This is a genomic window from Streptomyces sp. NPDC033136, from assembly GCF_055578235.1.
Genome location: NZ_JBVIPD010000007.1, coordinates 1 through 55,741, shown reverse-complemented (window position 1 = coordinate 55,741; position 55,741 = coordinate 1). Strand labels below are relative to the sequence as shown.

Annotated in this window: 47 protein-coding genes and 10 pseudogenes (1 of these 57 cut by a window edge); 32 read left to right on the top strand and 25 right to left on the bottom strand. The window is 71.4% G+C overall.

Annotated features, from left to right (window positions below; all coding sequences use genetic code 11):
- Positions 1–915: the 3' portion of a LacI family DNA-binding transcriptional regulator gene (locus tag ACZ5TL_RS15220; protein WP_468590106.1), read on the top strand. It extends 72 nt beyond the left edge of the window; 915 of the gene's 987 nt are visible here — the last part of the coding sequence; the start codon falls outside the window, past its left edge; the stop codon is at positions 913–915.
- Positions 916–922: 7 nt separating this feature from the next.
- A pseudogene (locus ACZ5TL_RS15215) lies at positions 923–1,737 on the top strand (hypothetical protein).
- On the opposite strand, the gene ACZ5TL_RS15210 reads toward ACZ5TL_RS15215, so the two are convergent.
- On the bottom strand, positions 1,683–3,518 hold the full coding sequence (locus ACZ5TL_RS15210; RefSeq protein WP_468590104.1) for a serine/threonine-protein kinase: 1,836 nt from the start codon (positions 3,516–3,518) through the stop codon (positions 1,683–1,685). The pseudogene ACZ5TL_RS15215 and the gene ACZ5TL_RS15210 sit on opposite strands and share 55 nt — an antisense overlap.
- A gap of 132 nt (positions 3,519–3,650) precedes the next feature.
- Positions 3,651–4,952, bottom strand: coding sequence for a DUF6986 family protein (locus ACZ5TL_RS15205; RefSeq protein WP_468590102.1), 1,302 nt, complete (start codon positions 4,950–4,952; stop codon positions 3,651–3,653).
- 192 nt (positions 4,953–5,144) lie between these two features.
- Here ACZ5TL_RS15205 and ACZ5TL_RS15200 point away from each other — a divergent pair, with 192 nt between their 5' ends.
- Entirely contained in the window at positions 5,145–6,050 is a 906-nt protein-coding gene (locus ACZ5TL_RS15200; protein WP_468590101.1) for an endonuclease/exonuclease/phosphatase family protein, read from the top strand.
- A gap of 57 nt (positions 6,051–6,107) precedes the next feature.
- Here the strand turns inward: ACZ5TL_RS15200 and ACZ5TL_RS15195 are convergent, their stop codons facing one another.
- From ACZ5TL_RS15195 to ACZ5TL_RS15180, 4 genes are all read right to left on the bottom strand, one after another.
- On the bottom strand, positions 6,108–7,070 hold the full coding sequence (locus tag ACZ5TL_RS15195) for an electron transfer flavoprotein subunit alpha/FixB family protein (protein WP_468590100.1): 963 nt from the start codon (positions 7,068–7,070) through the stop codon (positions 6,108–6,110).
- A 56-nt stretch (positions 7,071–7,126) separates the two neighbouring features.
- Positions 7,127–7,915 (bottom strand): electron transfer flavoprotein subunit beta/FixA family protein, encoded by a 789-nt coding sequence (locus ACZ5TL_RS15190; protein WP_468590098.1) that lies wholly within the window; start codon positions 7,913–7,915, stop codon positions 7,127–7,129.
- Positions 7,916–8,133: 218 nt separating this feature from the next.
- Positions 8,134–8,625: a flavin reductase family protein gene (locus tag ACZ5TL_RS15185; RefSeq protein ID WP_468590097.1), complete on the bottom strand. Its 492-nt coding sequence runs from the start codon at positions 8,623–8,625 to the stop codon at positions 8,134–8,136.
- 83 nt (positions 8,626–8,708) lie between these two features.
- Positions 8,709–9,119 carry a thioredoxin family protein gene (locus ACZ5TL_RS15180; RefSeq protein WP_468590518.1) on the bottom strand — a complete coding sequence of 137 codons (411 nt, stop codon included), beginning with the start codon at positions 9,117–9,119 and terminating at the stop codon, positions 8,709–8,711.
- A gap of 155 nt (positions 9,120–9,274) precedes the next feature.
- On the opposite strand from ACZ5TL_RS15180, the pseudogene ACZ5TL_RS15175 reads away from it, so the two are divergent.
- Positions 9,275–9,388 (top strand): annotated as a pseudogene (locus ACZ5TL_RS15175) (DUF4395 family protein); the annotation flags it as partial.
- Between the two features lie 188 nt (positions 9,389–9,576).
- The gene (locus tag ACZ5TL_RS15170; RefSeq protein WP_468590095.1) at positions 9,577–10,305 is read left to right on the top strand and encodes a lysophospholipid acyltransferase family protein; all 729 of its coding nucleotides are present in this window, start codon (positions 9,577–9,579) and stop codon (positions 10,303–10,305) included.
- Between the two features lie 55 nt (positions 10,306–10,360).
- On the opposite strand, the gene ACZ5TL_RS15165 is transcribed toward ACZ5TL_RS15170, so the two are convergent.
- From ACZ5TL_RS15165 to ACZ5TL_RS15150, 4 genes are all read right to left on the bottom strand, one after another.
- Positions 10,361–10,933 (bottom strand): transglutaminase domain-containing protein, encoded by a 573-nt coding sequence (locus tag ACZ5TL_RS15165; protein WP_468590093.1) that lies wholly within the window; start codon positions 10,931–10,933, stop codon positions 10,361–10,363.
- Positions 10,934–11,152: 219 nt separating this feature from the next.
- Positions 11,153–12,223: a threonine aldolase family protein gene (locus ACZ5TL_RS15160; protein ID WP_468590092.1), complete on the bottom strand. Its 1,071-nt coding sequence runs from the start codon at positions 12,221–12,223 to the stop codon at positions 11,153–11,155.
- The gene (locus ACZ5TL_RS15155; RefSeq protein ID WP_468590517.1) at positions 12,220–12,969 is read right to left on the bottom strand and encodes an SDR family NAD(P)-dependent oxidoreductase; all 750 of its coding nucleotides are present in this window, start codon (positions 12,967–12,969) and stop codon (positions 12,220–12,222) included. The genes ACZ5TL_RS15160 and ACZ5TL_RS15155 overlap by 4 nt, the downstream gene beginning before the upstream one ends.
- Positions 12,970–13,013: 44 nt before the next feature.
- A complete protein-coding gene (locus ACZ5TL_RS15150; protein WP_468590090.1) occupies positions 13,014–14,411 on the bottom strand; it encodes a DUF6421 family protein in 1,398 nt (465 codons plus the stop codon).
- Between the two features lie 254 nt (positions 14,412–14,665).
- Between ACZ5TL_RS15150 and ACZ5TL_RS15145 the strand changes: the two genes are divergently transcribed.
- The gene (locus tag ACZ5TL_RS15145; protein WP_468590089.1) at positions 14,666–15,349 is read left to right on the top strand and encodes a glycerophosphodiester phosphodiesterase; all 684 of its coding nucleotides are present in this window, start codon (positions 14,666–14,668) and stop codon (positions 15,347–15,349) included.
- 26 nt (positions 15,350–15,375) lie between these two features.
- Here ACZ5TL_RS15145 and ACZ5TL_RS15140 read toward each other — a convergent pair whose 3' ends face one another.
- Positions 15,376–15,915, bottom strand: coding sequence for a GNAT family N-acetyltransferase (locus tag ACZ5TL_RS15140; protein ID WP_468590087.1), 540 nt, complete (start codon positions 15,913–15,915; stop codon positions 15,376–15,378).
- 182 nt (positions 15,916–16,097) lie between these two features.
- On the opposite strand from ACZ5TL_RS15140, the gene ACZ5TL_RS15135 reads away from it, so the two are divergent.
- Entirely contained in the window at positions 16,098–16,490 is a 393-nt protein-coding gene (locus tag ACZ5TL_RS15135) for a VOC family protein (protein ID WP_468590085.1), read from the top strand.
- A gap of 1 nt (position 16,491) precedes the next feature.
- On the opposite strand, the gene ACZ5TL_RS15130 is transcribed toward ACZ5TL_RS15135, so the two are convergent.
- Complete coding sequence (locus tag ACZ5TL_RS15130) at positions 16,492–16,902, bottom strand: hypothetical protein (protein ID WP_468590084.1); 411 nt, start codon at positions 16,900–16,902, stop codon at positions 16,492–16,494.
- Positions 16,903–17,065: 163 nt separating this feature from the next.
- On the opposite strand from ACZ5TL_RS15130, the gene ACZ5TL_RS15125 reads away from it, so the two are divergent.
- Positions 17,066–17,827, top strand: a complete 762-nt coding sequence (locus ACZ5TL_RS15125) for a VOC family protein (protein ID WP_468590083.1) — start codon at positions 17,066–17,068, stop codon at positions 17,825–17,827.
- Between the two features lie 72 nt (positions 17,828–17,899).
- Here the strand turns inward: ACZ5TL_RS15125 and ACZ5TL_RS15120 are convergent, their stop codons facing one another.
- Positions 17,900–18,361: a MarR family winged helix-turn-helix transcriptional regulator gene (locus tag ACZ5TL_RS15120; RefSeq protein WP_468590515.1), complete on the bottom strand. Its 462-nt coding sequence runs from the start codon at positions 18,359–18,361 to the stop codon at positions 17,900–17,902.
- A gap of 443 nt (positions 18,362–18,804) precedes the next feature.
- Positions 18,805–19,592 (bottom strand): annotated as a pseudogene (locus ACZ5TL_RS15115) (FUSC family protein); the annotation flags it as partial.
- A 139-nt stretch (positions 19,593–19,731) separates the two neighbouring features.
- Here ACZ5TL_RS15115 and ACZ5TL_RS15110 point away from each other — a divergent pair.
- The 5 genes from ACZ5TL_RS15110 (at position 19,732) to ACZ5TL_RS15090 (ending at position 23,769) form a co-directional block, all read left to right on the top strand.
- Positions 19,732–20,280, top strand: a complete 549-nt coding sequence (locus tag ACZ5TL_RS15110; RefSeq protein ID WP_468590082.1) for a DUF5134 domain-containing protein — start codon at positions 19,732–19,734, stop codon at positions 20,278–20,280.
- A gap of 119 nt (positions 20,281–20,399) precedes the next feature.
- On the top strand, positions 20,400–21,335 hold the full coding sequence (locus ACZ5TL_RS15105; RefSeq protein ID WP_468590081.1) for a M56 family metallopeptidase: 936 nt from the start codon (positions 20,400–20,402) through the stop codon (positions 21,333–21,335).
- A 148-nt stretch (positions 21,336–21,483) separates the two neighbouring features.
- A complete protein-coding gene (locus ACZ5TL_RS15100) occupies positions 21,484–22,152 on the top strand; it encodes a phosphatase PAP2 family protein (protein WP_468590080.1) in 669 nt (222 codons plus the stop codon).
- A 66-nt stretch (positions 22,153–22,218) separates the two neighbouring features.
- Entirely contained in the window at positions 22,219–22,908 is a 690-nt protein-coding gene (locus tag ACZ5TL_RS15095; protein WP_468590079.1) for an HAD family hydrolase, read from the top strand.
- 174 nt (positions 22,909–23,082) lie between these two features.
- On the top strand, positions 23,083–23,769 hold the full coding sequence (locus ACZ5TL_RS15090) for a TetR/AcrR family transcriptional regulator (RefSeq protein ID WP_468590078.1): 687 nt from the start codon (positions 23,083–23,085) through the stop codon (positions 23,767–23,769).
- Here ACZ5TL_RS15090 and ACZ5TL_RS15085 read toward each other — a convergent pair.
- Positions 23,757–25,259, bottom strand: coding sequence for an LVIVD repeat-containing protein (locus ACZ5TL_RS15085; RefSeq protein WP_468590077.1), 1,503 nt, complete (start codon positions 25,257–25,259; stop codon positions 23,757–23,759). The two genes, ACZ5TL_RS15090 and ACZ5TL_RS15085, sit on opposite strands and share 13 nt — an antisense overlap.
- Before the next feature lie 190 nt (positions 25,260–25,449).
- Between ACZ5TL_RS15085 and ACZ5TL_RS15080 the strand changes: the two genes are divergently transcribed.
- Positions 25,450–26,103: a DUF305 domain-containing protein gene (locus ACZ5TL_RS15080; RefSeq protein ID WP_468590076.1), complete on the top strand. Its 654-nt coding sequence runs from the start codon at positions 25,450–25,452 to the stop codon at positions 26,101–26,103.
- A 31-nt stretch (positions 26,104–26,134) separates the two neighbouring features.
- Here the strand turns inward: ACZ5TL_RS15080 and ACZ5TL_RS15075 are convergent.
- Positions 26,135–26,666: pseudogene (locus ACZ5TL_RS15075) on the bottom strand (DUF6214 family protein).
- 155 nt (positions 26,667–26,821) lie between these two features.
- On the opposite strand from ACZ5TL_RS15075, the gene ACZ5TL_RS15070 reads away from it, so the two are divergent.
- Positions 26,822–28,156, top strand: coding sequence for an FAD-dependent oxidoreductase (locus tag ACZ5TL_RS15070; RefSeq protein ID WP_468590075.1), 1,335 nt, complete (start codon positions 26,822–26,824; stop codon positions 28,154–28,156).
- Positions 28,157–28,326: 170 nt separating this feature from the next.
- On the opposite strand, the gene ACZ5TL_RS15065 is transcribed toward ACZ5TL_RS15070, so the two are convergent.
- Positions 28,327–29,598 carry an extracellular catalytic domain type 1 short-chain-length polyhydroxyalkanoate depolymerase gene (locus tag ACZ5TL_RS15065; RefSeq protein WP_468590514.1) on the bottom strand — a complete coding sequence of 424 codons (1,272 nt, stop codon included), beginning with the start codon at positions 29,596–29,598 and terminating at the stop codon, positions 28,327–28,329.
- A gap of 160 nt (positions 29,599–29,758) precedes the next feature.
- On the bottom strand, positions 29,759–29,908 hold the full coding sequence (locus tag ACZ5TL_RS15060) for a hypothetical protein (RefSeq protein WP_468590073.1): 150 nt from the start codon (positions 29,906–29,908) through the stop codon (positions 29,759–29,761).
- A gap of 477 nt (positions 29,909–30,385) precedes the next feature.
- Here ACZ5TL_RS15060 and ACZ5TL_RS15055 point away from each other — a divergent pair, with 477 nt between their 5' ends.
- On the top strand, positions 30,386–31,174 hold the full coding sequence (locus tag ACZ5TL_RS15055) for a pectate lyase (protein WP_468590072.1): 789 nt from the start codon (positions 30,386–30,388) through the stop codon (positions 31,172–31,174).
- A 473-nt stretch (positions 31,175–31,647) separates the two neighbouring features.
- Positions 31,648–33,651, top strand: coding sequence for a HEAT repeat domain-containing protein (locus ACZ5TL_RS15050; protein WP_468590070.1), 2,004 nt, complete (start codon positions 31,648–31,650; stop codon positions 33,649–33,651).
- Positions 33,652–33,655: 4 nt separating this feature from the next.
- Here ACZ5TL_RS15050 and ACZ5TL_RS15045 read toward each other — a convergent pair whose 3' ends face one another.
- The gene (locus ACZ5TL_RS15045; protein ID WP_468590069.1) at positions 33,656–34,240 is read right to left on the bottom strand and encodes an Rv1733c family protein; all 585 of its coding nucleotides are present in this window, start codon (positions 34,238–34,240) and stop codon (positions 33,656–33,658) included.
- A 273-nt stretch (positions 34,241–34,513) separates the two neighbouring features.
- Between ACZ5TL_RS15045 and ACZ5TL_RS15040 the strand changes: the two genes are divergently transcribed.
- Entirely contained in the window at positions 34,514–35,611 is a 1,098-nt protein-coding gene (locus tag ACZ5TL_RS15040) for a WD40/YVTN/BNR-like repeat-containing protein (protein ID WP_468590067.1), read from the top strand.
- Between the two features lie 346 nt (positions 35,612–35,957).
- Here ACZ5TL_RS15040 and ACZ5TL_RS15035 read toward each other — a convergent pair whose 3' ends face one another.
- On the bottom strand, positions 35,958–36,635 hold the full coding sequence (locus tag ACZ5TL_RS15035) for a uracil-DNA glycosylase (RefSeq protein WP_468590065.1): 678 nt from the start codon (positions 36,633–36,635) through the stop codon (positions 35,958–35,960).
- A gap of 153 nt (positions 36,636–36,788) precedes the next feature.
- On the opposite strand from ACZ5TL_RS15035, the gene ACZ5TL_RS15030 reads away from it, so the two are divergent.
- The 3 genes and pseudogenes from ACZ5TL_RS15030 to ACZ5TL_RS15020 form a co-directional block, all read left to right on the top strand.
- A complete protein-coding gene (locus ACZ5TL_RS15030; RefSeq protein ID WP_468590064.1) occupies positions 36,789–37,772 on the top strand; it encodes an N-acetylglucosamine kinase in 984 nt (327 codons plus the stop codon).
- A gap of 110 nt (positions 37,773–37,882) precedes the next feature.
- On the top strand, positions 37,883–38,806 hold the full coding sequence (locus ACZ5TL_RS15025; RefSeq protein ID WP_468590063.1) for a sirohydrochlorin chelatase: 924 nt from the start codon (positions 37,883–37,885) through the stop codon (positions 38,804–38,806).
- A gap of 174 nt (positions 38,807–38,980) precedes the next feature.
- A pseudogene (locus tag ACZ5TL_RS15020) lies at positions 38,981–39,154 on the top strand (tyrosine-type recombinase/integrase); the annotation flags it as partial.
- Positions 39,155–39,205: 51 nt separating this feature from the next.
- Here ACZ5TL_RS15020 and ACZ5TL_RS15015 read toward each other — a convergent pair.
- Positions 39,206–40,705, bottom strand: a complete 1,500-nt coding sequence (locus ACZ5TL_RS15015; protein WP_468590513.1) for an FUSC family protein — start codon at positions 40,703–40,705, stop codon at positions 39,206–39,208.
- Between the two features lie 836 nt (positions 40,706–41,541).
- On the opposite strand from ACZ5TL_RS15015, the pseudogene ACZ5TL_RS15010 reads away from it, so the two are divergent.
- The 3 genes and pseudogenes from ACZ5TL_RS15010 to ACZ5TL_RS15000 form a co-directional block, all read left to right on the top strand.
- Positions 41,542–41,801 (top strand): annotated as a pseudogene (locus ACZ5TL_RS15010) (ANTAR domain-containing protein); the annotation flags it as partial.
- A gap of 1,427 nt (positions 41,802–43,228) precedes the next feature.
- On the top strand, positions 43,229–43,525 hold the full coding sequence (locus tag ACZ5TL_RS15005) for an alpha/beta hydrolase family protein (RefSeq protein ID WP_468590061.1): 297 nt from the start codon (positions 43,229–43,231) through the stop codon (positions 43,523–43,525).
- 227 nt (positions 43,526–43,752) lie between these two features.
- Positions 43,753–44,991 (top strand): glycoside hydrolase family 5 protein, encoded by a 1,239-nt coding sequence (locus tag ACZ5TL_RS15000; protein WP_468590059.1) that lies wholly within the window; start codon positions 43,753–43,755, stop codon positions 44,989–44,991.
- A gap of 134 nt (positions 44,992–45,125) precedes the next feature.
- Here ACZ5TL_RS15000 and ACZ5TL_RS14995 read toward each other — a convergent pair.
- A pseudogene (locus tag ACZ5TL_RS14995) lies at positions 45,126–45,303 on the bottom strand (FAD binding domain-containing protein); the annotation flags it as partial.
- 115 nt (positions 45,304–45,418) lie between these two features.
- On the opposite strand from ACZ5TL_RS14995, the gene ACZ5TL_RS14990 reads away from it, so the two are divergent.
- The 4 genes and pseudogenes from ACZ5TL_RS14990 (at position 45,419) to ACZ5TL_RS14975 (ending at position 50,131) form a co-directional block, all read left to right on the top strand.
- Positions 45,419–45,895 (top strand): Lrp/AsnC family transcriptional regulator, encoded by a 477-nt coding sequence (locus ACZ5TL_RS14990; RefSeq protein ID WP_468590058.1) that lies wholly within the window; start codon positions 45,419–45,421, stop codon positions 45,893–45,895.
- 115 nt (positions 45,896–46,010) lie between these two features.
- Positions 46,011–46,235, top strand: a pseudogene (locus ACZ5TL_RS14985) (HAD family phosphatase); the annotation flags it as partial.
- A gap of 174 nt (positions 46,236–46,409) precedes the next feature.
- The gene (locus tag ACZ5TL_RS14980; protein WP_468590056.1) at positions 46,410–49,226 is read left to right on the top strand and encodes a beta-L-arabinofuranosidase domain-containing protein; all 2,817 of its coding nucleotides are present in this window, start codon (positions 46,410–46,412) and stop codon (positions 49,224–49,226) included.
- Between the two features lie 152 nt (positions 49,227–49,378).
- Positions 49,379–50,131 (top strand): DUF4142 domain-containing protein, encoded by a 753-nt coding sequence (locus ACZ5TL_RS14975; RefSeq protein WP_468590054.1) that lies wholly within the window; start codon positions 49,379–49,381, stop codon positions 50,129–50,131.
- A gap of 17 nt (positions 50,132–50,148) precedes the next feature.
- On the opposite strand, the gene ACZ5TL_RS14970 is transcribed toward ACZ5TL_RS14975, so the two are convergent.
- The gene (locus tag ACZ5TL_RS14970; RefSeq protein ID WP_468590053.1) at positions 50,149–50,901 is read right to left on the bottom strand and encodes a LysR family substrate-binding domain-containing protein; all 753 of its coding nucleotides are present in this window, start codon (positions 50,899–50,901) and stop codon (positions 50,149–50,151) included.
- Between the two features lie 58 nt (positions 50,902–50,959).
- Here ACZ5TL_RS14970 and ACZ5TL_RS14965 point away from each other — a divergent pair, with 58 nt between their 5' ends.
- Positions 50,960–51,343, top strand: a complete 384-nt coding sequence (locus ACZ5TL_RS14965; RefSeq protein ID WP_468590051.1) for a DUF5997 family protein — start codon at positions 50,960–50,962, stop codon at positions 51,341–51,343.
- 97 nt (positions 51,344–51,440) lie between these two features.
- Here ACZ5TL_RS14965 and ACZ5TL_RS14960 read toward each other — a convergent pair.
- Positions 51,441–51,629 (bottom strand): annotated as a pseudogene (locus ACZ5TL_RS14960) (phage tail protein); the annotation flags it as partial.
- 249 nt (positions 51,630–51,878) lie between these two features.
- On the opposite strand from ACZ5TL_RS14960, the gene ACZ5TL_RS14955 reads away from it, so the two are divergent.
- A complete protein-coding gene (locus ACZ5TL_RS14955) occupies positions 51,879–52,367 on the top strand; it encodes a hypothetical protein (protein ID WP_468590512.1) in 489 nt (162 codons plus the stop codon).
- Here the strand turns inward: ACZ5TL_RS14955 and ACZ5TL_RS14950 are convergent.
- Positions 52,333–52,635 (bottom strand): hypothetical protein, encoded by a 303-nt coding sequence (locus ACZ5TL_RS14950; RefSeq protein ID WP_468590049.1) that lies wholly within the window; start codon positions 52,633–52,635, stop codon positions 52,333–52,335. The genes ACZ5TL_RS14955 and ACZ5TL_RS14950 overlap by 35 nt on opposite strands.
- 370 nt (positions 52,636–53,005) lie before the next feature.
- On the opposite strand from ACZ5TL_RS14950, the gene ACZ5TL_RS14945 reads away from it, so the two are divergent.
- Both ACZ5TL_RS14945 and ACZ5TL_RS14940 read left to right on the top strand, forming a co-directional pair.
- On the top strand, positions 53,006–54,178 hold the full coding sequence (locus tag ACZ5TL_RS14945; RefSeq protein WP_468590048.1) for a GAF domain-containing protein: 1,173 nt from the start codon (positions 53,006–53,008) through the stop codon (positions 54,176–54,178).
- Between the two features lie 101 nt (positions 54,179–54,279).
- Positions 54,280–55,674 (top strand): annotated as a pseudogene (locus ACZ5TL_RS14940) (aldehyde dehydrogenase family protein); the annotation flags it as partial.
- Positions 55,675–55,741: the final 67 nt, after the last annotated feature.

The following is a 55,741-nucleotide window of genomic DNA, read 5'->3' as shown; positions in this document are numbered from 1 at the left end:
GTCACGCCGGAGACGGAGCGGCGGGTCCAGGAGGCGATCGACGCGCTCGGTTTCCGGCGCAACGACAGCGCCCGGGTGCTGCGCAAGGGACGTACGGCGAGCATCGGCCTGGTCCTGGAGGACCTCGCGGACCCGTTCTACGGGCCGCTGAGCCGGTCGGTCGAGGAGGTGGCCCGGGCCCACGGCGCACTGCTGATCAACGGCTCCAGCGCGGAGGACCCTGAGCGCGAGCAGGAACTGGTGCTGGCCCTGTGCGCGCGGCGGGTGGACGGGCTGGTGGTGATCCCGGCCGGTGACGACCACCGGTATCTGGAGCCGGAGCTCAAGGCCGGGGTCGCCACGGTGTTCGTGGACCGGCCGGCCGGACGCATCGACGCCGACGTGGTGCTGTCGGACAACTTCGGCGGCGCCCGCGACGGCGTCGCCCACCTCATCGCGCACGGGCACCGCCGGATCGGCTTCATCGGCGACATGCCCCGCATCCACACCGCCGCCGAGCGGCTGCGCGGCTACCGGGCCGCCATGGAGGACGCGGGCATACCGGTGGCGGACTCCTGGATGTCCCTCGGCGTCACCGATCCCGAGCGGGTGCGCGGGGCCGCCGAGGAGATGCTGTCCGGCCCGGACCCGGTCACCGCGGTCTTCGCGGGCAACAACCGGGTGACGGTCACCGTGATCCGCGTGCTCGCCGAGCAGACCCGCCGCGTCGCCCTGGTCGGCTTCGACGACATCGAGCTGGCCGACCTGCTCCAGCCGGGTGTCACGGTCGTCGCCCAGGACGCGGCGGACATCGGCCGCACCGCCGCGGAGCTCCTCTTCCGGCAACTGGACGGCACCCTGGTCACCCCCCAACGCATCGAGCTGCCGACCCGGCTGATCACCCGCGGCTCGGGCGAGATCCCCCCGGCGGACTGAGCGGCCCATGAACCACCCTGCGGATCGCACACTGCGCGCCCTCGGCCTCGCCGAGGCTCCGCGCGAGCGTCCTCTGCTGTACCCCGGGGCGTGGCCCACCGGTTCCGGGCTGCTCGACGGCGACCGCTTCCTGCCGCTGGAGCGGCTGGTGCACGACGACCGCACTCCGGTCCTCGCCATCGGCTCCAACGGCTGCCCGGGCCAGTTGCGGCACAAGATGCGGGAGTTCGGGATCATGTCGCCGCTCCCGATGGCGAAGGCCCGGGTGACCGGTGTCGACGCCGGGGTCTCGGCGCACGTGAGCCGCATGGGGTACGTCTCGGCCTCGCCGGTCAGCGCCCCGGACACGGTGCGCGACCTGTTCGTGCTCTGGCTGGACGCCCAGCAGCTGACGGTGATCGACGCGAGCGAGGGCGTGCCGGTGCCCGGCGGCAACTTCGACCGGGCCTGGCTGCCCGCGCCTGAGGTGCGCATCGACCTCGCGGACGGCCCCCGGCTGCCCGGTGTGTACGCGTACGTCAACCGGCACGGCGTGCTCCACGACGGCACGGGGACGCCACGTACCCACCCGGGCCAGCGCGAGCTGCTCACCGAACTGCTCCTCGGCCTGCCGCGCCTGCGGGAGCTGTTCGGCGTCGTGCCCGAGGAGTTCTGCGCACGGGCACGGGCCGACCGACGGTTGTGCGAGCGGGGCACGCGGCTGTTCGTCGAGGAGAAGCTGGTGACTGCCTCGGGGCTGGAGCGGTACGCGGCGGTGTCGGCGGGGCTCAGCAGACGGGGAGCCCCGGGACGGGCCCGTCGTTGTCGCCGCCCTTGATGTAGACGTCGCTGACCCAGACGTTCGTGTTGCCGCTGTCGTCGTCGGTCTTCGCCCACCAGACGTTGGTCCACTGGCCGTACGTCTCGCGGCGGCCCAGGTTCTGCTGGCAGTAGAAGTAGTTGGTGCCTGCGTTGAGGATGCCGGCCTTGGTGCCGGAGGCGGTGCGGGAAGCGGCGGTCTTCCAGACCTGGCAGTTGTACTTGCCGCCGCCGATGGCGTGGCAGACCGGGGCCGGGGCGGTCGAACCACCGCCCGCCGTGACGCCGGTGCCGGAACTGTCGGTGGTGCCACCGCCCGACGTCCCACCGGTCGTGTCGCCGGTGGTGCCGCCGGAGGACTTGGCGGGGGCCGAGGTGGCGGGCCGGCCGGAGGACTCGGGCTCCTTTGTGCCAGGCTCCCCGGAAGGGGCCTTGCCCTTCTCGTCGCCCTGCTGCGTGGGCCTGAGCGCGTTCGAACCGGCATCTGCGGGACCGGGTTCGGAGGCGGCGGCGTCGGCTCGGGTGCCCTGTTCCGTGCCGCCCGAGTCCCGGAGCAGGGCGACCGTGGCGCCGGCCACCGCGAGGACGATGGTGACGGCCGCGGCGACGAGGAGGACGCGGGTCTTCTTGCGCCCGGGGGCGGGGCGGGGGTTCATCGGGCCGGTGGGGTCGGAGGGCCCGGCGGCGTTGCCACCCGGGCCGGCCGGGCCGAAGCCCTGGGTGCCCGTCCCGCCCTGGCCCGCCGCTCCTGGCGCACCGGCAGCCCCGGGAACCGCCGCCGAGGCGAACCCGGGCGTGCCCTGGCCCTCATGGGGCCCGGCGGCACCCGGCTGCGACTGCTGCGGTGGTCCGAACCCCGGCGGTACCGAGGGAACGCTGCGCTCGGTCTCGGGGCGCGGAGGCGATGCCGCGGGACGCCGTAGTGCTGACGTCGGCGTGTCCCTTCCGCCCGAGTCCGCGACCGACTGCAGGAGTTCACGGGCCCGGTCGGCCTCCGGGCGGGACTCGGGGCGCTTGTCCAGCAGTTGATGGAGGACGGGGCCGAGCGGACCGGCGCGGTGGGTCTCCGGGAGCGGCTCGGTGACGATCGCGGTGAGTGTGGAGAACGTGGAGGTCCGGCGGAAGGGCGAGGCACCCTCGACGGCCGCGTACAGGGTGGCGCCCAGGGCCCAGATGTCGGAGGCCGGTCCCGGGTGGGCGCCTTGGGCGCGCTCGGGGGCCAAGTAGTCGAGGGAGCCGACGAGTTCGCCGCTGCGGGTGAGGCGCGTGGCCGAACCGTCGCCCGGGTCGTCCATGGTGGCGATGCCGAAGTCGGTGAGGACGACCCGGCCCGAGCGGTCGAGCAGGATGTTGCCGGGCTTCACGTCGCGGTGCAGCACGCCCACCCGGTGGGCGGCGGCCAGCGCGTCCATGACCTTGGCGCCGATCCCGGCGGCCTCGCGCGGCTCCAGCGGGCCGCGGTCGCGCAGGACGTCGTCCAGGGACGGTCCGTCGACCAGTTCCATGACGATGAGCGGGCGGTCGTCGACCTGGGCGATGTCGTGCACGGCGATGACGCCGGGGTGGCGGACCCGGGCCGCCGCACGCGCCTCGCGCCGCATGCGCACGTGCAGGTCCGCCAGTTCGGGACCGGCCGCGTCGGTGTAGGTGCGCAGTTCCTTGACGGCGACCTCGCGGCCGAGGACCTCGTCGACGGCCTTCCAGACGACTCCCATGCCGCCCCGGCCCAGCTGGGCCGCGACACGGTAACGCCCCGCCAGCAGCCGGCCGGCCCCGTCCGCCTGCCCGTACTCCCCCGTTGACACCGCTGCCCCGTTCCTGTGACCCACCGGATGCGCTGACACGCCTGTACGTGGCGTACAGACTACGGGGCGGCGGTGCCGGCGACAGCCGGTGAGGACGGCTGTGACACTGACGGTACGTGCCCACCGGGACCGTCAGGCGGATGCCGTCAGGTCTCCCCGCCGGGGCACCGCGAAGCTCTCCAGATCGGCGCGGGTCAGTCCGGTCAGCCGGGCGACCTCCCCGATGTCCAGGGCGCCGCAGTCCAGGCCGCGCAGCAGATAACCGCTGAGGGCCTTGGCGGTGGCGGGTTCGTCCATGACGTCGCCGCCGGTGCGGTTGGCATAGCGGGCGAGCCGTGCGGCGGCCTGCTCGAAGCCCTCGCGGTAGAAAGCGAAGACGGCCGCGTAGCGGGTGGGGATGTGGCCCGGGTGCATGTCCCAGCCCTGGTAGTAGGCACGGGCCAGGGCGCGGCGGGTGAGGCCGTAGTGCAGCCGCCAGGCGGCGTGCACCTTCTCGGTGGTGCCGATGGGCAGGACGTTGGTGGAGCCGTCCGAGACGCGGACGCCCGTACCGGCCGCGGCGACCTGCATGACGGCCTTGGCGTGGTCGGCGGCGGGGTGGTCACTGGCCTGGTGGGCGGCGGAGACGCCGAGGCAGGCGCTGTAGTCGAAGGTGCCGTAGTGCAGTCCGGTGGCGCGGCCCTCGGCGGCCTGGATCATGCGGGCGACGGTGGCGGTGCCGTCGGCGGCGAGGATGGACTGGCTGGTCTCGATCTGGATCTCGAAGCCGATCCGGCCGGGTTCGAGGCCGTGTGTCTTCTCGAAGGCGTCCAGCAGCCGTGCCATGGCGGTGACCTGCTCGGCGTACGTCACCTTCGGCAGGGTGAGCACCAGCCCGGCGGGCAGGCCGCCGGCCTCCAGCAGGCCGGTGAGGAAGATGTCGAGGGTTCGGATGCCCCGGGCGCGTACGGGCGCTTCCATGCATTTCATCCGGATGCCCATGTACGGGGCTGCGGTGCCGTCCTCGTACGCCTCGGCGATGATCCGGGCGGCGCGGGCGGCGGCCTGGTCCTCCTCGTCGTCGGGGCGGTTGCCGTAGCCGTCCTCGAAGTCGACGCGCAGGTCCTCGACGGGCTCGCGCTCCAGCTTGGCGCGCACGCGCGCGTGGACGGGCCCGGCGAGCTCCTCGGAGAGTCCGAGGACGGCAGCGAGGGACGCGGCGTCGGGAGCGTGCTCGTCGAGGGCGGCGAGGGCCCGGTCGCCCCAGGTGCGGATGGTGTCGGCGGCGAAGACGTCGCCGGGGACGTAGACGGTGTGCACGGGCTGCCGGGTGGCGGCGTCTCCCGGGTAGCGGCGCTCCAGTTCCGCGTCGACGGGGGCGAGGGAGGCGCCGATCTCCTCGCTGATGGCACCCGCGAGACTCGTCGCCACGTTCTCCTGCCGGCCCTGCCCCATTCCACACCCTCCATCTTCCGTAAAGCGGAATCAGTAATCCGCAGAGCGAAGCTAACTGCCGATCTTCACCCTGGTCAACACCGTCTTGAGGTGGGATTCCCCATGCTCGACCTTTGATCACTGCCGACCGGCCCTCTTCTTCCGTATACAGAAGGCAAGCTTCATCCTGACGTGCAAGGGGAGGGAGACCACGTGCCGAACGAGGTCGGAGTGACGCGCCGCCACGGGCTCAAGGCAGTGGCGGCCGCCGCCGTCGCAGGACCGCTGCTCACCACCGCGGGCCCCCCACAGCTCGCTTCCGCCCGCGAGCACGCGGGCGCCCTGAACGTCATGACGTTCAACGTGCGCTTCGCGACCGTCGTCGACTCGACACCGCGCTGGGCCGTGCGCCGACCGGTGATGCGAGAGCTGCTGCGCCGCGAGCGACCGCACGTCATCGGCACCCAGGAAGGGCTGTACCAGCAACTGCGCATGATCGAGACGGATCTCGGCGAGCACTACGACTGGATCGGCACCGGACGCGGGGGCGGCAGCAAGGACGAGTTCATGGCGATCTTCTACGACACGCGCAGACTCGACCCGATCGAGTTCGACCACTTCTGGCTGTCCGACACCCCGTACGCGATCGCCTCGAACACCTGGGACGCGGACTGGCTGCGCATGGTGACCTGGGTGCGTTTCGCCGATCGCGCCGACGGGGGACGGGAGTTCTACGTCCTCAACACCCATCTGGACAGCGTCAGCCAGTACGCCCGGGAACGCTCGGCGGGGCTCATCGGCGAGACGATCGCCGGGTGGGACCGGTCGTCACCGGTCATCGTCACCGGCGACTTCAACGCGGCCGCCCACGACAACCGGGTGTACGACCTCATGCTGGACATCGGGCTGGTGGACGCCTGGGACGCGGCGGCGTCGCGGGGCCCGGAGTACGGGACGTACCACGGCTACCGGAGGCCCAGGCCCGGCGGGCGGCGGATCGACTGGATCCTCACCACGCCCGGGGTGACCACACACTGGGCCGGGATGAACACCTTCAGCGCGGACGGGACGTATCCGAGCGACCATCTGCCGGTGCAGGCCTCGATGACCCTGGGATGAGAAGAGGCCCCCGTGACCGTTCGTGCGGTCACGGGGGCCTTCTGCAGCCCGGGTCGATCAGCCCTTGCGGGTCTTGATCTCCTCGGTCAGGGCCGGGACCACGTCGAACAGGTCGCCGACGACGCCGTAGTCGACGAGGTCGAAGATCGGGGCCTCGGCGTCCTTATTGACCGCCACGATCGTCTTCGAGGTCTGCATACCGGCGCGGTGCTGGATCGCGCCGGAGATGCCGTTGGCGATGTACAGCTGCGGCGAGACGGACTTGCCGGTCTGGCCGACCTGGTTGGTGTGCGGGTACCAGCCGGCGTCCACCGCGGCACGCGAGGCACCGACGGCCGCGCCGAGGGAGTCGGCGAGCGCCTCGATGATCGCGAAGTTCTCCGCGCCGTTGACGCCACGGCCACCGGATACCACGATCGCGGCCTCGGTCAGCTCCGGGCGGCCCGTCGACTCACGCGGCGTACGGCCGGTGACCTTGGTGCCGGTGGCCTGTGCGGAGAAGGACACGGACAGGGCCTCGACCGCACCGGCGGCCGGAGCCGGCTCGACGGCCGCGCTGTTGGGCTTGACCGTGATGACCGGGGTGCCCTTGGAGATGCGGGACTTGGTGGTGAAGGACGCGGCGAACACCGACTGCGTGGCCACCGGGCCGGCCTCGCCGGCCTCCAGGTCGACGGCGTCGGTGATGATGCCCGAACCGATGCGCAGCGCCAGACGGGCGGCGATCTCCTTGCCCTCGGCGGAGGACGGGACCAGCACGGCGGCCGGGGACACGGCCTCGACCGCGGCCTGCAGGGCGTCCACCTTCGGTACGACCAGGTAGTCGGCGTACTCGGAGGCCTCGTGCGTGAGGACCTTGACCGCGCCGTGCTCGGCGAGCGTGGCGGCGGTGTCACCGGCGCCGCCTCCCAGCGCGACGGCGACCGGCTCGCCGACGCGGCGGGCCAGGGTCAGCAGCTCCAGGGTGGGCTTGCGGACGGCGCCGTCCACGTGGTCGACGTAGACGAGAACTTCAGCCATGGGACTTCTTCTCTCCTGCTTGCGAAAGATGAGGGGCGGTCAGCGAAATGCCGGGCTCAGATGAACTTCTGGCCCGCGAGGAACTCAGCGAGCTGCTTGCCGCCCTCGCCCTCGTCCTTGACGATCGTGCCCGCGGTACGGGCCGGACGCTCGTTGGCGCCGTCGACCGTGGTGTAGGAGCCCTCCAGGCCGACCTCCTCGGCCTCGATGTCGAGGTCGGACAGGTCCCAGGACTGAACCGGCTTCTTCTTGGCCGCCATGATGCCCTTGAAGGACGGGTAGCGCGCCTCGCCCGACTGGTCGGTCACCGACACGACCGCCGGCAGGGAGGCCTCGAGGTTCTCGGAGGCGGCGTCGCCGTCGCGGCGGCCCTTGACCGTGCCGTCCTCGACCGAGACCTCGGACAGCAGGGTCACCTGCGGGACACCCAGGCGCTCGGCGAGCAGCGCGGGGACGACGCCCATGGTGCCGTCGGTGGAGGCCATGCCGGAGATGACCAGGTCGTAGCCGGCCTTCTCGATCGCCTTGGCCAGGACCAGGGAGGTGCCGATGGCGTCGGTGCCGTGGATGTCGTCGTCCTCGACGTGGATCCCCTTGTCGGCGCCCATGGACAGCGCCTTGCGCAGCGCGTCCTTGGCGTCCTCGGGGCCCACCGTCAGGACGGTGACCTCCACGTCATCGTCGGAGTTCTCGGAGATCTGCAGCGCCTGCTCGACCGCGTACTCGTCGAGCTCGGAGAGCAGACCGTCCACGTCGTCCCGGTCGACGGTCAGGTCATCGGCGAAGTGCCGGTCGCCAGTGGCGTCGGGCACGTACTTCACAGTGACAACGATCCTCAAGCTCACGCCGGCTCTCCTACTGCATCGTCATTTCTCGGCTGCCTCTTGCAGGCAGCATAGGTGCCTCAAGCGGCCGATCCCGGTCGGGGCAACCCACGCTCCGAGCGAAATATTACTCGTCAGTACACCCAGTTCGTTCCCGCTAAGCAAGCGCTTTGAACTGTGACCTTCGCAACGCAGCGTAACCGGAACTCGACGGTCACGCAGCCCGGGGGACACGCCGCTCAGTCGCACAGACGCTGGAAACGTCCCTGGTGGTAGAGGAGCGGGCGGCCGGTGCCCGTGGGGTCGCCGTGCACGACCTCCGCGATCACGATGCGGTGGTCCCCGGCGGGCACGCGGGCGACGACCCGGCCGACCAGCCAGGCGAGCACACCGTCGAGCACGGGGACGCCCTCGGGCCCCTCCCGCCAGCCGGTGGGCGGGCCGAAGCGGTCGGCTCCGCTGCGGGCGAAGGTGGCGGCCAGCTCCTGCTGGTGCTCGCCGAGGATGTGGACGCCGACGTGGCCGGCCTCCGCGATCGCGGGCCAGCTGGACGCGCCGGTTCCGATGCCGAAGGAGAGCAGGGGCGGCTCGGCGGAGACGGAGGCCAGGGACGTGGCGGTGAAGCCCACCGGACCGGCGTCACCACGGGCGGTGATGACGGCGACTCCCGCCGCGTGCCGCCGGAAGACCGAGCGCAGGAGGTCGGTCGTGGTGAGAAGGTCCGCAGGCATGGGGTCAGGCTGACGATAAATGGTTCGCGCAGTCAAGTTGGTTCCGTGATGTGGGAGATGGCTCACTGCCGGGGTCGCGTCCCTCACACCGCCTCCCCCAGGGCGGCGAACACGTCCGCCTTGCGGGGCTGCCCGGCGGCCCGCCGCACCACCCGGCCGTCCGCGTCGAGCACCAGCACGGTCGGGGTCTTGAGGATGTCCAGTCGCCGCACGAGATCCAGGTGCGCCTCGGCGTCGATCTCGACGTGGGTCACGCCCGGGACCAGGGCGGCGACCTCGCGCAGGACACGCCGGGTCGCCCGGCAGGGCGCGCAGAACGCGCTGGAGAACTGTACGAGCGTGGCCCGCTCACCGGGTCGCACGCCCAGCTCCGCCACATCGAGCCGATTCCCTTCGTCCCGCCCGCGCATCCGCACCCTCCCGACCCTCCCGCTCCGCCGCTCGTGCGGCACTCCGTAGGCGCTCGCCGCCGCGAGCACCAGGACGCACACCATCCGTCCCGTCCTCACCTGCTGCAAGCGCTCACGAGACCGCGAAGATTCCCGCCCCTCAGGCGTGCCCCGCTGCGGAATGCCTGGCACCCGTGGACATCGAAGGGAGAGGGCCTCGTTTCGGGCGGCCGTCACGGCCGTCGTCCTGGAAGCCGGAGATCGCGACGGCCGGCGCCGCGCTCGCCGCCGCCTCCCAGAATGCGGCATTCGGGTACTGCCTGGGGTGCGAGTTGCGCCTGCTCGTGCGGTGCGTGACGGTGCGTCCGGAGTAATGCGGGGGTAAAAGCACGAGGTGGGATCCGGGAGACGACGTGACGAGAATCTCGTCGACTGCGGGCGCGAGGACTGGCTACCCGGCCGTTCTTGGGGCACGATCTGCGACAAGCCGTAAACCTACGGCTGCGTAACTTGTCCGCTGGGAATCCCTTCCCAGGCAGAGCAGGAAGGGTCCGAACCGCCCATGGCAGAGCTCGTCTACCGTCCCGTCGTCGGTTTCGCCCGCACGCTGTTCAAGGTGTGGGACCTCAAGATCGACTGCCAGGGTTCGGAGAACATCCCGCGCTCGGGCGGCGCCGTGCTGGTGAGCAACCACATCAGCTACCTGGACTTCGTCTTCAACGGCCTGGCGGCGCTGCCGCAGAAACGTCTCGTGCGGTTCATGGCGAAGGAGTCCGTGTTCCGGCACCGGATCTCCGGCCCGCTGATGCGCGGGATGAAGCACATCCCCGTGGACCGCAAGCAGGGCGAGGCGGCGTACGCGCACGCTCTGGACTCGCTGCGGTCGGGTGAGATCGTCGGGGTCTTCCCGGAGGCCACGATCTCGCAGTCGTTCACGCTGAAGAGCTTCAAGTCGGGCGCCGCGCGCCTCGCACAGGAGGCCGGCGTCCCGCTGATCCCGATGGCGGTGTGGGGCACGCAGCGACTGTGGACCAAGGGCCACCCGCGCAACTTCAAGCGCAGCCACACCCCCATCACGATCCGGGTGGGCGAGGCGATCGAGGCTTCCCGCGACAAGTACGCGGGCGCGATCACGCGTCAGGTACGCGGGCGCGTCCAGGAGCTCCTGGAGGCCGCCCAGCGCGCCTACCCGGTACGCCCGAAGGGCCCGGACGACACCTGGTGGATGCCGGCGCACCTCGGCGGCACGGCTCCGACGCCGGAGCAGGTGCGGGAGGCGGAGGCGCACTGACGCCCGGGCGGTCCCGGCCCGGGAGGAGGGCCGCGGAGCGCGTGCGTCGATGCCCTCAGAGTGCGGTGGGCAGCGTCTGCCACAGAGAGGCCCGGTCGGGTGCCGCTTTGAGGGCTTCGAGCACCACAGGATGTGGTGCGGCGTACAGGACTGGATGGTCCAGCTCACCCGATGCCGGGTCGGGCGTGAAGGCGAGCCGCTCACCGTCCAGGGAGAACCGCGCGTCCACACCCGGCTTGTTGCCGCGCGGGTCCTGCCGGTGCCAGGCGCCGTTGAACCGCACGGCGACCAGGCCGTGCACCTCCTCGAACTTCTGGTAGCACAGCGCGGTCGGGATGTCCTCGGCCCGCAGCAGCGCGGCCAGCGCGTGGGCCTTGGCGTAGCAGATGCCGGTGCGCTGTCCCAGGACGTCGGAGGCGCGCCAGGTGACGCGGGGGTCACCGGCATCGTGTGAGTGCGGGATGGCGTCGCGCACGAACTCGAACGCCGCCTGCGCATACTCATACGAGTCCGCCACGCCGTCGGCGAGTTTCGCGGCGGTCTCCCGGACGAGCGGATGATGATGGTCCATGACCTCGTCAGCGGCCAAGTACGCGGAGAGGTCCGGGGTTTCCTGGATCAGCTGCATGCACGCAGAGCATAGGGAGTGGCCCGCTCGCCAGTCAATCAATTTTCCCTGTAGTGCATATCTATGCATAGAGGAGAACGGTTCGAACACCGCCGCCCCCGCCCCGCCAGTCATCCTTGACGACGATCCCGAGCTGAGCATCAGGAAGTACGGCCCGGACCTGCGCGACCACAGCGCGCGGATCGTCGTCAACGGCTGACCAGGGGCGGGGAGGTGGCCCTAGCGGGCCATCTCCTCCTTCAGTGCCGCCAGGAACGCGTCCACGTCCTCCTCGGCCGTGTCGAAGGCGCACATCCAGCGGACGTCGCCCGCGGCCTCGTCCCAGAAGTAGAAGCGGAACCGCTTCTGCAGGCGCTCGCTCACGTCGTGCGGCAGGCGGGCGAACACCGCGTTGGCCTGCACCGGATAGAGGATCTCCACTCCGTGCACGGCCCGCACGCCCTCGGCGAGGCGCTGGGCCATCTCGTTGGCGTGCCGGGCGTTACGCAGCCACAGGTCCCGGGCGAGCAGGGCCTCCAGCTGCACCGACACGAACCGCATCTTGGAGGCGAGCTGCATGGACAGCTTGCGCAGATGCTTCATGTGGCTGACGGCGTCCTGGTTGATCACCACGACCGCCTCACCGAACAGGGCGCCGTTCTTCGTGCCGCCCAGGGAGAGGATGTCGACGCCGACCGCGTTGGTGAGCGTCCGCATCGGGACGTTCAGGGTGGCAGCGGCGTTGGCCAGCCGGGAGCCGTCCAGGTGCACCTTCATGCCGTGCGCGTGGGCGTGCTCGCACAGGGCGCGTATCTCGTCCGGCGTGTAGAGCGTGCCCAGTTCGGTGGCCTGGGCGATGGAGACGACCTGCGGCATCGCGCGGTGCTCGTCGTCCCAGCCGTACGCTTGCCGGTCGATCAGCTCGGGCGTGAGCTTACCGTCGAGTGCCGGGACGGTGAGCAGCTTCAGGCCGCCGACCCGCTCGGGCGCGCCGCACTCGTCGACGTTGATGTGCGCGCTCTCGGCGCAGATCACCGCGCCCCAGCGGTCGGTGACCGCCTGGAGCGCGACGACGTTGGCGCCGGTGCCGTTGAAGACCGGGAACGCCTCCGCGGTGGGCCCGAAGTGGCTGCGGACCAGGTGCTGGAGGTTCTCGGTGTAGGCGTCCTCGCCGTAGGCGACCTGGTGCCCGCCGTTGGCCAGGGCCAGCGCGGCGAGCACCTCCGGGTGGGCGCCGGCGTAGTTGTCGCTGGCGAAACCGCGGACTTCGGGGTCGTGATGGCGACGGGCGTCGGTCTTCGGGGGGTTCACGGCTTCTCGGTGAGCCACAGACGGTTTCCGTTCACTTCGGCGGCGGGCTTCTCCCAGACCCCGATGATGGCCTCGGCCAGGTCCTTGACGTCGGTGAAGCCCGCGAACTTCGCGTTGGGGCGCTCGGCGCGCATCGCGTCGTGCACCAGTGCCTTGACCACCAGGATCGCAGCCGCCGAGGTCGGACCCTCGGCGCCCCCGGCCTTGCGGAAGTAGTCGGCCATGGCCAGCGTCCACGCCTCGGCCGCCGCCTTGCCGGCGGCGTACGCGGCGTTGCCCGCGGTGGGCTTGCTGGCGCCCGCCGCGCTGATCAGCACGTACCGGCCGCGGTCGCTGCGCTGGAGCGCCTCGTGGAAGGCGAGGGAGGTGTGCTGCACGGTGCGGACGAGCAGCATCTCCAGGAAGTCCCAGTCGTCGAGACTGGTCCGGGTGAAGGTCTCGCTGCCGCGCCAGCCGCCGACGAGGTGGACCAGGCCGTCGACGCGGCCGAACTCCTTCTCGGTGCGGGCGGCCCAGTTCCGGGTGGACTGCAGGTCGAGCAGGTCGACCGTCTCGCCCGTGACGGCCGCGCCGCCGGAGGCGTACCGCGCGGCGTCCACGGCCTCCGCCAGGCGCTCGGGGTCGTTGTCCGCGCCTACGACCGTCGCACCCGCCTCGGCGAGCCGACGCAGCGCGGCCCGGCCGGCGGGTCCGCCCGCGCCGGCCACCGCGATCACCGCACCGCTGAGAGCTCCGTTCCCCGCCATGTTCTTCGCCTCCTGCTGAGCAGTGGTCTCGGTGCTGCGGTCGCTCACGCGGCGATCCGCTCGGCGCCGTCCGCCGTGATGCCCTTGGCGGAGGCGATCACGTTCTTCAGCTTCTTGGACAGTGCCTCATAGAACATGCTCAGCGGAAACTCGTCCGGAAGCACGTCATCGACGAGTTTCCGCGGCGGCTGCGTCAAGTCCAGGGCGTCGGGGCCCTTGGCCCACTTGGATCCCGGGTGCGGGGAGAGGTAGGTGGAGACCAGCTCGTACCCGGCGAACCAGTGGACGAGCTTGGGGCGGTCGATGCCGTCGCGGTACAGCTGCTCGATCTCTCCGCACAGCTGGTTGGTGACCTGCGGGGCGCGCTCCCAGTCGATGGAGAGCTTGTTGTCGGTCCAGCGCACCACATCGTGCTTGTGCAGGTAGGCAAAGAGGAGCTGGCCGCCGAGGCCGTCGTAGTTGCGGACCCGCTCGCCGGTGACCGGGAAGCGGAACATGCGGTCGAAGAGGACCGCGACCTGGACGTCGCGGGCCTGCTGGACGCCGTCCTGTGCGAGCTTCACGGCCTCCTTGAAGGCGGTGAGGTCGCACCGCAGCTCCTCCAGGCCGTACATCCAGAACGGCTGGCGCTGCTTGATCATGAACGGGTCGAAGGGCAGGTCGCCGTGGCTGTGGGTGCGGTCGTGGACCATGTCCCACAGGACGAACGCCTCCTCGCAGCGCCTCTGGTCGTGGACCATCGCGGCGATGTCCTCGGGCAGCTCCAGGCCGAGGATGTCGACGGCGGCGTCGGTGACCCGGCGGAAGCGGGCGGCCTCGCGGTCGCAGAAGATGCCACCCCAGGTGAACCGCTCCGGGGCCTCGCGCACGGCGATGGTCTCGGGGAACAGGACCGCCGAGTGGGTGTCGTAGCCGGCCGTGAAGTCCTCGAAGGTGATGCCGCAGAACAGCGGGTTGTCGTAACGGGTGCGCTCCAGCTCGGCCAGCCAGTCCGGCCAGACCATGCGCAGCACGACCGCTTCGAGGTTGCGGTCCGGGTTGCCGTTCTGCGTGTACATCGGGAAGACGACCAGGTGCTGGAGGCCGTCCGCGCGGTTCGCGGCGGGCTGGAAGGCCAGCAGCGAGTCGAGGAAGTCGGGCACCTGGAAGCCGCTGTCGGCCCACCGGGCCAGGTCCTTGGCCAGGGCCTCGTGATAGGCGCGGTCGTGCGGGAGCAGCGCGGAGAGCTCCAGGACCGCGTCCGTGACCTGGCGGACGGCCAGCTCGGCGTCGGCCGGGTCGGGTGCGCCCTCGGCGTCGAAGTCGATCGACCCGTCCTTGGACTGCCATGGCCGGATCCGCTCCACGGCATCCTTGAGCACGGGCCACGCAGGGTGCTCCACCACCCTGACCACGGGAGGAACCGTTTCCTCCGAACCCACCTGCACAAGAATTTCCGTCATGCCCCATCCTTCACGGGAGAATCTCACGTATACAGACCGTATACACACGAGGTTCCTCCTAGCAAGGGCCATCTCGGGAAAATATCCTGCTACCCCCCCGACTTCGCCGCATTTTTTCCTGCCGGTCACGCTTCTGCCCTTATCCGCGCCGGCCATGCCCTCACCCTCTGCACGAGGTGGGTGCAGGCGATACCGTCAGGTGGGCCGTCAGGCCTTCTTCCCACTGCCGCCTGTCGACGGAAGAGAGTCGTGTCTTGAACTTCCTCACCATCGGTCACCGCGGAGTCATGGGTGTGGAGCCCGAGAACACCCTCCGGTCCTTCGCCGCCGCCCAGGAGGCGGGCCTCGACGCCATCGAACTCGATCTGCACCTGAGCAAGGACGGCGCGCTCGTCGTCATGCACGACACGGACGTGGATCGCACGACCGACGGCACGGGGCCGATCGCCGAGAAGACCCTCGCCGAGCTGCGCGCCCTGGACGCCGGCCGGGGCGAACGGGTGCCGGTCTTCGAAGAGGTGCTGGAGGCCGTTCAGGCACCGCTCCAGGCGGAGATCAAGGACGTACAGGCGGCGCGGGCGCTGGCCGAGGTGATCAACCGGCGCGGGCTGGCCGGCCGGGTGGAGGTGTCCTCGTTCCACGACGAGGCGATCGCCGAGATCGCCCGGCTGGTGCCGGACGTGCGCACCGCGCTGATCGCGAGCCGCTACGGCACCGACATCGTGGAGCGCGCCGTCGAAGCCGGGGCCGCGACCGTCTGCCTGAACATCCGCCGGCTCACCCTCGAGGTCGTGGAGCGGGCCCGCAAGGCCGACCTGAGGATCATCGGCTGGGTGGTGAACACGCAGGACCATCTGCGTCTCGTACGGGCCTTCGGTCTGGACGGGGCGACCACCGACCACCCGGACATCAAGCGCACCGGCCGTTTCACGGCGTAGGGCCCGTCGGGGACCGGCACAGGTCGCTAGGCGAGCTCCTTGACCAGCAACTCGAACCTCAGGTCGTCGCGCTGCGGGATACCGAAGCGCTCGTCGCCGTACGGGAACGGGGTCGTCCGTCCCGTACGGCGGTAACCGCGCCGCTCGTACCAGGCGATGAGGTCCTCGCGTACGGAGATCACGGTCATGTGCATCTCCCTCACGCCCCAGGTCGCCCGGGCCTGCCGCTCCGCCTCCGCGATGATCACCTTGCCGAGACCGGCGCCCTGGAGCCGGGGGCTGACCGCGAACATGCCGAAGTAGGCGTGGTCTCCGCGGTGTTCGAGCTGGCAGCAGGCGACGATCCGGCCCTCCCGCTCGACGGTCAGCAACCGGCTGTCGGGTGACTTGATGACGCCCAGCACACCCTCCGGGTCGATCCGCTGCCCTTCCAGGAGGTCCGCCTCGGTGGTCCACCCGGCCCGGCTGTCGTCGCCCCGGTACGCCGACTCGATCAGGGCGACCAGATCGTCCACATCGGCGTCCCCGGCGTCCCGGAAGGTCAGTGCGGTGGCGGCGGTCTCCATGGGCGTACGTCTCCGTCTCGCGGCGAGGCTCGGGCAGGGACGAGCCTAAGGGGTCCCCGCACTTCACCGGGCCCGCCCGCATCGCGCGGCCTGGCACCTCGCCTCGCAAGGGGCCGGACCACGCGACCTCATCGGAACTCATGGTGCAAAGCCCCCCTGACGCCGCCACTAAGCTCCGCCGCATGGTGCATGTACTCAGCAGCCGGATCCTGCTCCGCCCCACCGACCCCGAGCGGTCCCGGGCCTTCTACGGCGAACAGCTCGGTCTCGCGGTCTACCGCGAGTTCGGCACGGGTCCCGAGCGCGGCACGGTCTACTTCCTGGGCGGCGGTTACCTGGAGGTCGCGGGCCGGTCCGAGACTCCTCCCGCGCCCGCCGTGCGGCTGTGGCTGCAGGTCGACGACGCGGCGGCGGCGCAGGAGGAGCTGCGGGCGAAGGACGTGGAGATCGTGCGGCCGCCGGTGAAGGAGCCCTGGGGGCTGGTCGAGATGTGGATCGCGGACCCGGACGGGACGCCGATCGTGCTGGTGGAGGTCCCGGCGGACCATCCGCTCCGCTACCGGCCGGGCATCTGAGTCACCCGGGGTGGTGCTCGTGGGCGAGCAGCCACTGCTCCAGGCCGGTGCCGTGCCGCGCGGGGTCGATGTGCAGGTTGCCGATGTCGGCGAGGCCGGCCACGCGGACGTGACGCTCCGGGCGGGCCAGGGACGTGTCGATCTCGACGAAGCCGAGGGCCCGCCCGTCGGCGCGGTAGCGCAGCAGGTGGGCCGCGGCGACGACGTACTCGCGCTGCTCGGCGACGAGCGTCGTCGGCTCGGCGACCCACGGGTCGGTGATGAACTCGCCGGGCTGCCGCTCCAGGCCGCTGAGGACGGTGTTCACCGAGACGGAGACGCCGGGGACGCCGGCCGCCGCATGCGTGTTGACCAGGTCGGTGAGCTGGTCGCGGTCGGCGCGGCGGAAGGGGCGCACCTCGGGCGCGGGCATGGGGTACCTCCGGGCGGGGCGAAGGAGCTGGAGGCCGCCACGCGGTGCGGTACGGGGCGAGGGTACGCCGGGCCTGTACCGCACACCACCGGGTTTCCCGGATGGCAGCCGGCCCGGGCGGCGGCTTAGCGTGCTTGAGGGGGTCTCCTGCGGAAGGAACGCCATGAAGCTCGACGCACCGGTGACCGGCGGCCCCTGCTGGACCGAGCTGGGGACCAGCGACCTGGAGGCGGCCCGGCGGTTCTACACGCGGCTGTTCGGCTGGCGGCCCGAGACGGACCCGCGTCAGGAGGCGGGCGGCTACACGATCGCGCGTCTCGATGGCGCGGCGGTCGCCGCGCTCACCCCGCTGTACCAGCCGTCGCAGCCGGTCGCATGGAACGTGTCGTTCGCGGTGACCGACGCGGAGGCCGCTGCCGAGACGGTGGCGGAGGCGGGCGGGACGGTGCTGTCCGGCCCGATGGACGTGTTCGACGCGGGCCGTTTCGTCGTGGCCGCCGATCCTGGCGGTGCCGTGTTCCAGCTGTGGCAGGCGGGGACCTTCCCGGGCGCCGGGCTGTTCAACGCGCCGGGCGCGCTGGGCTGGGTCGAGCTGTTCACCCGGGATCCGGAGCAGGCCGTGGCCTTCTACACCCAGGTGTTCGACTGGACCGTCAACGCCTCGGAGCGGTACACCCAGTGGGGTCTCGACGGTGCGGACTTCGGCGGCATGGTGACGATGGACGACAAGTTCCCGCCCGAGGTGCCGCCCCACTGGCTGCCGTACTTCGCCGTGGCCGACGTGGACGCCACGACCGCCGTCGTCCAGCGGCACGGCACGGTCCTGATGGTGCCGACGACCGTGCCCGACGGTCCGCGCATCGCGGTGCTGCGGGATCCGCAGGGGGCGATGTTCGGGGTGTATCCGGCCGGCTACGACACCTGAAGCGCATCTGACGCGCATCGGACGCGACGGGGTGTGGCCGCGGGACCGGCCGTGCTGGAGCCGGTCGGTGCTTCAGGACCGCAGCCCACCCAGCCGGCCCTCCAGCTGCCCCAGCAACTCCCCCAGCAACGTGGCGAGTTCGCCCTGCTCCGGACCGTCCATGCCGGACAGCACGGCCGTCTCGTAGGCGAGCTGGGCGGGCAGGATGCCGTCGACCAGGTCGCGTCCGGCGTCGGTGAGGCGGAGGTGGACGACCCGGCGGTCGCGGGTGTCACCGCGCCGTTCGACCAGTCCGCGCTCGGACAGCTGCTTGAGCCGTTTGGTGACGGCGGCGCCCGAGGAGAAGGTCTCCCGGGCCAGCTCTCCGGGTGTCAGTTCGAGCCCGGTGCGGCGCAGCGCGCCGAGCACGTCGAACTCGGGGCGGCTGAGGCCCGCCCGGCGCAGGGGAGCGTCCTCGGCCTGCTGGAGCAGGGCGGCGCAGCGGTTGATCCGGCCGATGATCTCCATCGGGCCGGTGTCGAGACCCGGGTGCACGGCCCGCCACTGCCGGACGACGGCGGCGACGGTGTCGCCTCGACGGCCGGCTGATCCGGCGTCGGCATCTCCGTCGGCCTCTCCTGTCCCACCCCGAGGATGCCCGCCGGCCCGGCCCGTTGCAGCGGCGGAGCCTCCCTCGCCCTGGCCCGTCCCGGCCACAGGATGCCCGCCGACCCGGTCCGCCCCGACAGCGGAGTCGTCGTCGGCCCGGTCCGCCCCGGCCACAGCATGTCCGTCCGCCCGGCCCGTTCCGGACGCCCGGTCGCGGTCTCCCTCCCGGGGCGCGCCGGGAACCCGTCCAGCGGCGAGGTCCTGGGCCGTGCGGGCTTCGCTCCTCGGGCGCTCTCGCACCCCCTCGGCCTCACGCTCCTGCGCCGCCGGCTCTCCCCCGACCCCCTGTCGCGAGCCGCTCCCGCCGGGCGTTGGTCCTTCGGTCGGCGTCATGGCCGTGCATCCTCCGTCTTCGTGCTCGCGCTCCGGTCCGGGAGCAGCCCCTGGCGTCGTGCCGTAGCGGCGAGCGTACGGTGTCCGGACTGCTCGGCGAGCACGACCCGCTCCTGGGGCAGGGCGCGCTGCCACCACTCGCCGGAGGCGGCATCGGCGGTGGCCCTCAGGTCCGCCAGGGCGACCGCGAGGCCGCGGCGGGCGGACTCCAGGACGGCGGGGGCCGGGTCCGGCTCCGCCAGGAGGCGGGCGGCGTGTGCACAAGCCCGGTCGGCGTCCGACAGCGCGCGTTCCACCCGGTCGCCCGCACGCCGGTTCGTGATGGCCACTGCCGCGACGAAGCCGGCCAGCGCGCCGGCGACGGTGTCCACGATCCGCTCCCTCATCAGCACGCCGGGCTCCTGGTACCCGCCGAACTCCGTGATGAGCAGCGCCATGGGCGTCACGCGGACGCTGCCGAGCCAGTAGCTGCGGATGATCAGCGCCTCGGCACCGAAGCTGAACGCGAGGCACACAGCACGAGGGCTGCCGGGCCCAGGTGCGCGAGCGGCACGACGGTCAGGAACACGAGCACGCCGACGACGTTGCCCACGACGCGCTGGACGGCCCTGCTCCAGGTCAGGGTGATGTTGGCCTGGTACAGCGAGGCGGCGGTGACCAGCGCCCAGTAGGGACGGCCGATGCCGACGGCGAGGGAGGCGTAGCCGGCGAGCGCGCAGCCGAGCGCCGTACGCGCCGCGATCGAGGTCAGCGGGCCCAGGCGCGACCAGAAGGGCCGGGCAGGTATTTTACTCGTAAAACATTACCCCACACCGGGCGTGCTCCGTCGAATGCTCCCCGTGTACACCCTTGCGCTCGCGTGCGCACCGCATGGCCCGGGCATCGAATGACCGACTGTCGAGCTGTCGAGCGGGGGGGTGCGCGTGCACGGACCGGCATCGTCCGGCTGGCTGCTGGTGGCGATCTGCGCGGTGACCGGCGCCTACTGCCTGGTGCGGATGCGCAGCGGCACCGAGGAGCAGCGGAGTTCCGCGGGCGGCGAGGCGCTGATGGGCTTCGGGATGGCCGCGATGGCGGTGCCCGCGGCGGTGTTCACTCCGCCGTCGTGGGCCTGGCCCGCCTACGCGGCCGTGTTCGGCGCGGCCGGGGTGCACGCGCTGTGGGCGGCGCGGTCCGGGGTGCACCACCTCCACCACCTGGTGGGGGCCGCGGCGATGGTCTACATGTCCGTCGTCATGGCCGGTGCCCCCGCGCACGCGCACAGTGGGGGCGGATCGGGGGTCCCGCTCCTGACCGGAGCGCTGCTGCTCTACTTCGCCGGGTACGTGCTGCTGGCCGGTGTCCGGCTGGTGCCGGTGGCGGCCGTCGCCGGGGGCGGCACCCCCGCCGGGTGGGCCGACCGGCCGGAACTGGCGCGGGCCTGCCGGCTGTCCATGGGGATCGCGATGGTGGCGATGCTGCTGACCCTCTGAGCCGGGCCTGCCCCCTCCGAGCCGGGCCTGTGCAGGACGCCTTGCGCATTCCGTTGCCTGCGTCACTTTGACAGCACGAGCTGTACCCGTGGGCGGGGCGGCGCTCATAGGCTGCCCTCATGATGCTGACCGCGGCGCTGCTGCTGCTCGGTGCCCTGACCGCCGTGGTCGCTCCCCGGCTGCTCGCCCGGGCGGACTGGCCGGACCGCGAGCCGGTGGTGGCGCTGTGGGTGTGGCAGTGCGTGGTGGCGGCCGTACTCGTGTGCTGTGCGCTGTCGATGACGCTCAGTGCGGCGGCGGCCTGGCACGCGGTCGGCGGGCATGTGTTCGCGACGGCGCCGAGCGGGGTCGTCGAGGCCTACGTCCTCGGCACGGCGGGCCCCTGGGCGGCGACCACCGCGGTCACGCTGGCCTGCGGCGGGCTGTGGAGCGGGGCCATGCTGGTCCGCGAGATCGGCGGCGCCCGCGCCCGGCGCCGCCGGCGGCGCGCCGATCTGCTGGTCCGGGCCCCGCTGTTGCCTGGCGAAGTCGCCGTCTCCGGCCGGCTCGTCGTCCTGGAGAGCGAGCAGCCCGACGCCTGGTGGCTGCCCGGCACTCCCCCGCAACTGGTCGTGACCACCGCCGCGTTGCACCGGCTGAAGGGCCGGCAGCTGGACGCCGTGCTCGCTCATGAGCAGGGCCACGCGCGTGCCCGGCACGACTGGCTGCTGAACTGTTCCTCGGCCCTGGCGGGCGGCTTCCCGCAGGTGCCGGTGTTCGCCGCGTTCCGCGACGAGATGCACCGCCTGGTCGAACTCGCCGCCGACGACACGGCATCGCGCCGCTTCGGCCGCCTCACCACGGCCCTGGCCCTGGTCGAACTGAACGAGCACCGGGGCGTGTTCGGCCCCTGCCCGACGCCGCAGGCCCATGTCCCGGCGCGGGTGCACCGGTTGCTCACACCCCCGGACCGTCTGCCCCCGTCGCGGCGCCTGCGTCTGACGGCGGCGGCCGCACTCGTGCCGGTGGTGCCGGTGCTGGTGGCGTTCGTGCCGGGGCTGCGGGCTCTGGGGTAGCCGGGGCGTGGAGGGGGGCTGCGGGCACTGGGACGCCGGGCACCCAGGGCGGCTCCGGTGGCCCGGACATGGCCGAAGCGTGTCGTTCCGGTGCCGGAAGATCGGCTCGTACTGGATCCGGACCCCCCGGTTCGGCGAGGATCGCATCATGCACACCCAGTCCGTCGATTCCCCGCCCCGTCCGGAGCACCGCACCACCGCCGGTCTCGCCGGAGCCCTGGCCCTGTGCTCGGTCCTGCTGCTGAGCCTCGTCGCGGCGAGATGGGGCCCCTTGATCACCGCGGACGGGGAGATCTCCGCCACCACCCACCGCTGGGCGGTCGACGAGAGCGGCATCACCCAGGCCTGCCGCATCCTGACGGACTGGGTGTGGGACCCGTGGACCATGCGGCTGCTGTGCGCGGCGGCCGTCGTGACGCTGGTGGTGCGCTTCGCGGCGCGCTGGACGGCGCTGTGGCTGGCGCTGGCTGTCGCACTGGGCACCCTGGTGCAGCAGGGCCTCAAGGCGGCGGTGGACCGTCCCCGCCCGGTGTGGCCGGACCCGGTCGACTCGGCCCACTACGCGGCTTTCCCGTCGGGACACGCCATGACCGCCACGGTCGTGTGCGGCCTGCTCCTGTGGCTCCTGCACCGCCACGGCGTGGGCCGTGCCGTGTGGCGGACGGCTGTGACCGTGGCCGCGGTCTCCGTGGCCGGTGTCGGACTGACCCGGGTCTGGCTGGGCGTCCACTGGCCGTCGGACGTGGTGGGCGGCTGGCTGCTGGGCGCGACGGTGGTGGCCCTGGCGGTGTGGGCGCACCGGCGCCGGCAGCCCTGAACTCCCGGGCGCCGCAAGCCCTGTGATCTCCGGTCGCGGCACGGCACGGCCTCGTAGGATGACCCCATGACCGCCGTGTTGTTCGACTTCTCCGGGACCCTTTTCCGTGTCGAGTCCACCGACTCCTGGCTGCGTGGCGTCCTCGCCGGGACCGGCATCCGGCTCGCGGAGGCGGAGTTGGCCGCCACGGTGCGGGCGCTGGAGGCGGTCGGGGCGCTGCCGGGCGGTGGTGCTCCGGCACGGGTGCCGACCGAACTGGCCGACTCCTGGCCGGTCCGGGACCGGAGCGCCGCACTGCACCGGGCCGCCTACACCGGCCTCTCCCGTCAGGTCCGGCTGCCCGACCCTGCGTTGTACGACGCCCTGTACGACCGCCACATGACCCCGGCGGCGTGGACCCCGTACCCGGACGCCGTCGAGGTGCTGCGCACGCTGCGGGAGCGGGGCGTCCCCGTCGGGGTGGTGAGCAACATCGGCTGGGACCTGCGGCCGGTCTTCCGCGCGCACGGCCTGGATCCCTACATCGACACGTACGTGCTGTCGTTCGAGCACGGCATCCAGAAGCCCGACCCGGGACTGTTCGGCATCGCGTGCGAGGCGCTGGGAGCCGATCCGCGCAAGACGCTCATGGTCGGCGACGACCGGCGGGCGGACGGCGGCGCCACCGCCCTGGGGTGCGGGGTGCACTTCGTGGACCACCTGCCGGTGACCGACCGGCCGGACGGGCTGCGGCCGGTCCTGGACCTGGTGAGCTGATACCGGCCCCGCCGCCCGGCGGCACAGCCCGAAACCACGACCAGCTCGCCTGCCTGCCTCGGACGATCCCCCGTGTCGCCCGAGGCAGACGGCATCCCGGCCCCGGGCACAGGAGGCCGGGCCGGAAGTCCTGAGTATAGTTGGCTGGCAGCCAGTCAACGCAGGAGTTACAGCATGTCCCCGCGCAGCGCCTCGGTCAATGAAGAGTTGAGGCGGCGTTCCCGGGAGCGGCTTCTGCAGGCGGCGGTCGAACTCGTCGACGAGCACGGCTACGACGCCACCACGCTGGGCGACATCGCGGACCGGGCCGGTTCGGCGCGCGGCCTGGTGTCGTACTACTTTCCCGGCAAGCGCCAGTTGGTGCAGTCCGCCGTGCACCGGCTGATGCACCGCACGCTGGAGGAGGCGCTGGAGCGCGAGCCGCGTACCGATGACGGCCGGGAGCGGATGGCCCGGGCCATCGACGCGATCCTGTGCCTGGCCAGGGACCGGCCGGTGCTGATGCGCCAGCACATGGCGGGGATTCTGGAGGCCGAGGGCTTCATGCAGTGCCCGGAGCAGCGGCGGCTGGCCGAGCTGCTCCGGGACACCGTGGCCCGGCACGGGTCGCTGGACGTCGACAGCGACTACCCGATGCTGCGCGCCCTGCTGATGGGCGCCGTGTACGCGGTCCTGGTGCCGGGCGTGCCGATGCCGGTGCCGGTTGTGCGGGCCGAGCTGTTCAAGCGCTACCGGCTCGACCGGGAGCTGGGTGTCCCGCCGGAGGCCGGGGCCTCCGGCGGGAGGCGCGACAGGGATCTGTCGCGGTTCTTCGCGACCGGGGCCGCACCGGAGTGCGGGCCGCGGGATCAGCCGAAGTAGTTCGGCTGCGTCTGCACGTTGAGCTCACGCAGGTGGGTCCACCGGGCCGGGTCCGTGCGCCGGTCGTCGATCTTCAGGACGTCGAAGCCCCGGGCGTACTCGTTCGAGTAGATGTAGCCGTTGTAGTAGTACGCCGACCACGAACCGCCCGACTTGATCGTGTCGGTGGTCAGCGGGCCGCGGTCGAAGTAGGCGATCTCCTTCGGCTTGGCCGAGTCGGTGAAGTCCCAGACGGAGACGCCGCCCTGGTACCAGCCCTGGACCATGATGTCCTTGCCCTTGACCGGGATCAGCGAGCCGTTGTGGGCGACGCAGTTCTCGGTGTCCGCCTGGTGGCGGGGGATCTTGAAGTAGCTGCGGAAGACGAGCTTGCGCTTGTCACCCTTGCCGACGATGTCGTAGATGCCGTCGGCACCGCGGTTAGGGCCGATCTCCGCGTTGCAGGTGGCCGCGCCGCCACCGCCCAGCTCGTCGGTGAAGACGACCTTGTTCGCCTTCTGGTTGAAGGTCGCCGAGTGCCAGAACGCGAAGTTCGCGTTGTCCTGCACGCGGTCGATGACCTCCGGGCGTTCCGGGTCCTTGATGGAGAACAGGATGCCGTCGCCCATGCAGGCGCCCGCGGCCAGGTCCTTCGACGGCAGCACGGTGATGTCGTGGCAGCCGGTGGTCTTGGAGACGCCCGGGTTGGTGGGCCCGCCCGGGTTGCCGCCGCCGTCCGGCCCCTCACCGGGGAACAGCACGGGGAAGCCGACGACCTTCGCCTTCTGGGGGGCGTGGCGCGGCACCTTGATGACGGAGATGCCGTCGTGCGGCGGTTGGCAGTCCGGGTAGGCGGCGTTGGGCGAGTACGAGGAGACGTACACGTAGATGTTGCGCCGCTCGGGCACCAGCGTGTGGGTGTGCGAGCCGCAGGCGGTCTCGACGGCGGCGACGTACCGCGGGTTGCGCTTGTCGCTGATGTCGAAGACCTTCATGCCCTCCCACGAGGACTTCTCGGTCGCCGGCTGCGTGGTGCTGCTGCAACTGCTGTCGCTGCGCGAGGAGTCGGTGGACAGGAACAGCAGGTTCCCGGAGACGGAGATGTCGTTCTGCGAGCCGGGGCAGAGTACCTGGGCGACCGTCTTCGGCGCTCTCGGGTTGCTGATGTCGAAGACGCGGAAGCCGTCGTAGTTGCCCGCGAACGCGTATCTGCCCTGGAAGGCGAGGTCCGAATTGGTGCCCTGGAGCGCGTCCTTGGGGACGTGGGCCAGGTGCCGGATGTTGCCGGAGTGGACGATCTGGTCCTGGCCGGGTATCTCGCCGTTCTCGATGGCCTCACGGACCTCGGCCTGCGCGCTCTTGGAGACCTCCTTCGGAGCGGCCGTCGCATCCCCCGGATCGGGGGTGGCCCCGGCCGGTGCGGCCGTCAGAAGAGCGGCCAGCAGTCCGCAGGCGGCTGCGGCGACTCCCAGGCGTCTGCGGCGTGTTCTGCGGTCGTTCAACAGGATCACTGTTTTCCTCCCTGGTTCCGTTCGCTGCGGAACGGTTCACGCACCACGCAGTATCGTCTTTGCCATGCACATACCAACAGAGGGCGGCAGGATCGTCATGAAGTTTCCCCGACACTGACCCGCGGAAGCGTGCCAGTACGCCGTCAGCAACACGAGGTGCGTCCCAACCCGCCTGCCACAGGAGGTCGTTGTGCTTTTCCGCCGTGCGTCTCGTGCGTCCGCCGTCACGACGGGGCTGGTCGCCCTGGCCGTGCTCGCGACCGGGGGCTGTGACTCCGGTCCGGACCGGAAGCCGGCCGCCGCGGACGGACCCGCCGTGATCGCGCCGGGCGAGCCGGGCGAGGCGAACCGCACCCTGTCCGCCGAGGAGGCCGCCGGCCGGCACTCGGAGAACGACTCCCCCAACTCGGCGGACGTCTCCTACGTCCACATGATGATCGAGCACCACGACCAGGCCCTGGTCATGACCGAACTCGTCCCCACGCGCGCGGAGTCGACGGACGTGAAGCGGATCGCCGCCCGGATCACCGCTGCCCAGAAGCCGGAGATCGAGGCCATGCAGGGCTGGCTGAAGTCGTACGGCAAGCCGCTGGAGGCCGAGGGGCACGAGCACGCGCAGATGCCCGGGATGGCGACGGATGCGCAGTTGGAGAAGCTCCGCGCGGCCGAGGGAAAGGAGTTCGACCACCTCTTCCTGACGCTGATGACGACCCATCACCAGGGCGCGATCACCATGGCCGCGGACGTGAAGGGGCAGGGCAACAACATCCGGATCGAGGAGATGGCCGACGAGGTGATCGCCCAGCAGACGAGCGAGATCACCCGGATGCGGAAGATGCTCTGACCACGCTCACGGGCGGGACGCGATAGCGCGGTCAGGGCCGGGCACGTCGCGGTGACAGCAGCCCCGCGTCCCGGGCCCGGCCGATCAGCCTGAGTGACGTACGGCGGCTGTACCCGGTCGCGCCCATCACGGCGAGGACCGGGTCGGCGCCGTCCCGCTGGGCCGCGCGGTACTCCCGCGCCACCAGCCACCGCCCCTCGGCACCGCGCGGCCAGGCAGGCCGGGCGCGACGCCCCTGGCTCTCGCGCCCCCCGGGCCCCGGCCCGGTGCCGGCCCCCCCCGGCGGCCGACTCCGCCGACTCCACCGCATCCTCGATCCAGTCCGCGAGCACGGCGAGGTCGTCCAGGGACAGCGCGGGCTGAGCCCGCACCTCCTCGACGCAGACGCATCCGCCGCCCACGACGGCCAGCGCGTCGACACGGGCGCCGTCCGCGAAGACCAGGCGGACCTCGAACCACCGCGTGGCGCCCTCGCTCTCCCGCACTTCCCACGCGGGACGCACGGATACGGCACCGTCCACCGGAGAGCGATCAGAAAGATTCAGAAAGGATGGTTCCAGCACACACGGAACGTAACCGCATGATCACATTCGCTGCAGATCGGACACGCGTCGCGGGCGGAGCACAGCACCCTGTCAGCGGAGCCCTGCCGGTGGGATGCTGGAGGTATCCGCGCTCCTGAGATGCGCCAGGGTCCCCCGGGGTGAGGAGTACCGCCGTGCTGCGAGTCGCCGTCGTAGGCTCCGGGCCGAGCGGGTGCTACACCGCCCAGAGCCTCGTCCAGCAGGACTCCGAGGTGCGCGTCGACGTCCTCGACCGGCTGCCGTGCCCGTACGGGCTGGTCCGCTACGGCGTGGCGCCCGACCACGAGAAGATCAAGTCCTTGCAGAACTCCCTGCGCGCGATCCTGGAGCACGACCGGGTCCGGTTCCTCGGAGGCGTCCCCATCGGCCCCGGCGGGGTGCCCGCCGCGCGGCTGCGGGAGCTGTACCACGCGGTGGTGTACTGCGTGGGCGCCGCCACCGACCGGCATCTGGGCATCCCCGGGGAGGGTCTGCCGGGCAGCTGGTCGGCGACGCAGTTCGTGTCCTGGTACAGCGCCCACCCGGACGCCGTGGACGACGGTTTCCTGCGGGACGCCCGGTCGGCCGCGGTCGTCGGCGTGGGGAACGTCGCCGTGGACGTCACCCGGATGCTGGCCCGGGGCCTGGCCGAGCTCAGCCCGACCGACATGCCGCAGGGCGCTCTGACCACGCTGGCGGCGAGCCGGGTGACCGAGATCCACATGGTGGGCCGGCGCGGCCCGTCCCAGGCCCGCTTCACCACCAAGGAGCTGCGCGAACTGGGCACCCTGCCGGAGACCGACGTCGTGGTGGACCCGGCGGAGCTGGCCCTGGACCCGGGGTACACGGACCCGTCCCCGCTGCCCGCCCCGCAGCGACGCAACGTCGAGGTGCTTCGCGGCTGGGCCGGGACACCTCCGGCAGGCGCCCCGCGCCGGATCCGCCTGCGCTTCTTCCTCCGCCCGGCCGAGCTGCTCGCCGAGCGGGGCCGCGTCGGGGCGGTGCGGTTCGAGCGAACGGCACCGGACGGCCGCGGCGGCGTGACGGGCACGGGCCGCTACGAGGACATCGAGGCACAGCTGGTGCTGCGCTCGGTCGGATACCGCGGAGTCCCCCTGGAGGGCCTCCCGTTCGACTCCGCCACCGGCACGGTCCCGAACCTGTCCGGCCGCGTCCTGCGCGGGGGCGTCGTCACGCCGGGCGAGTACGTGGCCGGCTGGATCAAGCGCGGCCCCACCGGCGTCATCGGCACGAACCGGCCCTGCGCGAAGGAGACGGCGACGTCACTCCTGGAGGACGCGCCCGCCCTTGAGCACAGGACCGCCCCCGACGACCCCCTCCCGGCCCTGCGGGCGGAGGGCGCGAACCCGGTCGAGTGGGCGGGCTGGCAGTCGATCGAGCGCGCGGAGGCCGAACTGGGCGCATCACTGGGCCGCGGAGTGGTCAAACTCCCCGACTGGCCGTCCCTCCTGAACGCCGCTCAGTCGTAAGGGGCCCGGCAGTTCGAGGTCCTGCCAGGACAACTCGCCGCTCACACCGGCGAGCACGAGCCGCTCGCACCCCTCCTGGGCCCGGCACGCGGCGCGGGAACTCGGCGGCGAGGTGCGGGTGCCGAACCAGTACCACCGTTCGGTCTGATCCGGCACCCCCGGGCCGTCCGTCAACCGGCCGCGCACGCTGTTCCGTTGAGTGTGAACGCGGCCGGAGCGGCACTGTTGCCGCCATGACCGGCCTGATAGCCGATACTCACGCTCGCACCCGGCGCGACGGTGCCGTTGTACGACACGTTCGTGGCGGTGACCGCACCGGACGACGGCGCGTACGTGGCGCCCCAGCCGCCGGTGATGGTCTGGCCGGCGGGCAGCGTGAAGCCGAGTCTCCAGCCGTCGACCGTCGTCGTGCCGGTGTTGGTGACGGTGACGGAGGCGGTCAGCCCGGTGTTCCAGGCGTTCACCGAGGCCGTCACCTTGCAGGCGCCCGGTTGCGGCTGGGGCGCCGGGCCCGAGCCGTCCAGGCCGAAGAAGGTGAGCACGCGGGACGCCATGCCCTGGGCGTACAGGTTGTGGCCGACGCCCTGGAGGCTGATGGCCTCCACGGGTGCCCGGTCGCCCGTGCCTCCGTAGCGGGTGCGGTTCCAGCCTGGCTGGGGTGTGTCGGTGAGGGCCGGCGTCTGGCTCACGCCCTGCACGTTCGTCCACTGCTTGATCTGCTCCCCGAAGTTCGGGTAGCGCAGGGCGTCGTCCTGGGTGCCGTGCCAGATCTGCATCCGCGGGCGGGGACCGGTGTACCCGGGATAGGCGTTCCGGACCAGGTCACCCCACTCCTTCGGGGTGTGCGTGACCGTGCCCCCCGAGCAGGCGCTGTTCCACTCGGAACCGTCGGTGGTGGCGAAGCAGCCGAACGGCACGCCCGAGAAGGCGGCACCCGCGGCGAACACGTCGGGGTAGTCGCCGAGCAGGACGTTCGTCATCATCGCGCCGGAGGAGATGCCCGTGGCGAAGACCCGGCCGGTGTCGGCGTCGTAGGTGCGGGTGACCCAGTCGATCATCGACTTGACGCCGACGGGGTCGCTGCCGCCACCGCGCCGCAGGGCCTGGGGCGAGGAGACGTCGAAGCACTTGCTGCTGCGGGTGACGGACGGGTAGAGCACGATGAATCCGTACCGGTCGGCCAGCGTGTCGTACTCGGTGCCGTTGTACATGTCCGGGCCCGAGCCGGTGCACCAGTGCACGGCGACTACGACCGCCGGGTTCGGGGTGACGCTCTCGGGCACGTACAGGTACATCCGCAGGTTGCTGGGGTTGGTGCCGAAGTCCGTGACCTCGGTGAGGGTCGCGGTGGATACGGCCCGCTCACGGGCCGCGGCCGCAGGTGCGGTGAGCACGGTGGCCGCGAGGAGCGGCAGCAGCGCGGCGACGAGCGCGAGGAGCATCGACCGCAGCGGTCTTGTCGCCTTGCGGTGGGGGATGGCAGGCACGTCGGGTCCCTTCCGTGGTGAGGCGGGCTCGCAGGACGTCGTGCGGTGGTTCAGCAGGCGGAGTTCGCCCGGGTGCGCACCGCCGGCCGCGAGGGCAGCCTGCGGTACGCACCGCTCACTGCACCTGGAGGCGGCGCGGGCCGATCGTGAGGGTCTGGCCGACGCCGGCACACGGACCGCTCGGCACGGCCCGTGCGGCCGTACCGCACCGCCGTCGGCCGACGGTCACCGGGCTGAACACGAGCCCGCCGGCGGACGTACGCATACGCGGAGTCCTCATCGACCCGCCCTCTCGTGAAGGAAGCGCCCGCTCGGGCATGGTGACATGGGCATGGCTCTCATGGAAGCGCTCCCACACCGTCGCCACCGCCACCAGGGCCGGCCGAAATATGTTCTGCGCGAAGCGTTGACCAGAAAGCGCTTGCCCCCTACGTTCCGTTCAGCAGTGTGACCCGGGCACCCGCCGCGAGGGCGCCCGCCGGAGACCTGCCCGACCCTGGGGGTGCACTCCCACGGTCCGGTACGGCCTTCACAAGCGGCCACACGCGGCGCACACGGCGAACATGATGACGAACATCATTCAGCTACATGACCGACCTGCATCACGAAGGAACCAGGAAGGGACGCACCCCACATGCGTACTCGCCCCCCACGCACACGGATACACCGGGTCGGTGACGTCGGAGGCGGGCGACGGAACGTTCTGACCCCCATCCGCTCAGACGACAGAAGGAATCGGGACATGACTTCTGCGACACGTCCGCGCACCCGCAGGCGCGCGCTGACCGGCGCTCTGGCCACACTCGGCCTGTCGGTTGGCATGATCATGACTACAAACGCGCCCACGGCGAGCGCCGCCACCTGGCCGACCCCGAACGGCAGCCAGGGGACCTCCTCCACCATCTCCGTGTCCGGCACCAAGGACTACGGTATGAAGCGGTTCTACGGCACCGGAAACCTGGCCGGTGACGGCCAGGAGGAGGGCCAGGACCCGATCTTCAGGCTCGCGAACGGCGCGGTGCTGAAGAACGTCATCCTCGGCGCCCCCGCCGCCGACGGCATCCACTGCCAGGGCAGTTGCACGCTGCAGAACGTCTGGTGGGAGGACGTCGGCGAGGACGCCGCCACCTTCCGCGGCGGCACCGGCGCCACGTACCACGTGATCGGCGGCGGCGCGAAGAAGGCGGCGGACAAGGTCTTCCAGCACAACGGCGGCGGCACCCTGAACATCTCCAACTTCGCGGTGCAGGAGTTCAAGACGCTCTACCGTTCCTGCGGCGACTGCTCCACGCAGTACACCCGCAAGGTCAACCTCAACACCGTCGAGGTGACCGGCACGGGCTCAACCGCGCGGCTGGTCGGCATCAACGTCAACCGCAACGACGTGGCGACGCTGCGGAACATCACGATCCGCAACGACTCCGGCCGCAAGGTCGTCCCCTGCCAGAAGTACAACAACAACACCGCCGTCGGGTCCGGGCCCGACAGCAGGAACTGCCGCTATTCCACATCGGACATCACCTACAGGTAGCCCCCAGGCGGTTCCCCCCACGGTGAAGGCGGCCGTGCGCAGCGTCCCGGCGGGCGCTGCGCACGGCCGTCCGCGTCCGGCGCCGCGCACGCGCGCGTACCTCCCCGGTCAGCTCCGGCCGGCAGCCGGTGCGAGCGGCCCGCAGTCCGGGGCCCCGCCGGTCGGCGGGCCGTCTCGTGGAGGAGGTGGCTCGGGCGCTCCGGCCCTCTCTCCTCGCCCGGCACGCCCCACCGACGGTCGCCGACGCGTTCCGCGCGACCCGGCTCGGGAGCGACGAGGGGGACGCGTTCGGAACGTTGCCGGACCGCGCTGGGCCTCGACGCGCTCCTGGAGCGGGCGCCGCCGGGCGAGGACTGAAACACAGTCAGCCAACCAGCACACAGTTCGCGCACAGTCATCCCCCGATTCCGCTCGGTTGTCACTGCCGTGGTGCAGACTCGCCGTCAGTCGGCACTTCGCCTGGGGAGGACAACGTGTTCAGGGGGATCGACGAGGTCGACTGGGCCTCGCTGCGGCACGCGGACGGCAGTGCGGAGGACGTGCCCGCATTACTGCGGGGACTGGCTTCCGCCGACCCGGCCGAGCGGGAGACCGCGCTCGACGGGATGTACGGCGCCGTGCACTACCAGGGCGACGTGTACGACTCGACGCTCGCCTGTGTTCCGTTTCTCCTCGCGCTCGCCGTCCGCGAGGAGGTGCCGGACCGGGCGGGGGTCGTGGAACTCCTCGTCAGCATCGGCGGCATCGACGGGGCCGGCGGCGATCTCGCCGCCCGGGCCCGTGCCGCCCTGTGCGCGCGTGCCGAGGTGTTCGTCCAGCTCGCCGAGGACTCGGACGCCGGGGTACGCAGGGCCGTTCCGGGGGCGCTCGTGCGGTTCCTCGGCCGGCCGGAGCGCGTGCTCGCCCTGCTGCGGGAGCGGATCACTGTGGAGCGGGACGACCGGGTCCTGCTCGCCCTGACCGAGAGTCTCGGGCTGTTCGCACGGCGGCTCGGGCAGGCGGACGGTGACCGCGCCGCCGAGGCGGTGCGTCTACTGGCCGGGCTGAGCGGGCCCCCCTACGGCCCCGGGCTGCGGCTCGCCGCGCTCGGCCAGCTCGCGGGATGCGCTCCGGAGCGGCTTCCGGCCGACCTCGTACCGACCGTCGTCCGGCTGCTCAGGGAGAGATCCGGGCAGCGGACCGGGACCGGGCAGGCGTACGGCCGTACCGGTCCGGACACGCTCGCCGGGCGGCTGCGGCGGCTTCGTCCCTCGGACGAGGAGGGCTCCCGGCTGCTGCGGACCCTGCACTCCGCGCTCGGCAGCCGGGTGGACGACCGGATCGCCCTGCTGCGCGGGCAGCTGACCAGCCCGGACCCCCTCGACCGGTGCAACGCCGTGTGGATGTCGGCCGGGCTGTTCCGCGAGTGGCGTACCGGGCACGTGGAGCCGGTCACCCTCATAGGCACCCAACTGGGCTCCGAGGAAGGCCCGTTACACGACGCGGCGGTCGCCGTCCTGGCGGAGCTCTTCGAGCTGGCCGCGCCCGCCGCGGACCACCTCCACACACTGGTGACGCTCCGTCCCGAGTTGCGCGTACGACACCGGGAGCGGGGTGCGCCGGCCCTGGGCGGTCCGCTCAGGGCGCTGGCCCGGACCGGGGACCCGCGGGCCACGCCGCTGCTGGCCGAGGTGCTGGCGGGGCCGGTCGTACCGCACGATCTGGGTCTGGTGACACCCCACCTGGGCCGGGCGGCCGCGCCGCTCGCTCCCGCGTTGCGGCGACAACTCGCGCGGGTGCCGCTCGACGCCGCCGGCACCCGGGAGTACGCCGTCCCCCTGCTGACGGCGCTCACGACTCTGGGCGACGCCGAGTCCGTACCAACGGTGTTACGTCTGCTGCGCGGCATGCCGGACGGGCTGCGGGGGCGCGACGCCGTCACGGGGGCGGCGGCGCGTGCCCTGGGCGCGTTCGGCGACGCCGCGCGCGAGGCGATACCGGACCTGCGGAGGCTGCTGGAGACCGACTGTGCCGTCGCCGCCGCGGACGCGCTGTGGTCGGTCACGGGAGAGGCGGATGCCGTGGTGCCCGTGCTGCTGCGGGAGCTGACCGGGGCCGGGAGCGGCCGGCGGCGCCAGGCGGCGGCCGTTCTGGCGCGGATGGGGCCGGCGGCCCGTCCGGCCCTGCCCGCACTGCGCGCGCTGGCCGGCTCCGGTGACCCCATGGAACGCGCCACGGCCGCGTGCGCGGTATGGCGTGCGGCCCGAGACCCGGAACAGGGCCTGCCCGTCCTGCGCACCGCCTGGGCGGAGCACCCGCGCACCCGGACGACGATCGCCGAGTGCGTGGCGGCGCTGGGGCCGGCGGGAGCCCCTCTGCACGACCTGCTGCGAGCGGAGCTCTCCTCCGCCCGGCGGCACCGGGCCGACCGCGGCGGCTACGGCATCCACGCGGACTTGGGGTTGCTGCGGGCCTGCGCGAAGGCGCTGGCCGGATAGCGCCTCACCCCGTCGTCCGCCCCCACATCGGCCCGAAGCGGGCCCACTCGGCGTCCCACTGGTCGATGCGGCGGCGCTCCAGCCGGCTGCACACGGCGCGGCCGCCGACCAACGGTACGGTCGCGGCGCCGATGCCAGCCACGCCGCCGATCAGCGCGGCGCGGACGCGGGCCTGGGGCGCGGTGACGGGCCGGGTCACCTGGCGCCCCTCGGGGTCCGTCCACACGGTGACGGGCGTCCCGGCGGCACTGCCCGCCGGCACCCGCAGCTGACCGGAGTGGGAGGAGCCGTCCCCGGCGGTCCACCGCGCGGTCGCCCACACCCGCTCGGCACGGGACGCACGGCCGTTCTCGGCGGCCGTCCCGGGAGCGCGCTCGGCGAGCCGTGCCACGAGGGGGCGCCACTCGGCGCGTTCCCGGGCCAGTCCCTCCTCGACGGACCGGCTCACCGTCGCTCCGGCCAGCACCCCGACGAGCACGGTGAGCGTCCATACGCCCAGCACGACCCAGGTCTCCACCCTGTCGGCGCGGCGCTTGAGCGGATTGCGCCGCCAGCGCCACAGCCACACCGCCGGACCACGCAACGCCATCGCAGGCATCCTCCTCACGAGCGCATGACCCATACCGCCCCACTCCCCATACGGACGGAGGCCCCCGGCTGCTCACCGCACGTACTCCGGCGTGACGGGCCACCCGGACCCGGACCCGGCGGGCACCCCCCGGGAGGCGGCCCGCGGGGCTGCCGCCCAGGCGTCCGACACCCGCCTGACCTGCGCCGGATCCCGTTGCGGGGGTGACTGTCAGTGGTGGGGTGCAGACTGGCCGGTGTCTGAGACGAGGGCGTCGACGACGACGCCGCGGAGGTGATCGGCATGACCGAGGTACTGCTCGCCGTGGGCACGCGCAAAGGCCTGTTCATCGGGCGCCGGCGGGGCGGTGGCGCCTGGGAGTTCGACAAGAGTCCCTACTTCAACGCGCAGGCCGTGTACTCGGTCGCCATCGACACCCGTGCGGCGACCCCGCGGCTGCTGGCGGGCGGCGACAGCGCGCACTGGGGACCGTCCGTGTTCCACTCCGACGATCTCGGCCGGACGTGGACGGAACCGGCCCGGCCGGCCGTCAAGTTCCCCAAGGACACCGGCACGTCCCTGGAGCGGGTGTGGCAGCTGCATCCGGCCGCCGCCGAGCCGGACGTGGTGTACGCGGGCACGGAACCGGCCGCGCTGTACCGCTCGGCGGACCGCGGCGAGACGTTCGAGCTCGTCCGGCCCCTGTGGGAGCACCCGACGCGGTCGAAGTGGGTGCCGGGCGGCGGCGGTGAGGGCCTGCACACCGTGCTCACCGACGCGCGTGACCCGAAGGCGGTGACGGTGGCCGTGTCGACCGCCGGCGTGTTCCGCACCCTGGACGGCGGCGCGAGCTGGGCGCCCTCCAACTCGGGGGTCTCGGCGGTGTTCCTGCCGGACCCGAACCCGGAGTTCGGCCAGTGCGTGCACAAGGTGACGCGGGACGCGGCGAACCCGGACCGGCTGTATCTGCAGAACCACTGGGGTGTGTACCGCAGCGACGACGCGGGCGCGCACTGGACGGACATCGGCGAGGGCCTGCCCTCGACGTTCGGCTTCGCCGCGGCGGCCCATCCGCACCGGGGCGACACGGCGTACGTGTTCCCGATCAACGCCGACGCCGACCGGGTCCCGGCGGACCGCCGGTGCCGGGTCTACCGGACGGCGGACGCGGGCAAGAGCTGGGAGCCGCTCTCGGCGGGCCTTCCCCAGGAGGACCACTACGGCACGGTGCTGCGCGACGCGATGTGCACGGACGACGCCGATCCGGCGGGCGTCTACTTCGGCAACCGCAACGGCGAGGTGTTCGCGTCGGCGGACGACGGCGACAGCTGGCAGCAGCTCGCCTCGCATCTGCCGGACGTGCTGTGCGTGCGGGCCGCGGCCGTCGGCTGAGGATCGCCGCCCGGGCCCTGCCCACGTCGAAGGAGGTCCCGGGCCGGGGCCTCCCTCGCCTCCGGCCCGCCGGAGGCCCTGGTCTTGTGCTGCCCGCCGTCGCTCCTCCGCACGGCGAGCCGATGCCCGGCGTGCGGCACGGCGGGAAGCGCCTCCGCGCTGTCTTCTGTGGGGCGCACCACGCCGTGACGGCAAGCCGGGCGGGCTCTCCCGAGCCGGACACGCCTGTGGCCGGGAAGCGGGGAGCCGAGGGAGCGCAGACGGGCGGTGTCCTCCGGGGCACGGCGGCGTTGCCCCGGCCCTGGTCCCGGGCTCCGGCCGCCTGGTTCCTGACGCCGGTTGCGGACTACGGCAGGCGCCAGTCCACCGGCTGGCCACCCAGCTTCATCAGCAGATCGTTGGCCCGGCTGAACGGACGCGAGCCGAAGAAGCCGCGGTCCGCCGACATGGGCGAGGGGTGGGCGGACTCGATCGCCGGGAGATCGCCCAGCAGCGGCCGCAGATTGCGCGCGTCGCGGCCCCACAGGATCGACACCAGCGGCTTGCCGCGTGCGGCCAGCGCCCGGATCGCCTGCTCGGTGACCTCTTCCCAGCCCTTGCCCCGGTGCGCGCCGGGACTGCGCGGCGCTGTGGTGAGCGCCCTGTTGAGCAGGAGGACGCCCTGCCGGGTCCACGGTGTCAGGTCCCCGTTGGAGGGCCTGGGCAGGCCCAGGTCGGAGTGCATCTCGCGGAAGATGTTCTCCAGGCTGCCCGGCAGCGAACGCACCTCGGGCGCCACCGCGAAGCTCAGCCCGATGGCCATTCCCGGGATGGGATAGGGGTCCTGGCCGACGATCAGGACCCGGACGTCGTCGAAGGGTTGCTGGAAGGCCCGCAGGACATGGGCCCCCGCCGGGAGATAGGTCCGGCCCGCCGCTATCTCGGCCCGGAGGAAGTCCCCCATGGCGGCGATGCGTTCGGCAGCGGGTTCCAGGGCCTTCGCCCAGCCCGCCTCGACAAGTTCGTGCAACGGTCGTGGTGCCACGACACGTCACTCTAGTGGCAGACACCGGCGCCCCGCACCGGCCGCGGGCGCCCGCCAGGAGGCGCGGCTCCGGCCGCTACTCTTCCTCCCCGTCGAGGTCTTCTGCCCGGCTGAGCGCAACTCGCGCGGCCGGGCCGCCGGGAAGGAGGGGTCGTGTCGCGTCCCGTGGACGCCGGGTTCCTCGCCGTGGACTCCGGGGGGTCCGGGCTCCGGGTGGTGGTGGGCACCGCCGAGCGCGGGCCGCTCGCCCGCCTGGCGTCGGGTGAGCCGGTCCGCACCGGCTCCATGGGGATCGATCTCGAGCACTTCATGACGCAACTCGTGCCGTTGGTACGTGCGTTGACCACCGAGACCGGACCGGTGCCGTTGACGGCCGCCGTGGTCGGCGCGGCCGGGCTGGCCTCCCTGGGGGACGCGCTGCGCGCCGGGCTGCCGGGTGCGCTGGCCCGGGAGTGGGGCGTGCGGAGGGTGGCGCTGGCCGCCGACGCCGTGACCGCGTACGTGGGCGCCCTCGGGTCCCGGCCGGGAGCCGTGATCGCCGGTGGTACGGGGCTGATCGCGATCGGCACCGACCTGACCGGCTGGAGCCGTGCGGACGGCTGGGGGCATCTGCTCGGCGACTGCGGGGGCGGAGCCTGGATCGGGCGTGCCGGTCTGGAGGCCGCACTGCGGGCCCATGACGGGCGCGAGGGGGGCTCGGTTCGGTTGCTGGCGTGTGCCGAGGAGGTGTTCGGGCCCGTGGCGGGGCTGCCCGGCGCGCTGTATCCGCGGCCGGACCGGCCCGCCGTGCTCGCATCCTTCGCGCCCCGGGTGGCCGGATGCGCGGGCGGTGACCCCGTCGCGGCGGGCATCCTGCGCGCGGCCGCACACCACATGGCCGCCTCAGCGGCCGCCGTGTGCCCCTCCGGCGGGGAGCCGCGCGTGGCGGTCACCGGCGGCCTGTTCAGGCTGGGCGACCCGCTGCTCGGGCCCCTGGACGAGGCCTTGGCGGAGCGGTTGCCGCAGGCACGGCGGGTGCCGGCCGCGGGCGATCCGCTGGACGGCGCGGTCCGCATGGCGGCCGAGCTCAGCGCCGGGTCTCTCACCCTGCCGGGTGACGAGACGATGCTGTGCGTGACCACCCAGTCGGGTGATTGACCCGATCACGGCCGAACCGTACGTAACTCATCAGACAAACCAGGACGGATACCGCTCACCTGCACCCTCCCCGAACAGGGGAGCCCAAGAAGCCAGTAACATGCGGCGCCATGAGTTCCCCCACTGGACCCGAGTCCGGCCTGCCAGTACGAATGCCGCGACCCCGCCAGCCGGGACGGCACCGCCGCCCCGAGCCCCTGGTGGCTCCCGAGGGCGCGCCCGCGCTCGTCCTCGCCGTGCCGGGCACGCCCAGTACCGCCACGCGCGGCCTCGCCGAGGAGGTCGTGAGCATCGCCCGCTCCGAGCTCCCCGGTCTTGACGCCCGCATCGGGTACCTCGACGGGGACAGCGCGGAATTCCCCCCGCTGCAGGCCGTGCTCGCGTACGCCGCCGAGGAGCGCACCGCCCGCTTCGAGCAGGCACGTGCCGCCGGCATGGACGTCCGGGAGCCCGACGGGCCCGTCGCCGTGGTCGTGCCGCTGCTCGCCGGCCCGGACAGCGCGCTGCTGCGCCGGGTCCGCCAGGCCGTCATGGAGAGCCGCGTCGCCGCCGAGCTGACCGACGTCCTCGGCCCGCACCCGCTCCTCGCCGAGGCGCTGCACGTGCGGCTGTCCGAGGCCGGTCTCGCCCGCGCGGACCGTGCCCGGCTGTTCACGGTGGCGACGGCCGCGGACGGCATCATCCTCGCCTCCGTGGGCGGTGACGAGGCCGTGCAGGCCGCCGGGATCACCGGCATGCTGCTCGCCGCGCGCCTCGCGGTGCCGGTGATGGCGGCGGCCCTGGACCAGGAGGGCTCCATCGCGTCGGTCGCCGAGCAGCTGCGGTCCTCGGGCTCGCAGCAGCTGGCCCTCGCGCCCTATCTGATCGGCCCGGAGATCGAGCCGGGGCTGGTCGAGGAGGCCGCGAAGGAGGCGGAGTGCTCCGCGGCGGAGTCGCTCGGGGCGTATCCGGCGATCGGGAAGCTGGCCCTCGCCAAGTACACGACGGCGCTGGGGATCACGACGCAGCAGGCGCAGGGAACGCCGGTTCGCTGACACCCCTGGCACGACCGAATCGGCCCGCTCCGGTTTCCGAGCGGGCCTTCGTCGTGGGTGCGTGGGGTGCCGGCCGGCGCGGGGGTGCGGCCGCTCGCGCGTCTTCGACCAACTGCACGGAATCCTGCTCTCCGAACTGAACGCGGCCGGCCAGCTCGACTGGTCACGGACCTGATGTATTCCCTCCGCCACTACTTCGCATCGAACTGCCTCGCCCACGGCATTCCGATCACTGATGTCGCCGAGTGGATGGGACACACATCAATCGAGGTCACCTACCGGATCTACCGGCACCTCGTGCCGGGCTCCATCACGAGAGCAGCCGAGATCCTCAACGAGCGGCTATGAGCCGTCTGGCGGAGAGCGCCTCGGACCGTAGGTCGACGCTCTTTCTCCCATTCAGGAACGGACAAGTGGAGGGCGCGGAGACGACCCAAGCGGCATGGCCAGCTCCGACAGAGCCTTCTCCAAGCCACGCAGATGCACGAGGGCCGACTCGGTCTCGTACTGCTGAGGCATCTCGCCGCTAGTGGACGCCGCTCGCCTGCGCCCCAGGTCACTGACAGTGAGTGCCTCCACCGCTGCCTCGACGCGCCAGCAGGCAGCGGCCAGACGGGTGTCGTGCGACGCGACAGGATCGGCGGCAACGGACACCAGACCCCGCACTTCGCGGGCGCAGTCGTCGAGCAGCTCAATGACCTGGCGGGCACGGGCCTTCCGAGCAGGGAAGGGAGTCAAAGGGTGCATCAGCGGGGCGAGCGCCAGCCGTACCCGGCCGAGCAGTAGTTCCAGTTCGGCGGCGTGCGGGGCAGGGTCGCCCTTCGGGTCTCCAGCGAGGCGAGCGGTCGCTTCGGCGGTGGCCGCGTGGACGCAGTGCAGTGCCCGCTGGATCCAGGCATCGTTCGTGGCGTGCGTGGTGACCGGCAGGACGAGGGCCACGGCCAGCGCGGCACACAGCGCACCCACACCGGTCTCTGCGAGACGGAGCACGAGCAGGCTGGGGTCCAGCACGCCCAGCAGGCCGTATAGCAAGCTGACCATAACCGTCACTGCCAGCATCATCCAGGAATACGAGACGGCGGCGGTGTAGAAGATGCCGAAGACACAGGCGGCAACCAGGGCGGCCGTTGGCGCGGGCGCGCCATGCAGCGGGATGGCGACCAGCAGGCCGACGGCGATACCGATCACAGTTCCGAAGACCCGGCGGAAACCGCGGACCAGGGTTTCGCCGCGAGAAGCCGTGTTGACGAAGATCCACCAGGCAGTACCGACGGCCCAGTACCAGCGCTCTTCGGAGAGCAGCTGCCCGACCAGAAGCGCGAGAGTCGAGGCAGCGGTGGCCTGGAAGGCTTGCCGGGTGGTGGGCCGCGCCAATCCGCTGCCGGGCAGGGCCGGCGGGGCCGCCGCGGGTGGGGTGTGACGCTCGATGGGCCAGAGCACGAAGCGCGTGGCGCCGGCAGCGAAGAGGGCAAGGCCCACGGCGGTGTACAGCTCAGGAAGCTGAGCAGGAACCGCGTGCAGGAACTGCGTGATGAAGAAGTTCATGAACGCGAAGATCCCGAGCGCGTGGCCCCGCGGGCCCCAGCGGCGGGCATAGACCCCACAGAAGACGACGGCCAGGAACGCGGCGTCACGGGCCGGGGCGATGCCGTGCAGTGTGGTGGCGAGCGCCAGCACGGGGAATCCGGCGATGGGAAGGAGGGCGGTGGTGATCCGCTGGTCACGGACGGTCGCATCGGTGACCGTGAAGAGGGCGAGTAGTGCCGCGAGCCCTCCGGTGATCGATGCGGTGAGCGATAGCCCGCACAGTTCGGAAACGGCGACAGCGGCAGCGACACCGAGGACAGCGCGGGTCGCGTTCCGCAGCCTCAGGCGCCCCGGGTCCGGAGCCACGAACATCCTCTTCACGGCGGTGTGCCGCCCCCTTGCGGTAGTACGCGTCCTGCCCACGGTCGTCCCGGGTGGCGGGCAACAGGCAGGCACGACGAAGGCACCGCGGTCCGGATCCGGCATCGTCGCCGTCCGGCGCTACACGGCGCCGCAAATACATGGATAGGACATAGACAACCACTTCCGGGCCCACTGGCTCAACTGTCGCGCCATCGACTGTGCCAATGGGCCAGCTGATCAGCGTCGTGGTCGACCGATGGAAGGCCAATGGGTCAGACTTCAACGGGCCGCGCGGATGCGGCCTCGCTCGCAGCGGCAGCTCGCCGCCATTCACATGTGAACCGCCGCCGCCACTTGCACACCGCGGCGTTACGAGTCGTAACGCCAGAGCCTGGGCGGAGTTCGCCCGCCGCTTCCAGCGTTCCAGCACAGCACGCTCGTCATCCGCCAACAGCAACGGCTCCAGCTTCGAACCACGACGCGGGACAAGCACCCCGGCAGAAGAACTCATGCAAGAAACGACGGACTACCGGCGCAGGACACTACTATGAATCGGAAGACGTCGAAATCGGCAGGTTTGCCATCAGGGTCATCCTTTTCGCGTCGACATGCGTAACACTAATGTCTGACTTGGTGCTCGTCCTCGACGGTGCGAGCCTCAAGACGACGGCAATGGCCGCTGTGATCGCATTCGGCGGCACCTTCGGTATTGGGTACTTCATCGCCAAGAGTCTTGGATTTATTCGAACGAGCACGTAATACTCGATAAACGCGGAGTCCATCGAAAACGAGAGTCCTCCCAGCTCAAACTGCGACCGCGCACAGCAACTGGACGCTCCCCGCAAGAGGACATCGCGACCGCTGGCCGGCTGCTCGCCTCGCACGCCGCCGTCGCCCTCGCGGACGCCCGCACCATCGACCAACTCGAACACGCCCTGGAGACCCGGCACGCCATCGGCGAGGCCATGGGCATCCTCATGCAACGCCACGGGATGAGCGACGAGGAGGCTTCAGCGTGCTACGGAACATCTCCCAGCATCACAACATCAAACTGCGCGACGTCGCCCAGCTGATCAGGGACAAGCGCACCGACGATCCGGCGTGATCATCAATGGGTCAACAAGGGCGGCGGGGTGGCGCAAGCCCTCGTTGACGAGCACTCGTGCGGAGCGGAGGGGCTGCGGAGCGCTGCGATGAACCAGAGTCCCGTGACCAAATGACTTTTGCCGGCAGCGTGGGCCCGGGCTGCCACGTCGCCGACGGGAAGTCTGCGTCGCGGTGTACGACGGTCTCCTCCAGCCGGCCCAGGACCATGTCCGCACTGTGGTAAGCCGATTCGCGGAGGGGCCGCATCTCGACATCAGGGACCATACCGATCGCCGGCAGGAGTGCGGGTATCGCCACGGCTGACGGCGGACCGTCGCGAGCGTGACCGGGCGGACCGCGGAGACGTCACACAGCGCCTCCCGCCCCTGCGATCTGTCGAATGCGCGTCGAAGACAACGGAGTTGGACGCCGATGATTGACAGATCGGCACCCGATGGGGAATCTGACTGTTGCAAAACCAGTGGGAACGCTCCCAGAAGCGCCCGGCGCACGACGAGTGGAAGGAGAGGCACCGCTGCGACGCTCCCGCGGAATTCCCACCTCCCCATCAGATGGGCGGGCAGGTGGGCGCGAAGGGCTTTCGCCATGATCGAGCCACGGGTCGGCCCCTGTTCACCGGCTCGCCGTGTCTCTGCTCGCAAGACCACGCCTCATCGATCACCACCACGGTCGCTGCCACGGGCAAGACCGGTACGTCCTCCACCCTGCGCGATACGCCGACCTGACCACCCCCACGGCTACTCCCCCCCACCACCTCGGTCAGCGTCACCGGCGCAGCATCGCCGATGCCCCTTCCCGGCCCTGCCCGCGCAGCGCTCCGCACACCCCCCACAGGAGTCTTCATGACCGGGCAACGGCGTAGTTTCCTGACCCTGAGCGCGGCCGGAGCCGCGGGCGTAGGCATGTCCCTGCTCGGCACGGGACAAGCAGGGGCCGCCTCGAGGGCCGGCGCTCCGACCCAGCGGTTCGCGGTCGGCGTGCGCCAGTACGCCTGGAGCCGCGGCGGCCGCCGGTGGACCACGTACGTCGACTACCCCGCCACCGGCGCCCCCGGTGGCTCCCCGGTCGCCAACGCCCCCGTCGCTCAGGGCGTTTTCCCGGATTGTGAGTTCATGCACGGCTGCAGCAGCAGTCCGCAGAAATCACGGGTGATCATCCGCCCCGGCCGAGGCGGGGTTCACCGTCTCCGCCCCCGCTTCGCCAACCTCAGCGGCCAAGACGTCTACAACGGCAACCAGTCCAAGGACGTCTCCGAGGTCATCACCCGGACCCTCGCCCTGAACACGGCCGGGGACCCGCTGGCCGGCCACATCGCCACTGCGGTCGGAGTCGGCGTCTCCGGCCACTCGATGGGCGGCATGACCACCCACGGCCTGCTGACGGCCTGGCCGGACGCACGGATCACCGCCGCGGTCCCCATGTCCTGTGTGTACATGGGAAATCCGAGCCCGGGTCCGCGCCAAAGCCCTGTTCATACACGGCGACCGAGACCGAAACTGCCCCATATCCTCCGCCCGCCAGGCGTATCGGGAACTGCCCGCCGCCAAGGCGTTCCTCACCTTCCGCGGCGCCGGCCACAGCAACTACTTCGGCGACTCCCGCACCATCAACACCTTCGTGGACTGGATGCGGTGGAGTCTGTACGGCGACAACGCTGCCCACGACCGCCTTCGCTCCGACGCCACTTCCAGCACCACCACCTGGGAATCCGTCCTGAGCTGAGGAGCAACCACGCACGGCGCCAGCCCGTCCACAGCGCGGGCGCTTCGCAGCTCCGACCACTTCTCGGACCACTGCGAGGCAGGCCGTGGGTGGCGCCATTGACTGTGTACGTTCCCAGGCTGGGCGCGGGAACCACACCCCCCAATACCCGGCGGCTCCGGCCGCTCGCACTCGGGCACAGGTCCACTGAGGGCCAAAACCCTCGAGGCTGAAAGAGAGGAAAGCTCATGGTTTCACTAGCAGGGAAGATCAGAGCCGTTTTCCTTGCCGTCCTGTTGACGGTTGCCGCATCCGTGTACGGCGCGGCACATCAGGCATCGGCCGACACCGTGGCACAGTCGAGCGCTTCGCAGATCGTGGCCGACATGGGCGCGGGATGGAATCTGGGGAACCAGCTCGAAGCCACCATCAACGGATACCCCAGCGAAACGGCATGGGGCCAGCCGACCGTAACGCAAGCACTCATCGACAAAGTCAGGGCGGCAGGGTTCAAGACGATCAGGATCCCGGTCTCTTACCTGGGGCACATAGGACCCGGCCCGAATTACACGATAAACCCCTCCTGGCTGAACCGAATCCAAGAAGTCGTCAACTACGCCTACAACAGGGGCCTGCATGTGATGATCAACATGCACGGCGACGGCTACAAGACCATCAACGGCTCGTGGCTGATCTGCGATTCACCCTCCCAAGCGACAATCAAGGCCAAGTACGAGAAGGCTTGGCAGCAGATCGCGAACAGGTTCAAGAACTACGACCAGCGCCTGATCCTGGAGTCCATGAACGAGGAGTTTGACGGACAGTACGGCAACCCGACCCAACCGTGCTACTCAAACATCAACAGCTACAACCAAATCTTCGTGGACACCGTGCGGAAAACGGGCGGAAACAACAGTTCGAGGTGGCTGCTCGTTCCCGGCTGGAACACGAACATCGATTACACCGCGGGGAACTACGGCTTCAGGCTTCCGTCCGACCAGTATCGATCCCCCTCCATTCCCGCCAACGAGCGGCGCATCATGATCTCCGTTCATCACTACAGCCCTTGGGACTTCGCCGGAGAGGAAAGCGGCACCATCACGCAGTGGGGACGAGCGGCGACCAATCCATCGAGAACGTCGACCTGGGGACAGGAAGACTATCTGGATTCACAGCTCAAGAAGATGTATGACACATTCGTCACTAAGGGGTACCCGGTGGTCGTCGGCGAGTACGGCGCGATCGACAAGTCGTCGTTCGATTCGTCGAACAACAGGTATCGTGCGGACTTCGCACGGGCCGTCGTGGCCACGGCCAAGAAATACGGGGCGGCCACCGTCTACTGGGACAATGGCACAACCGAACGGTACGGGTTCGGGCTCTTCAACCGGCGCTCCCTCACGGTGACCCAGCAGGGCATCATCAACGCCATCATGAGCGGCGTCGGCGGCCGTGCCGCCGGCACCGGCCTTCCGTCTGGCTCATAGCAGATCCGGGGCCCGGCTACGGGTACGACCTCGGTGGGCGCGCAGTGCGGCCGGGTGGAGGCGACGCCACACGGTGTGCGATCTCGTCCAGCTGCGCGCCGACCAGCAGGCCACGCGGTCGTCGGGGGTGTCGGGATGGCGTGGGTGCGGTTGACGCCGTGCAGGGCCGCGCAGCCCGAGCCGGGTTCGCGCTGGTCGCAGTCGGCGCTCACATCACGGAAGTACGTGCAACGGGTGCACTGCATGATGTTGCCGCCGATGGTCGCCATGTTGCGCGGCGGACGCGCTCAGCTCCAACGCCTGCGAGATCACAATGAGCATCCCGACCGCCAGTGGCTCAGCGCGCTTCCTCTAGACTGAGCCATTGGTGCAGCCCGGACCATTGGGGGGCGGCCGTGGCAGAGCCAACGGACGAGGAGGACGCGCGATGCCCGTGGACGAGCTCGACACTCGCATCCTGCGGCTGCTGCTGGAGCAGCCGCGCACCAGCGTGCGCGAGTACGCCCGGATCCTCGGCGTCGCCCGGGGCACGCTGCAGGCCCGGCTCGACCGTCTGGAGCGCGACGGCGTGATCACCGGTGCCGCACCGGCCCTCTCCCCCGCCGCGCTCGGGCATCCGGTGCTCGCGTTCGTGCACATCGAGGTCACCCAGGGCCATCTCGACGAGGTGGGTGACGCGCTGGCGGCCGTGCCGGAGATCGTCGAGGCGTTCTCGATCACGGGCGGCGGGGATCTGCTGGCCCGGGTGGTGGCGCGGGACAACGCCCACCTGGAGGACATCGTCCAGAAGCTGATCAGCATGCCCGGAGTCGTGCGCACCCGTACCGAGGTCGCCCTGCGCGAGCGCGTCTCGCACCGGCTGCTGCCACTGGTGGAGTCGATCGGCCGCGCGGCCCGGCCCTGACTCGCCGCGATCTTCGGGTCGCGGCCTTTGAGATGCGGGCACCATGAGCGGGCTCGGCGGCACAACGGTCACCTTCGATCTCGACGGAACGCCCGTGGACAGCGAGCCGAACCACTCGGCCCGCCGGCTCGGAGTGGACCCGGCCGGCTGTGTGGTGCCGGAGGACGCGGCCCCGGGGGCCGCCGCCGCGGGCATGCGGCGCATCACGATCCCTCATGTCCCGGCACAGGCGGACGCACCGGAGTCCGCCACCGCGGGTCTGCTGCTGCAGGGCGGCCAGGCGGAGTTCACGGCACGGACGGCGCACGAGTGGCCGGCGCGCTCGGCCGGGCCCTCCTGAACTCACCGCGCTCTCCCGGCCTTTCCCAACTCGCCCCTCCCGACCCGTTGACGCTCCTGCGTCCCCTCCCTAAGGTCTGGTCGATCATTCGTACGGCGTTCGATATATCGACCGCCCTGCCGGTCATCCTGGCCCATCCCAGAGCAGCATCCGTGGACCCGTGGAGGAGCACACATGGCACGGCCCCTCTCCAGAAGAACCCTTCTCCAGGCCGCGACCCTCGCGGCGGCCGTCCCCGCGCTGTCGCACACGGCGACGGGGCGGGCCGCGGCGGCTCCCGCAGCGGCCGCCGCCGACACCCCCGCCGCCTGGACCGTACGGCCGTTCGGGCTGGAGGACGTGAGTCTCGGCCGGGGCGTATTCGCCGACAAGCGGAACCTGATGCTGGACCACGCCCGCGGCTACGACGTGCACCGGCTGCTGCAGGTCTTCCGCGCCAACGCCGGTCTGCCGACGGGCGGCGCGGTCGCCCCCGGCGGCTGGGAAGGACTGGACGGCGAGGCCAACGGCAACCTGCGGGGCCATTACACCGGCCACTTCCTGACCATGCTGGCGCAGGCGTACCTCGGGACGAAGGAGCGGGTGTTCGCCGACCGGATCGGCACCATGGTCGGCGCGCTGACCGAGGTGCGTGCCGCGCTGCGGCGGGATCCGGCTGTGCTGAGCGTCGACGGGAGGTTCGGGACCGCAGCGGACCAGGTGCGGGGCTCCTACCAGTACGTGGACCTGCCGGCCGCCGTGCTCGGCGGGGCCTTGGCGATCACCCTGTCCGTCTGGGTGCGGCCCACGCACGACGCCGGCTGGGCCCGGATCTTCGACTTCGGCAACGGCACCGACCGCTATCTGTACCTGGCCGCCCGCAACCAGGCCGGAGTGCCGCGCTTCGCCGTCACGACCTCGGGTGCGGGCGGCGAGCAGGGCCTGAACGGCACGGCCCCGCTGGCGCTGAACCAGTGGAGCCACCTGGCGGTCACGATCGGGGGCGGCACCGGGACGCTCTACGTCAACGGCACCGCCGTCGCACGCAACACCGCGATGAGCCTCACTCCATCGGCACTCGGCACCCTGAGGAACAACTGGCTCGGCCGCTCGAACTACCCGGCAGACCCGGTCTTCGCGGGTGCCTACGAGGAGTTCAACGTCTTCTCGCGGGCGCTGACCGCCGCCGAGATCACAGAGTTGCAGAGCCGCCGGGCCGCCGACGCCTCGACGGGCCGGGGCGACCTGGCGTCGTACGCCTTCGACGAGACGGCCGGCGGGACCTTCGCGGACTCCTCCGGCCGGAACCTGACGGCCACCCTGCGCCGCACCTGGGGCGGGCCCAGCCACCCCGGGTTCCTCGCGGCGTACCCGGAGACGCAGTTCATCGACCTGGAGTCGCGGACCACCTCCGACTACACCAAGGTGTGGGCGCCGTACTACACCGCGCACAAGATCCTCCGGGGCCTGCTCGACGCGTACACCGCCACCGACGACGACCGGGCCCTCGACCTCGCGTCCGGCATGTGCGACTGGATGTACTCCCGGCTGTCCAGGCTGCCCGAGGCCACGCTGCAGCGCATGTGGGGAATCTTCTCCAGCGGCGAGTTCGGCGGCATCGTCGAGGCGATCTGCGACCTGCACACGATCACCGGCAAGCCCGAACACCTAGCGCTGGCCAGGCTGTTCGACCTGGACCGGCTGATCGACGCGTGCGCCGCGAACACCGACATCCTCGACGGCCTGCACGCCAACCAGCACATCCCGATCTTCACCGGCTATGTGCGGCTGTACGACGAGACGGGCGACGAGCGCTACCTCACCTCGGCGAAGAACTTCTGGGACATGGTCGTACCGCACCGCATGTACGGCATCGGCGGCACCAGCGCGCAGGAGTTCTGGAAGGCCCGGGACGTGATCGCGGGCACGATCGGCTCGACCACGGCCGAGACGTGCTGCGCCTACAACATGCTGAAGCTGAGCCGGACCCTGTTCTTCCACGAGCAGGACCCGAAGTACATGGACTACTACGAGCGGGCCCTGTACAACCAGGTGCTCGGCTCCAAGCAGGACAAGCCCGACGCGGAGAAGCCGCTCGTCACGTACTTCATCGGGCTGACGCCCGGTCATGTCCGGGACTACACGCCCAAGCAGGGCACGACCTGCTGCGAGGGCACGGGCATGGAGAGCGCCACGAAGTACCAGGACTCGGTGTACTTCGCGAAGTCCGACGGCAGCGCGCTGTACGTCAACCTGTACAGCCCCTCCACGCTGACCTGGGCCGAGAAGGGCGTCACGGTCGCGCAGACCACCCGCTTTCCGCAGGAGCAGGGCAGCACGCTCACCTTCGGGGGCGGCCGGGCCTCCTTCACGCTGCGGCTGCGGGTGCCGTCGTGGGCGACCGCCGGGTTCCGAGTGACCGTCAACGGGCGTGCGGTGTCCGGGACTCCGAAGCCCGGGAGTTACTTCGACGTGTCCCGGGCCTGGCGGGCCGGTGACACCGTCCGCGTCGCCATGCCGTTCCGGACACGGGTGGAGAAGGCCCTCGACGACCCGTCCCTGCAGACCCTGTTCCACGGCCCGGTCAACCTGGTGGCCCGCGACGCCTCCACGGAGTACCTGAAGGTCGGGCTGTACGGCGGCGCCGGTCTCTCCGGCGACCTGTCGGCCTCCCTCACGCCGGTGCCGGGCAAGCCGCTCCACTTCACCCTGGACGGCAGGCAATGGGCGCCGTTCTCCGAGGGGACGGAGGATCCGACGCACACGTACTTCCGGCGCGCGGAGCCGAACGTGGTGTTCGGCGGCCGGGACTCCGGTGTCGCCAACCCGGCGAAGGCCGACGGCACCACGCTCCTGGACGAGATCTGGGCCGGGGCGCCGTTCGGCGCCAAGGGGGCGCTGGTGGCGCGGGTGCGCTCCACCGTGGACGCGTGGGTGGCGGCCGGACTGCTGAGCAGGACCGACGGAGACCAGGTGATCAGGACGGCGGACGCGGCCTCGTACCAGCCCTGAGCGGCTGGGGGCCCGGGGCCGGTGCCCTGCCGCTTTTCGCGCATGCGGCACCGGCTCCGGGCGGCTCACAACTTTTTTGCGGCAGAGGTGATTGTTTCGCCCCTGTCATCCGTACCTCCTGGTGTTGGGCCGTTCATATCCCAGGAGGCACGATGCGCATCTCGCGCAGCACGGCAGGAACCGCGTTCGTGGGCGGTGCGTTGATCCTTACGCTCACCGCGCTCGCCTACCCGAGCATGCTGGGCGTGCAGAACACGGCTTCCGGCCAGGACCGCATCATCGCCAACACCCAGTACGGGCCGCTGACCGAGGCGGACCGCGACTTCGTGGTGAAGGTGCGCGCGGCCGGGCTGTGGGAGCACCCTCTGGGTCTGCTGGTGATGCAGCGCGGCGGATCGCCCGAGATGAAGGAGGCCGGCGAGCACCTGGTCGTCGGGCACGGACGGCTGGACGCCGCCTGCCGCAGGATCGCACCCGAGCTGGGCATCACGCTCCCCAACCAGGCGTCGCCGCAGCAGCAGCAGTTCGTCGCGACGGTGGAGGGCGCGCAGGGGCAGGAGTTCGACTCGACCGCGACGACCATCATGCGCGTGACCCACGGCCAGATCTTCTCGACGATCGCCAAGATCCGCGCCAACACGAGGAACTCGCTGGTACGTCAGCTCGCCGACCAAGCCAACTCCACGGTGCTGGACCACATCACCATTCTGGAGAAGACCGGCCTGGTCAACCACGAGCAGGTCACCCTCCAGCAGACCAGCCCGCCGAAGATGCCGGAGGAGATGACCACTCCGCCGCCTCCGCAGGTGGGCTCGCCGGTCCTGACGCTGAAGATCCCCAAGGAGCTGGAGGACCTGCGTACGGAGGCGCCGAACGCGCTCCAGCCGTCGCCTTCGGCGGGGTGAGCCGAGGGGCGTGGGGATCAGGAGCGGCGGCGGGGCTTGCCCCGCTTGCCGCCCTTGGCGGCGCCGCCGGACCCGCCGCGCCGGTTCGTGCCCGTCGCCCTCGCCTGCTGTGGCTTGCGGCGGTCGTCGCGCCTGGGCTTCTCCTGCGCCACAGGCTGCTTGCGGCCCCGGGTGCTGTTGGCCGTGCGGCCGCGGACGATGCCGATGAAGTCCTCCACCTGGTCCGTCGTCGCGTCCTCGGGCCAGGCCAGGGCCACGCTCGACTCGGGGGCGTCCGTGAGGGGACGGTGGGTGAGGTCCTTGCGGTGGTGGAGACGGGCGAGCGACAGGGGGACGATCAGGACGCCGATGCCGGCCGCGACCAGCTCGACGGCGTCGGCCGTGGTGGCCGGGCGTTCGAGGGCGGGTCGTCCGGGGAGGGTCTCCCAGTCGAGGACGTCGTCGAGGGGGTGCAGCACGATGTCGTCGGCCAGGTCCTCGGGGGACACCTCGTCGGCGGCCGTGACCAGGTGGTCCTTGGGTACGACGACGACCGTCTGCTCGGTGTAGAGGGGGATGGCACTGAAGACCGTCCGGTCCACGGGCAGTCGTACGAGACCCGCGTCGGCGTCCCCGTCGCGCAGCTGTCCGGCCGCCGCTCCGGGGGGCACCTGCGTGAGGGTCAGCGGGACGTCGGGCTGCCGCTCGTTCCAGATGCGCACCCACTTGTCGGGCATCACCCCGGGGACGTACACGAGCCGGAACGAGGGAGGAACTTCCGAGCCTGTCACCTCGCCAGGTTACCGGCCGTGGTCAGAGGTCGTGCACGTGCTCGATACGCTGGACGGCATGACGTCGCACCAGAGCACCCAGACCATGAAGCCCGCGACCGCGGCGAAGAAGCTGGGTGTGTACCTCGAGGCCACACCCGCCGCGTTCCAGGAGGGTGTCGTTTCGCGCGCCGAGCTGAACGAGCTCCAGGCGAACCCGCCGCAGTGGCTGCGGGACCTGCGGAACAACGGCCCGCACCCCCGGCCGGTGGTCGCCGCGAAGCTCGGCGTCTCCATCGCGGGCCTCGCCCGCGGCGGTGTCACCGAGCCCCTCACCACCGAGCAGATCGAGAAGCTGAAGCAGGAGAGTCCCGAGTGGCTGGTGCGCGAGCGCGCCACCCAGGCGGAGGTGCGCAAGGAGGCGGCCCGGATCAAGAAGAAGAACGCCGAGCGCACCGGCTGACCTCGAAGTCCTTCCTCCAGCTGCCCCGACCGGTCTTCCGGTCGGGGCCGTTGTCGTTCTCCGGCCCTGGTACGGGGCCGTGTGTGGCGCCGGTGAAGAAGCGGCGCTCGAAGTCCGTGAAGCTGGTGACGCGCACCGGCTCGTTCAGTGGACCGCGCCGGGTGTGGCCCACGAACGCGGTCACCGACGTGGGTCAGGGCGAGATGGTGCGGGTGCTGCTGGGAGGCTCTTCGACGTAGACACCGGGATACGTCGGCTTGGCGGCGCTCACTGCGCTCATCAGCATTCCCCCTCCTGTCCCTGTCTCGGGCACCGGAGGTTGATCGAGGCCTTACGGGTCGCATTCGCGTGCCCCTTCGAGTGCCCCCTTCCGACCGGGGCATGCCCGCGGTAAACGCCAGACCGCGCCACCCTTTCCATCCCGTAGAAATATCTACGAGCATGGTTCCGGCCGGGCGGCACGCGGAATCCCGCGGTCACCGGCCGGTGTCCAGCGCGCGCCCACCGGGCGCCGTCGACTGTGCCTGGGGTGGCCATGCAGAGCGTCATGTGGAAGCAAGCCGTCGAGTGGCTCGCCGCGGCGGCGACGGACCCCCAGGAGTGCAAGCGGGAGTGGGACTACGGCGCGGGCACGGTGCTCGTGGAGGCCGGGCGGTACTGGGACGTGCTCAGCGTTCCCGACCGGCTGGGCCTGCTCGCGCTGGACATGCTGTGGCGCGACCCGCTCAAGGTGCCCGGCCCCACCCTGGTCGACTGTGCCGCGCGCAGAGTGGGGTTCTTCCTGCCGCCGGATCCCGTCAGCGAGTGGGTGGGGTTCGGCGTCCGGCACGTCGGCCGGGGCTCCTGGGTGGCCGTGCCGCCGCCGTACCGGCCCGCCGGGCGCCTGGAGTGGCTCGTCCCGCCGGATGGCACCGGCGCCCTGCACGCCCCTGGCACGCTCGAGTCGGCCCTGCGGGAGGCCTCCGGCACGCTCGCCTTGCTGGCACCGGTCAGCGCGGAGCCCGTGATGACGGACGGGTGGTGAGGCTGGCGCCGGCCGGGGCGGCCGGGCCCATGTGCCGGCCCGCTGCCCAGGAGGTGACGGCTGCCCAGGTCTCGCTCGCGGCCGGCGCCGCGAAGGAGGCCCACTGGCCGTCGCGGTGCTCCGGGACCGTGTGGCCCCTCGCCTCCCATTCGGCGACCAGCGCCGCGTAGATGGGCGGATGTCCCGCGTATCCCGTGGTGAGTTCGGCGTACGAGCGGGGCGCGGCGGCGTTCCCGTGAAGGCGCCGCGCCGTCTCCGTGCTGTCCATGCCAGGGCCAACGCGACGCCGCGCACCGGTGGTACGCGGGCAGGCCCCCGTCCGTCGGGTCGAGTGAACCCGTCACCCGTACGGCGGCACACGGGCACCGGACAAACATCCAGTCAGCCGGTCGCCCGTTCAGCGTGGGGGCTGCTTCCCGGCCAGTGGGGCATTCCCGGCCAGTGATTCATTCCCGGGCAGGTCGGTCGCGCTCGCGGCGACGTAACGGGAAGGCCGGCTTCCGGCTCTCCCGAGTCCTCGACCGGTGACGGGCTCATCCGGTAACACTGTCCTCACGCCGAGAACCGGTACGACGGCAGGGAGAGGCCATGTCACAGCGCCCTGACCTCCGGCGGCGCAGGGCCGTGCTGGAGCACGAGTGGTCCCGCTGGGTGCCGCGGCTGAGCGTCCCGGGCACGCGGCCGGGCGGCAGCGCGGCGTTGCGCCACGAGGTGACCGAGTCCTGGGCGCGTTCACTGAGCAGCGTGGACCCGGGCCGGCACAGCGCCCCGGTCACCGACGGCGGCCCGGTCCACCGGCGCTGGACGTCCTCTCCGCTCTACCGGCCGGTCTCCGGTCTGGCCGGCGACTGCGCAGCATCGCCGAGGACGCCGGGTTCGTCACGGCGGTCACCGACGAGTCCGGCACCATCCTGTGGACCTGCGGCGGCCCGACCATGCGCCGCCGGGCCGAGCAGGTCAACTTCGCGCCCGGCGGCCGCTGGGACGAGCAGGCCATGGGCACCAACGCCCTGTCCCTCGCCCTGCGCACCGGCCGCCCCAGCTCCGTCTTCTCCGCCGAGCACCTGGTGTCCGCCCTGCACGGCTGGGTCTGCTACTGCGCGCCCGTGCACGGCGCCGACGGCCGGGTCCTCGGCGTACTGGACCTGTCCACCACCTGGGACCGCTCGCACCCCCTGGCCATGTCCACCGTACGGACCCTGGTGTCCACGATCGAGGCCCGTCTCGCCACGGAGCAGCCCCGCCCGGGTCAGCTGCGGCTCACGTGCCTGGGCGCCGAACGGGCCGTACAGGAGGGACGGCCCCTCCCCCTGCGCCCCCGCCAGCTGGAGATCCTCACCCTGCTCGCGCTCGAACCCGGCGGCTTCTCCCCGGAACGGCTGCGCGCCGCCCTCTACGGCGACCGGCCGGTCACGTCGTCCACCTTCAAGGCGGAGGTCTCCCATCTGCGCCGCGCCCTCGGCGGCGGCATCTCCCCCCGCCGCTACGCCCTCACCACCCCGGTGTCCTGCGACGCCGCCGACGTCCTGCGGGCGCTGGAGCAGGGCGACACCGACACCGCCGTGCGCCGCTACGGTGGCCCGCTGCTCCCCCGCTCCGAGGCACCCGGCGTCGAGGAGTGGCGCACCCGCCTCGAAGTGGCCGTGCGCGCGGCCGTACTGGCGAGCACCCGCCCGGAACACGCCCTGCGCTACGGCGAACGGGCCCCGTACGACGCGGAGATCCACGAGCACGCGTTGCGTCTGCTGGGCCCGGAGGACACCCGTCGTGCGATCGCGGCGGGCCGGCTGACGACCGCCCTGCGCGACTGACGCCCACCGCGGCGCCAACCTTGCGCCAACCTCCCGGGAGCACAGTGAGGGGCGTCACGACGGCATGGCCCGTCACTCGCCCTTCACCGAGGAGAGCCGCCATGGTGTACGCGCAGCCGGGAACGGACGGGAGCATCGTCACCTTCGCCCGCCGCTACGACAACTTCATCGACGGCGACTGGACTGCCCCCGTCGAGGGGCGCTACTTCGACAATCCGACGCCCCTGACCGGCGAGGTCTTCTGCGAGGTCGCCCGCTCCACGGCGGCCGACGTCGACCTCGCCCTGGACGCGGCACACCGGGCGGCCGACACGTGGGGCCGCACGTCGACCGCGGAACGCGCGAACGTCCTCAACAGGATCGCGGACCGCATCGAGCAGCACCTGGAGAAGATCGCGGTCGCCGAGACCTGGGAGAACGGCAAGCCGGTCCGCGAGACCCTGGCCGCCGACATACCGCTGGCCGTGGACCACTTCCGGTACTTCGCCGGCGTCGTCCGCGCCCAGGAGGGCAGCATCGCGGAGATCGACGCCGACACGGTCGCCTACCACTTCCAGGAACCGCTGGGCGTGGTCGGCCAGATCATCCCGTGGAACTTCCCGATCCTCATGGCCACCTGGAAGCTCGCGCCCGCGCTGGCCGCCGGCAACTGCGTCGTCATCAAACCGGCCGAGCAGACCCCGGTCAGCCTGCTCTACGTCCTCGACCTGGTCGCCGACCTGCTCCCGCCCGGCGTGGTCAACGTCGTCAACGGCTTCGGCGTGGAGGCGGGCAAGCCGCTGGCGTCCAGCCCTCGGGTGGCGAAGGTGGCGTTCACCGGCGAGACGACGACCGGCCGCCTGATCATGCAGTACGCCAGCGAGAACATCATCCCCGTCACGCTGGAACTGGGCGGCAAGAGCCCGAACATCTTCCTGCCGGACGTCATGGCCGCCGACGACGACTTCCTGGACAAGGCGGTCGAGGGCTTCGTGATGTTCGCCCTCAACCAGGGCGAGGTCTGCACCTGCCCGTCCCGCGCGCTGATCCCCTCGTCGATCTACGACGACTTCATGGCCCGCTGCGTCGAACGCACCCGGGCCATCGTCGGCGGCGACCCGCTGGACCCCGCCACGATGATCGGCGCGCAGGCCGGCAACGACCAGTACGAGAAGATCCTCTCCTACCTCGACATCGGCAGGAAGGAGGGCGCCGAGATCGTCACGGGCGGCAACCCCCGCACGGTGACCGGCTTGGAGGGCGGCTACTACGTCGAGCCGACCATCTTCCGCGGCACCAACGACATGCGGATCTTCCAGGAGGAGATCTTCGGACCGGTCGTCTCGGTCACGACGTACGACTCGGTGGACGAGGCGCTGAAGATCGCCAACGACACGCTTTACGGCCTGGGCGCCGGCGTCTGGACCCGTGACGGCAACACGGCCTACCGCCTGGGCCGCGAGATCAAGGCGGGCCGCGTCTGGACCAACTGTCAAGCACCGGGTTTCGTGGAGACTGAGTTAGCTGGTTTTCTGGAGTGACGCAGGAGGTTCGGCCGAGAGGTAGTGGGCGGCCTCGTGTTCG

Coding starts and splice junctions, on each gene's coding strand:
- ACZ5TL_RS15205 (WP_468590102.1), bottom strand. CDS start 4,952: ATGGGGCAGGGCCGGCAGGAGAACGTGGCGACGAGTCTCGCGGGTGCC.
- ACZ5TL_RS15195 (WP_468590100.1), bottom strand. CDS start 7,070: ATGGCTGAAGTTCTCGTCTACGTCGACCACGTGGACGGCGCCGTCCGC.
- ACZ5TL_RS15185 (WP_468590097.1), bottom strand. CDS start 8,625: ATGCCTGCGGACCTTCTCACCACGACCGACCTCCTGCGCTCGGTCTTC.
- ACZ5TL_RS15180 (WP_468590518.1), bottom strand. CDS start 9,119: ATGGTGTGCGTCCTGGTGCTCGCGGCGGCGAGCGCCTACGGAGTGCCG.
- ACZ5TL_RS15170 (WP_468590095.1), top strand. CDS start 9,577: ATGGCAGAGCTCGTCTACCGTCCCGTCGTCGGTTTCGCCCGCACGCTG.
- ACZ5TL_RS15165 (WP_468590093.1), bottom strand. CDS start 10,933: ATGCAGCTGATCCAGGAAACCCCGGACCTCTCCGCGTACTTGGCCGCT.
- ACZ5TL_RS15155 (WP_468590517.1), bottom strand. CDS start 12,969: ATGGCGGGGAACGGAGCTCTCAGCGGTGCGGTGATCGCGGTGGCCGGC.
- ACZ5TL_RS15150 (WP_468590090.1), bottom strand. CDS start 14,411: ATGACGGAAATTCTTGTGCAGGTGGGTTCGGAGGAAACGGTTCCTCCC.
- ACZ5TL_RS15140 (WP_468590087.1), bottom strand. CDS start 15,915: ATGGAGACCGCCGCCACCGCACTGACCTTCCGGGACGCCGGGGACGCC.
- ACZ5TL_RS15135 (WP_468590085.1), top strand. CDS start 16,098: ATGGTGCATGTACTCAGCAGCCGGATCCTGCTCCGCCCCACCGACCCC.
- ACZ5TL_RS15130 (WP_468590084.1), bottom strand. CDS start 16,902: ATGCCCGCGCCCGAGGTGCGCCCCTTCCGCCGCGCCGACCGCGACCAG.
- ACZ5TL_RS15125 (WP_468590083.1), top strand. CDS start 17,066: ATGAAGCTCGACGCACCGGTGACCGGCGGCCCCTGCTGGACCGAGCTG.
- ACZ5TL_RS15105 (WP_468590081.1), top strand. CDS start 20,400: ATGATGCTGACCGCGGCGCTGCTGCTGCTCGGTGCCCTGACCGCCGTG.
- ACZ5TL_RS15100 (WP_468590080.1), top strand. CDS start 21,484: ATGCACACCCAGTCCGTCGATTCCCCGCCCCGTCCGGAGCACCGCACC.
- ACZ5TL_RS15095 (WP_468590079.1), top strand. CDS start 22,219: ATGACCGCCGTGTTGTTCGACTTCTCCGGGACCCTTTTCCGTGTCGAG.
- ACZ5TL_RS15090 (WP_468590078.1), top strand. CDS start 23,083: ATGTCCCCGCGCAGCGCCTCGGTCAATGAAGAGTTGAGGCGGCGTTCC.
- ACZ5TL_RS15065 (WP_468590514.1), bottom strand. CDS start 29,598: ATGCTCCTCGCGCTCGTCGCCGCGCTGCTGCCGCTCCTCGCGGCCACC.
- ACZ5TL_RS15060 (WP_468590073.1), bottom strand. CDS start 29,908: ATGCGTACGTCCGCCGGCGGGCTCGTGTTCAGCCCGGTGACCGTCGGC.
- ACZ5TL_RS15055 (WP_468590072.1), top strand. CDS start 30,386: ATGACTTCTGCGACACGTCCGCGCACCCGCAGGCGCGCGCTGACCGGC.
- ACZ5TL_RS15045 (WP_468590069.1), bottom strand. CDS start 34,240: ATGGCGTTGCGTGGTCCGGCGGTGTGGCTGTGGCGCTGGCGGCGCAAT.
- ACZ5TL_RS15025 (WP_468590063.1), top strand. CDS start 37,883: ATGAGTTCCCCCACTGGACCCGAGTCCGGCCTGCCAGTACGAATGCCG.
- ACZ5TL_RS15015 (WP_468590513.1), bottom strand. CDS start 40,705: ATGTTCGTGGCTCCGGACCCGGGGCGCCTGAGGCTGCGGAACGCGACC.
- ACZ5TL_RS15000 (WP_468590059.1), top strand. CDS start 43,753: ATGGTTTCACTAGCAGGGAAGATCAGAGCCGTTTTCCTTGCCGTCCTG.
- ACZ5TL_RS14990 (WP_468590058.1), top strand. CDS start 45,419: ATGCCCGTGGACGAGCTCGACACTCGCATCCTGCGGCTGCTGCTGGAG.
- ACZ5TL_RS14980 (WP_468590056.1), top strand. CDS start 46,410: ATGGCACGGCCCCTCTCCAGAAGAACCCTTCTCCAGGCCGCGACCCTC.
- ACZ5TL_RS14975 (WP_468590054.1), top strand. CDS start 49,379: ATGCGCATCTCGCGCAGCACGGCAGGAACCGCGTTCGTGGGCGGTGCG.
- ACZ5TL_RS14965 (WP_468590051.1), top strand. CDS start 50,960: ATGACGTCGCACCAGAGCACCCAGACCATGAAGCCCGCGACCGCGGCG.
- ACZ5TL_RS14955 (WP_468590512.1), top strand. CDS start 51,879: ATGCAGAGCGTCATGTGGAAGCAAGCCGTCGAGTGGCTCGCCGCGGCG.
- ACZ5TL_RS14950 (WP_468590049.1), bottom strand. CDS start 52,635: ATGGACAGCACGGAGACGGCGCGGCGCCTTCACGGGAACGCCGCCGCG.